Annotated in this window: 54 protein-coding genes and 1 tRNA gene (1 of these 55 running past the window's edge); 26 read left to right on the forward strand and 29 right to left on the reverse strand. The window is 49.4% G+C overall.

Annotated elements, in window-relative coordinates:
* Nucleotides 1-152: 152 nt before the first annotated feature.
* The 9 genes from H6A12_RS06990 to H6A12_RS07030 all read right to left on the reverse strand — a co-directional run bounded on the left by H6A12_RS06990 (nt 153) and on the right by H6A12_RS07030 (nt 12,484).
* Nucleotides 153-239, reverse strand: a tRNA-Leu gene (locus tag H6A12_RS06990).
* A 76-nt stretch (nt 240-315) separates the two neighbouring features.
* A complete protein-coding gene (gene addA / locus H6A12_RS06995; RefSeq protein WP_204446303.1) occupies nt 316-3,852 on the reverse strand; it encodes a helicase-exonuclease AddAB subunit AddA in 3,537 nt (1,178 codons plus the stop codon).
* Nucleotides 3,809-7,159 carry a PD-(D/E)XK nuclease family protein gene (locus H6A12_RS07000; RefSeq protein WP_243415369.1) on the reverse strand — a complete coding sequence of 1,117 codons (3,351 nt, stop codon included), beginning with the start codon at nt 7,157-7,159 and terminating at the stop codon, nt 3,809-3,811. The genes addA and H6A12_RS07000 overlap by 44 nt, the downstream gene beginning before the upstream one ends.
* Nucleotides 7,160-7,278: 119 nt before the next feature.
* On the reverse strand, nt 7,279-7,893 hold the full coding sequence (locus tag H6A12_RS07005; protein ID WP_204446307.1) for a stage II sporulation protein R: 615 nt from the start codon (nt 7,891-7,893) through the stop codon (nt 7,279-7,281).
* Between the two features lie 54 nt (nt 7,894-7,947).
* Entirely contained in the window at nt 7,948-8,838 is an 891-nt protein-coding gene (ispE, locus tag H6A12_RS07010; RefSeq protein ID WP_204446309.1) for a 4-(cytidine 5'-diphospho)-2-C-methyl-D-erythritol kinase, read from the reverse strand.
* Between the two features lie 14 nt (nt 8,839-8,852).
* On the reverse strand, nt 8,853-9,989 hold the full coding sequence (locus H6A12_RS13680; RefSeq protein WP_204446311.1) for a DUF362 domain-containing protein: 1,137 nt from the start codon (nt 9,987-9,989) through the stop codon (nt 8,853-8,855).
* A complete protein-coding gene (locus H6A12_RS07020) occupies nt 9,982-11,166 on the reverse strand; it encodes an aminotransferase class I/II-fold pyridoxal phosphate-dependent enzyme (protein WP_243415354.1) in 1,185 nt (394 codons plus the stop codon). Before H6A12_RS07020 ends, H6A12_RS13680 begins: the two co-directional genes overlap by 8 nt.
* A complete protein-coding gene (locus tag H6A12_RS07025) occupies nt 11,163-11,651 on the reverse strand; it encodes an Lrp/AsnC family transcriptional regulator (protein ID WP_204446312.1) in 489 nt (162 codons plus the stop codon). Before H6A12_RS07025 ends, H6A12_RS07020 begins: the two co-directional genes overlap by 4 nt.
* 29 nt (nt 11,652-11,680) lie before the next feature.
* Nucleotides 11,681-12,484: a histidinol-phosphatase HisJ family protein gene (locus H6A12_RS07030; protein ID WP_204446313.1), complete on the reverse strand. Its 804-nt coding sequence runs from the start codon at nt 12,482-12,484 to the stop codon at nt 11,681-11,683.
* 185 nt (nt 12,485-12,669) lie between these two features.
* On the opposite strand from H6A12_RS07030, the gene H6A12_RS07035 reads away from it, so the two are divergent.
* The 13 genes from H6A12_RS07035 to H6A12_RS07090 all read left to right on the forward strand — a co-directional run bounded on the left by H6A12_RS07035 (nt 12,670) and on the right by H6A12_RS07090 (nt 24,530).
* Nucleotides 12,670-12,939, forward strand: coding sequence for an ACT domain-containing protein (locus H6A12_RS07035; protein ID WP_204446314.1), 270 nt, complete (start codon nt 12,670-12,672; stop codon nt 12,937-12,939).
* A 37-nt stretch (nt 12,940-12,976) separates the two neighbouring features.
* Nucleotides 12,977-14,332 (forward strand): PFL family protein, encoded by a 1,356-nt coding sequence (locus H6A12_RS07040; protein WP_204446318.1) that lies wholly within the window; start codon nt 12,977-12,979, stop codon nt 14,330-14,332.
* Between the two features lie 174 nt (nt 14,333-14,506).
* Nucleotides 14,507-14,815, forward strand: a complete 309-nt coding sequence (locus H6A12_RS07045; RefSeq protein WP_204446319.1) for a hypothetical protein — start codon at nt 14,507-14,509, stop codon at nt 14,813-14,815.
* A 16-nt stretch (nt 14,816-14,831) separates the two neighbouring features.
* A complete protein-coding gene (locus tag H6A12_RS07050) occupies nt 14,832-15,881 on the forward strand; it encodes a V0D/AC39 family V-type ATPase subunit (RefSeq protein WP_204446321.1) in 1,050 nt (349 codons plus the stop codon).
* Between the two features lie 29 nt (nt 15,882-15,910).
* Entirely contained in the window at nt 15,911-17,854 is a 1,944-nt protein-coding gene (locus tag H6A12_RS07055; RefSeq protein WP_204446324.1) for a V-type ATPase 116kDa subunit family protein, read from the forward strand.
* 53 nt (nt 17,855-17,907) lie between these two features.
* Nucleotides 17,908-18,336, forward strand: a complete 429-nt coding sequence (locus H6A12_RS07060; RefSeq protein WP_204446326.1) for an ATP synthase subunit C — start codon at nt 17,908-17,910, stop codon at nt 18,334-18,336.
* A 35-nt stretch (nt 18,337-18,371) separates the two neighbouring features.
* Nucleotides 18,372-18,680 (forward strand): V-type ATP synthase subunit F, encoded by a 309-nt coding sequence (locus H6A12_RS07065; protein ID WP_204446329.1) that lies wholly within the window; start codon nt 18,372-18,374, stop codon nt 18,678-18,680.
* Nucleotides 18,681-18,715: 35 nt separating this feature from the next.
* Complete coding sequence (locus H6A12_RS07070; RefSeq protein ID WP_204446331.1) at nt 18,716-19,306, forward strand: V-type ATP synthase subunit E; 591 nt, start codon at nt 18,716-18,718, stop codon at nt 19,304-19,306.
* 9 nt (nt 19,307-19,315) lie between these two features.
* Nucleotides 19,316-21,115 (forward strand): V-type ATP synthase subunit A, encoded by a 1,800-nt coding sequence (locus tag H6A12_RS07075; RefSeq protein ID WP_204446483.1) that lies wholly within the window; start codon nt 19,316-19,318, stop codon nt 21,113-21,115.
* Entirely contained in the window at nt 21,112-22,515 is a 1,404-nt protein-coding gene (locus H6A12_RS07080) for a V-type ATP synthase subunit B (RefSeq protein ID WP_204446333.1), read from the forward strand. The genes H6A12_RS07075 and H6A12_RS07080 overlap by 4 nt, the downstream gene beginning before the upstream one ends.
* Nucleotides 22,515-23,153, forward strand: a complete 639-nt coding sequence (locus tag H6A12_RS07085; RefSeq protein WP_204446336.1) for a V-type ATP synthase subunit D — start codon at nt 22,515-22,517, stop codon at nt 23,151-23,153. The genes H6A12_RS07080 and H6A12_RS07085 overlap by 1 nt, the downstream gene beginning before the upstream one ends.
* Nucleotides 23,154-23,364: 211 nt before the next feature.
* Entirely contained in the window at nt 23,365-23,493 is a 129-nt protein-coding gene (locus H6A12_RS13615; protein ID WP_275955294.1) for a hypothetical protein, read from the forward strand.
* Nucleotides 23,490-24,530 (forward strand): CotH kinase family protein, encoded by a 1,041-nt coding sequence (locus H6A12_RS07090; protein ID WP_243415364.1) that lies wholly within the window; start codon nt 23,490-23,492, stop codon nt 24,528-24,530. Before H6A12_RS13615 ends, H6A12_RS07090 begins: the two co-directional genes overlap by 4 nt.
* 150 nt (nt 24,531-24,680) lie before the next feature.
* On the opposite strand, the gene H6A12_RS07095 is transcribed toward H6A12_RS07090, so the two are convergent.
* The 10 genes from H6A12_RS07095 to H6A12_RS07140 all read right to left on the reverse strand — a co-directional run bounded on the left by H6A12_RS07095 (nt 24,681) and on the right by H6A12_RS07140 (nt 35,916).
* Nucleotides 24,681-25,688, reverse strand: a complete 1,008-nt coding sequence (locus H6A12_RS07095; protein ID WP_204446338.1) for a LacI family DNA-binding transcriptional regulator — start codon at nt 25,686-25,688, stop codon at nt 24,681-24,683.
* A 133-nt stretch (nt 25,689-25,821) separates the two neighbouring features.
* Nucleotides 25,822-27,804, reverse strand: a complete 1,983-nt coding sequence (locus H6A12_RS07100) for a bifunctional 4-hydroxy-3-methylbut-2-enyl diphosphate reductase/30S ribosomal protein S1 (RefSeq protein ID WP_204446340.1) — start codon at nt 27,802-27,804, stop codon at nt 25,822-25,824.
* Nucleotides 27,801-28,400 (reverse strand): lysophospholipid acyltransferase family protein, encoded by a 600-nt coding sequence (locus tag H6A12_RS07105; RefSeq protein ID WP_204446343.1) that lies wholly within the window; start codon nt 28,398-28,400, stop codon nt 27,801-27,803. The genes H6A12_RS07100 and H6A12_RS07105 overlap by 4 nt, the downstream gene beginning before the upstream one ends.
* 12 nt (nt 28,401-28,412) lie before the next feature.
* The gene (cmk, locus tag H6A12_RS07110; protein ID WP_204446345.1) at nt 28,413-29,090 is read right to left on the reverse strand and encodes a (d)CMP kinase; all 678 of its coding nucleotides are present in this window, start codon (nt 29,088-29,090) and stop codon (nt 28,413-28,415) included.
* Nucleotides 29,091-29,121: 31 nt separating this feature from the next.
* Complete coding sequence (locus H6A12_RS07115; protein ID WP_204446348.1) at nt 29,122-30,354, reverse strand: NAD(P)/FAD-dependent oxidoreductase; 1,233 nt, start codon at nt 30,352-30,354, stop codon at nt 29,122-29,124.
* Entirely contained in the window at nt 30,351-31,220 is an 870-nt protein-coding gene (locus H6A12_RS07120; RefSeq protein ID WP_204446350.1) for a MurR/RpiR family transcriptional regulator, read from the reverse strand. The genes H6A12_RS07115 and H6A12_RS07120 overlap by 4 nt, the downstream gene beginning before the upstream one ends.
* Before the next feature lie 21 nt (nt 31,221-31,241).
* Entirely contained in the window at nt 31,242-32,675 is a 1,434-nt protein-coding gene (locus H6A12_RS07125) for an MATE family efflux transporter (RefSeq protein WP_204446353.1), read from the reverse strand.
* A 54-nt stretch (nt 32,676-32,729) separates the two neighbouring features.
* Complete coding sequence (locus H6A12_RS07130; protein WP_204446355.1) at nt 32,730-33,674, reverse strand: hypothetical protein; 945 nt, start codon at nt 33,672-33,674, stop codon at nt 32,730-32,732.
* A gap of 124 nt (nt 33,675-33,798) precedes the next feature.
* Nucleotides 33,799-35,241 (reverse strand): serine hydrolase domain-containing protein, encoded by a 1,443-nt coding sequence (locus tag H6A12_RS07135; RefSeq protein ID WP_204446357.1) that lies wholly within the window; start codon nt 35,239-35,241, stop codon nt 33,799-33,801.
* A 33-nt stretch (nt 35,242-35,274) separates the two neighbouring features.
* Entirely contained in the window at nt 35,275-35,916 is a 642-nt protein-coding gene (locus tag H6A12_RS07140; protein ID WP_204446360.1) for an SGNH/GDSL hydrolase family protein, read from the reverse strand.
* Nucleotides 35,917-36,123: 207 nt separating this feature from the next.
* Between H6A12_RS07140 and H6A12_RS07145 the strand changes: the two genes are divergently transcribed.
* Together H6A12_RS07145 and H6A12_RS07150 are read left to right on the forward strand one after the other, a co-directional pair.
* Complete coding sequence (locus H6A12_RS07145; RefSeq protein ID WP_204446487.1) at nt 36,124-37,497, forward strand: citrate/2-methylcitrate synthase; 1,374 nt, start codon at nt 36,124-36,126, stop codon at nt 37,495-37,497.
* Between the two features lie 65 nt (nt 37,498-37,562).
* On the forward strand, nt 37,563-38,222 hold the full coding sequence (locus H6A12_RS07150) for an HAD family hydrolase (protein ID WP_204446362.1): 660 nt from the start codon (nt 37,563-37,565) through the stop codon (nt 38,220-38,222).
* 4 nt (nt 38,223-38,226) lie between these two features.
* On the opposite strand, the gene H6A12_RS07155 is transcribed toward H6A12_RS07150, so the two are convergent.
* Both H6A12_RS07155 and H6A12_RS07160 read right to left on the reverse strand, forming a co-directional pair.
* Nucleotides 38,227-38,850 (reverse strand): hypothetical protein, encoded by a 624-nt coding sequence (locus tag H6A12_RS07155; RefSeq protein ID WP_204446364.1) that lies wholly within the window; start codon nt 38,848-38,850, stop codon nt 38,227-38,229.
* On the reverse strand, nt 38,847-39,686 hold the full coding sequence (locus H6A12_RS07160) for a M23 family metallopeptidase (protein WP_204446367.1): 840 nt from the start codon (nt 39,684-39,686) through the stop codon (nt 38,847-38,849). The genes H6A12_RS07155 and H6A12_RS07160 overlap by 4 nt, the downstream gene beginning before the upstream one ends.
* A 124-nt stretch (nt 39,687-39,810) precedes the next feature.
* Here H6A12_RS07160 and H6A12_RS07165 point away from each other — a divergent pair, with 124 nt between their 5' ends.
* The 10 genes from H6A12_RS07165 to H6A12_RS07210 all read left to right on the forward strand — a co-directional run bounded on the left by H6A12_RS07165 (nt 39,811) and on the right by H6A12_RS07210 (nt 47,672).
* Nucleotides 39,811-40,962, forward strand: a complete 1,152-nt coding sequence (locus H6A12_RS07165; RefSeq protein WP_204446369.1) for a D-alanyl-D-alanine carboxypeptidase family protein — start codon at nt 39,811-39,813, stop codon at nt 40,960-40,962.
* A 109-nt stretch (nt 40,963-41,071) separates the two neighbouring features.
* Complete coding sequence (locus H6A12_RS07170) at nt 41,072-42,415, forward strand: glucose-6-phosphate isomerase (protein WP_204446372.1); 1,344 nt, start codon at nt 41,072-41,074, stop codon at nt 42,413-42,415.
* 54 nt (nt 42,416-42,469) lie between these two features.
* Nucleotides 42,470-42,886, forward strand: a complete 417-nt coding sequence (locus H6A12_RS07175; protein WP_204446374.1) for a hypothetical protein — start codon at nt 42,470-42,472, stop codon at nt 42,884-42,886.
* 170 nt (nt 42,887-43,056) lie between these two features.
* Nucleotides 43,057-43,740 (forward strand): hypothetical protein, encoded by a 684-nt coding sequence (locus H6A12_RS07180; RefSeq protein ID WP_204446376.1) that lies wholly within the window; start codon nt 43,057-43,059, stop codon nt 43,738-43,740.
* A gap of 32 nt (nt 43,741-43,772) precedes the next feature.
* The gene (locus H6A12_RS07185) at nt 43,773-43,979 is read left to right on the forward strand and encodes a 4Fe-4S dicluster domain-containing protein (protein WP_204446378.1); all 207 of its coding nucleotides are present in this window, start codon (nt 43,773-43,775) and stop codon (nt 43,977-43,979) included.
* A gap of 16 nt (nt 43,980-43,995) precedes the next feature.
* Nucleotides 43,996-45,057, forward strand: a complete 1,062-nt coding sequence (locus H6A12_RS07190) for a 3-methyl-2-oxobutanoate dehydrogenase subunit VorB (protein ID WP_204446380.1) — start codon at nt 43,996-43,998, stop codon at nt 45,055-45,057.
* A complete protein-coding gene (locus tag H6A12_RS07195) occupies nt 45,057-45,806 on the forward strand; it encodes a thiamine pyrophosphate-dependent enzyme (RefSeq protein WP_204446383.1) in 750 nt (249 codons plus the stop codon). The genes H6A12_RS07190 and H6A12_RS07195 overlap by 1 nt, the downstream gene beginning before the upstream one ends.
* The gene (locus H6A12_RS07200; RefSeq protein ID WP_204446385.1) at nt 45,806-46,336 is read left to right on the forward strand and encodes a 2-oxoacid:acceptor oxidoreductase family protein; all 531 of its coding nucleotides are present in this window, start codon (nt 45,806-45,808) and stop codon (nt 46,334-46,336) included. Before H6A12_RS07195 ends, H6A12_RS07200 begins: the two co-directional genes overlap by 1 nt.
* A 24-nt stretch (nt 46,337-46,360) precedes the next feature.
* Nucleotides 46,361-47,371 carry a glycosyltransferase gene (locus H6A12_RS07205; RefSeq protein WP_204446387.1) on the forward strand — a complete coding sequence of 337 codons (1,011 nt, stop codon included), beginning with the start codon at nt 46,361-46,363 and terminating at the stop codon, nt 47,369-47,371.
* A 94-nt stretch (nt 47,372-47,465) separates the two neighbouring features.
* On the forward strand, nt 47,466-47,672 hold the full coding sequence (locus H6A12_RS07210; RefSeq protein ID WP_204446390.1) for a (2Fe-2S)-binding protein: 207 nt from the start codon (nt 47,466-47,468) through the stop codon (nt 47,670-47,672).
* A gap of 136 nt (nt 47,673-47,808) precedes the next feature.
* Here H6A12_RS07210 and H6A12_RS07215 read toward each other — a convergent pair whose 3' ends face one another.
* The 5 genes from H6A12_RS07215 to H6A12_RS07235 all read right to left on the reverse strand — a co-directional run bounded on the left by H6A12_RS07215 (nt 47,809) and on the right by H6A12_RS07235 (nt 55,951).
* A complete protein-coding gene (locus H6A12_RS07215) occupies nt 47,809-51,936 on the reverse strand; it encodes a metallophosphoesterase (RefSeq protein WP_204446392.1) in 4,128 nt (1,375 codons plus the stop codon).
* A gap of 182 nt (nt 51,937-52,118) precedes the next feature.
* Nucleotides 52,119-52,919 (reverse strand): anti-sigma-I factor RsgI family protein, encoded by an 801-nt coding sequence (locus H6A12_RS07220; protein WP_204446394.1) that lies wholly within the window; start codon nt 52,917-52,919, stop codon nt 52,119-52,121.
* Entirely contained in the window at nt 52,916-53,647 is a 732-nt protein-coding gene (locus H6A12_RS07225) for a sigma factor (protein WP_204446396.1), read from the reverse strand. Before H6A12_RS07225 ends, H6A12_RS07220 begins: the two co-directional genes overlap by 4 nt.
* Before the next feature lie 53 nt (nt 53,648-53,700).
* Nucleotides 53,701-55,080 carry an MATE family efflux transporter gene (locus tag H6A12_RS07230; protein ID WP_204446398.1) on the reverse strand — a complete coding sequence of 460 codons (1,380 nt, stop codon included), beginning with the start codon at nt 55,078-55,080 and terminating at the stop codon, nt 53,701-53,703.
* A 136-nt stretch (nt 55,081-55,216) separates the two neighbouring features.
* On the reverse strand, nt 55,217-55,951 hold the full coding sequence (locus H6A12_RS07235) for a YebC/PmpR family DNA-binding transcriptional regulator (protein WP_204446400.1): 735 nt from the start codon (nt 55,949-55,951) through the stop codon (nt 55,217-55,219).
* A gap of 110 nt (nt 55,952-56,061) precedes the next feature.
* On the opposite strand from H6A12_RS07235, the gene H6A12_RS07240 reads away from it, so the two are divergent.
* On the forward strand, nt 56,062-56,235 hold the full coding sequence (locus H6A12_RS07240) for a hypothetical protein (protein WP_204446402.1): 174 nt from the start codon (nt 56,062-56,064) through the stop codon (nt 56,233-56,235).
* A gap of 48 nt (nt 56,236-56,283) precedes the next feature.
* Here the strand turns inward: H6A12_RS07240 and H6A12_RS07245 are convergent, their stop codons facing one another.
* The 3 genes in view from H6A12_RS07245 to obgE are tightly spaced (at most 17 nt apart) and all read right to left on the reverse strand, a layout consistent with a single transcriptional unit that may run on beyond the window.
* Nucleotides 56,284-57,165: a YitT family protein gene (locus H6A12_RS07245; RefSeq protein WP_204446404.1), complete on the reverse strand. Its 882-nt coding sequence runs from the start codon at nt 57,163-57,165 to the stop codon at nt 56,284-56,286.
* Between the two features lie 14 nt (nt 57,166-57,179).
* On the reverse strand, nt 57,180-57,578 hold the full coding sequence (locus H6A12_RS07250; RefSeq protein WP_204446405.1) for a Mini-ribonuclease 3: 399 nt from the start codon (nt 57,576-57,578) through the stop codon (nt 57,180-57,182).
* A gap of 17 nt (nt 57,579-57,595) precedes the next feature.
* Nucleotides 57,596-57,671 carry the end of a GTPase ObgE gene (gene obgE, locus H6A12_RS07255; protein ID WP_204446406.1) on the reverse strand. 1,202 nt of this gene lie beyond the right edge of the window, so only the last 76 of its 1,278 coding nucleotides appear in the window; its start codon lies off the right edge, out of view — the gene reads right to left on this strand; the stop codon is at nt 57,596-57,598.

The following is a 57,671-nucleotide window of genomic DNA, read 5'->3' on the forward strand; positions in this document are numbered from 1 at the left end:
TTTTTGCTATTTGTGGGTTCAAGTCCTGTCAGTATAGGATTTTTGCCGTTTGGCATCTATAGAATCTATGCTGAAAAACTTGCCCTGAAAATGCCGAAAAGCCTTGATAAATCAAGGCTTTTCGCTTGGGCATCTTTTTTAGTGCCCTCTTATGGTGCCGGTGGCCGGACTCGAACCGGCACGGTGTCGCCACCGGTGGATTTTGAGTCCACTACGTCTGCCAATTCCATCACACCGGCACATGCTGTAACGATTAGATATTATACAGCAGACAGACGAAAAAATCAAGTACTTTTTTGAATTTTCTCTTATTTTTTATTTACACGCGTCGATTGCCCGTCCAAGGTGAAGTGAATAGAGCAAACATTCCTTGACCGGAAGCGAAAACTGTGCCGCAATCGCCTCTTTATAAATCGCAAGCTGCATCGCGTATCGTTCCCGCAGTTCAGACTCCTCCGTCACATAATCGGTTTTATAATCGACAATCACAATCCCGTCTTCCTCTTTGAACACACAGTCCGCAATACCCTGCAGCATAATCGGTTCTTTGATCTCATACGCTTCCTTTGCCACCAACTCGGGCGAAACCTCATAGATAAAAGAATATTCGCGTTTTAAAAACTGCGCATGGCACATCCGCTCATATAGCTTTGAGGAAAAGAAACGTCCGATTGCCCGGCGGTTTAATGCGTCACACTGCGCCTGCGTGAGATACTGCTTCTCACAAAGCCTTGCAATCTCCGTTTCCAAATCGGAAGCTGCCGCGGTATAATCCGCAAACTGCATAAACGCATGAAGCGCAGAACCGCGCTCCGCAGGTGTAAGTCCCGCATCCATCAAAAAGCGCGGCCGTTCGGAAAGCCGAATCGTATCGGCTTCCCGCTTAGAGAGCTCGGTCGCCGTCACCTTTACCGGCAGTGACGGAAGCACCGCGTCCGGATACAAAAACGCAATCCGCTCTTTGAGTAAAGTGCACATCTGATCGTCCGGCGACGCAGACACATGCGTTTGTGCTTCTTCCTCGTTTGTATCGCGCGCTGAGTCGATGGTCACACGAACCGGCAGCTGCTTGTCCGTGTGCGGCACAAGAACGGACGGCTGCAAATCGCCGAACACATTCTGCGGCTGACGAAGCAAAACGGAATAAATCCAGTCGCTGTAGCTTTTGGCACGGCAGACTTCATATGCATGCGGACACGCGGACACCGCCATCAGCGCCGCACGCGAAAGCTTTGACGCGGCGTTTTTCTCACACATTGAGAAAATAAGCTTCTCCTTCGCCCGCGTCAAAGCCACATAGAACAGCCGCATCTCCTCCGCAACAAGCTCACGGCGGTTCTTTGATCGAACGGCCGCCATCGGCAGCGACACATAGCCGCGCAGCTCGCTTCTTACATACGTTTTCATCGAAAAGCCAAGCGACGCATTCATCTGATAATCGCGCTTCAAGTCCTGATCGGAAAACCGCTTTGCGCATGACGCCACAATGCAGATCGGAAACTCGAGCCCTTTTGACGCGTGGATCGACAGAATCCGCACAGAATCAATATGCGCATCCAGTGTCTTATTTCCGTCAAACGTCACGCCGCTCTCCTCCGCGCGGTCGAGATAATGCAAAAATCCCGTCAGTCCGCCCGATGAAAATTCCTCAAACTGCTTTGCAATTTGGAGAAATTGTTTTAAATTCTCTTCCTTTTTCTCACCGTCGCCGAACGCATACACAAGCTTTGGCAGTTCTGTGCGCAGATACAGTTCCAAGACCGCTGCATGCACCCCGTCCGACAAGCTTTTTTGCCGGATGAGATCAAGCCGCTCGAGCAGCGTTTTGCAGCGGACATTCTCCTCCTCTGTCGCCGCCGCGAACAGCGCCGTATACAAGGGCGCATCCTTACGAAGCAGACGCACCGCCGTCACCTGATCGGCATCAAATCCGCCGATCGGCGAAAGCATCACCGAAACGAGCGACACATCATCGAGCGGATTCTCCGCCGCACGCAGAAACGCACGCACGACCGCCACCTCATAGGCGGTAAAAAACGCGTCGTTTGCCGTACTCAGGCATGGAATGCCGGCTTTGCGCATTGCGTTTGCAAACACCTCAGCCGTATTGCGCGGCGACCGCATCAGTACCGCGATATCACCAAACCGCAAGGGCCGCGTGCTGTCGCCGTCCTTTACCAGATAGCGGCTCTCGTAAAGCGCGCGGATTTTTTTTGCGATCATATCGGCTTCCCGCTCCATCGACGAGACCGTTTCTCCCTCATCGTCCTCTGTGCCGTCCGCGATGAGCACCTCGCAGACAGCTTCGGGATGCTCAAAATACGAAGCGCCCGGCACCAGATATTCCGATTCGTCATATTCGATTTCCGCCGTGTGCTTTTTCATGATCTGCGAAAAGATTCCGTTTGTCATCTCACATACGACGTCGCGGCTTCTGAAATTTTTCTCAAGCAGAATCAGCGCGCCGGTATCGGTTTTCGGCGGATAGGGTTCATACCGCTCGCGCCGGGTGATAAACAGCTCCGGCATCGCCTGCCGGAACCGATAGATGCTTTGCTTGACGTCGCCCACCATAAACAGGTTTTTCTCGTCTTTTGAGAGCATCCGGAAAATCGTGTCCTGTACTTCGCTGATATCCTGACACTCGTCCACCATCAGCTCGTCGACCGTTTCCCGTAAAGACAGCGCGAGCGGCGTCGGCTCTATGCCTTTTTCTGTCTTTCTCGCTAAGAGCTGTACGGAAAAATGCTCAAGATCAGAAAAATCGAGCAGATTCTCCGCGCGTTTTTTCTCGTCAATCTTTTCATACAGCTCCTCCGTGAGCGAAAACAGCGTGCGGATCTGCGGCAAAAGAATCTGACGGTCCTTTTCGTGGCGTTCAAGCGGAAACGTCGATTCCTCTGTGTCAAACAACAGCGCAAGCTGTCCGTCAACTGCCTTATACGCCTCCTGCCGAAGCGTTTTCATCTGATCGGCAAAGTCGGGATCAATCGGTGCGCGTGCAGGTGCAAGCTTTGTTTTTTTGTGCGACGAAGAAAGTCCGGCAACCGCGTCAAGATCATTCTGCTCTGCCGCCGCATGTACCGATTCAAAATATGCAAGGTCATCCTGAAACGACGGCGCATATTTTTCGAAAAGATTGCTCCCCGCCATCTCATCAAGCGCCTTTTTCATCAAAAACACAGCGTACGACGCGCTGTCGCATACACCGACACACAGTTCTTTGACCCATTCGCTTGTACGAAGATCCGCTTCATACATCGACAGCGCATCCGAAAGCCATGCCTTCGGAAACGCAAACGACCGGATATACGTATAGAGCCGGAGCATCAAATCGGCGAGAATCGAATCATTGCGGTCGGCACAGTAGTATTCAACAAGCGACAAAAACGACGCGTCCTCCGCCTCATAGTGCGAGAGGATCACCTCTTCTGCCGCCTCTTTTCTTAAAATGTCAAGCCGTGCCGTGTCGCCGATGCGCATTTCTCCGGGCAGTCCGAGCTCCGCGAAATGGTCGCGCACAAGCGACGCGCACAGCGCATGAATCGTACTGATCTGCGCACGGGCCAACAGCATCTGCTGACGTCTTAAGTTCGCATCCTTCGGATGACTGCGCACCGCGTCAGACAGCTTATCGGCAATTCGGCGGCGCATTTCCTCCGCTGCGGCTGTCGTAAACGTCACGATCATGAGCCGGTCTGCACTGACCGGATGTTCCTTTGTCAACAGCCGCAGCGCCCGCTCGGACAGCACGGCTGTTTTGCCGCTGCCGGCAGCCGCCGACACAAGCAGCGGACACCCGCTCGCCTCAACGGCCATCTGCTGATTTTTGGTCATTTGAATCGCCGCCATCGTATGCCTCCATTTCCTTGATAATCTCTTCGTTTGACTGTTTTGCAATGCAACGCGCCTGCTTTTGTTCACTTCGTCCGCACACACTGCGGTACCGGCAAAAATCGCACGACTGCTCAATCGGGTCTGCCGCAATCTGCCCGTGATGAAGCTCCGTCGCCATGTTCCGGACAAGCTTTTCTAAATAATTGCCGATATGTCCAAGATCTTTAAGCGACGCGAGCGAGCGCACGGAATCGGCGGTAAACGTCCCGTCTTTCTTGCAGGAAACCGGAATAAACACGCCGGAAAAGCCGTGATCCATCGCATCGAGCACCTCAAGATCGTTTAACAAAAGCCCGTTCATGCGGTAGCTTTTTTTGCGCTCCTGTTCGATTTTTTCAATCGGATCGCTGTGTCCGTGATCGGATGCAGGATCGGCTGCGTGAAGATATAATACGCCTGCGGGCAGTGCGTTTTCAAACTGACCTGTCCCGTTTTTTACAATACAGTGCAGATAAAACAGCATCTGCAGATTCAGTCCCGCCAGCACATCGTTTAAGTTAAACTGCTTGTTCCCGCTTTTATAGTCCACGACACGGATATACTGTTTCCCGTTTTTGCTGTAGTACCGGTCGATGCGGTCGATCTTGCCCGCCACACGCACGCAGGTATTGTCCGCTGTATATAAGGTGAGCGGCGGCACCTCTTGTCCGTCCGCGATTTCATATTCATACGCACACGGCAAAAATCCGCCCTCCGCAAACTGCATATGCAGATGCGCAAGCAATCGCAGCACCGTTTCCCGCAGTTTTCGGCAGAGATACAAAAACCGTTTCGATTTCGCAAACCGGCCGCCCATCACCGATTCCATATATCGTTTGATCGCCTCATCCGCGGCGGCGCGCATCATCTGCTCGTCGTATTCCGCTTGAAAGTCAAGCGTCTGCGTAAGCTCATACAACAGCCTGTGGATCATGCTGCCGCTCTCAAGCGGGTCAAGCGACGCGCGCCGCAGCGGCCGCACGTGAAGTCCATACTCGAGAAAATAGCGAAACGGACAGCGGTAAAACGATTCGATCTGTGTCGGGGACAAAAACATCCGCCGGCCGAACAGCTTTTTCGCCTGCTCGGCGCTTGTCAAATGAAATCCCTGATCCGAAAGAATACGGTCCATCGAATCAATGAGCGGCATTGTTTCCGGCAGCTTGCTGAGTACTTTCCGCAGCGACGCTGTTTCGGGTGTGTCGCTCCAGTACCGGCGCGCAAGCGTGCTCCACGCGGTCTGCGCATTTTCGCACCAGAAAAGTACAGGCAGCGACGCACTCGACTGCACCGGCGTACACGCAATCTGCGACACCATCTGCAAAAGCGCCGACGGCTCGCGCGACGCATCATCCGCACCGCGGCAGGGTGCCAGCAGATAAAGCCGGTCAGACGGTGCAGTCAGCGCACGGTATGCCAAAAACCGCTCCTCGAGCATCATTTCCTCGTCGCTTTTGCTTAATTCTAACGACACAGACGCCATCAGCTCACATTCACGGCTTGAAAAAATCGTCCCGTTTGTCGGCAGCCGCGGCAGTTCTTTTTGCGTCGCGCCTAAAATAAACACGACCTTTTTGTCACCAAACCGGAACCGGTCGGCGGCTGTGACCGTCACGCTGTCGATCGTCTGCGGCAGTACGCCGTGCGAAAACGAGCGGGACGCAAGTGACAGCAGCGTGCAAAAGCGTTTAGGAGAAAGCGGCTTTTGCCCGACAATCAGTACAATCGTATCGAGTAAGTGGAGTACTGATTCGTACATCGTCTGTTCCTCTTTTGCCTGCGCGTAGTCGCCTGCATCGTAAAACCGCTGTACGCGCGCTTCCATCGACTCCCGAATCCCGAGCGTGCAGAAAAGCTTGAACACCTCTTCGCAGAACGTGCGTGCGTCCGTTTCGGCAGTCGCGTCAATAAACGAAAGAAGCGGCTCGACCAAACGCTTGCGCACGGATTCGGCACGGGCGAGCGTCTCGGCTTCCTGCTCACTCATCGATTCTTTGAATCCGCTCGGATTCGCAAAAAACGGCTGTGCCCATTCGTCCGGCTGGATATCCCAGACGAACGTGTAATTTTCAAAAATACCGGCATCCATCTGATCGACGCCGCACAGCTCCGATTTTAACAAGACATTGAGCCGCTTGGCATTGATACCGTACGCCGCACACTCGATGACGCCGATCAAAAAGCGGATGATCGCATGATCCGCGGCGCTTACCGTCTGATCGGAAAAATACGGAATCGATAATTTGGAAAACGCCATTTCAATCGGGGCGGCGTATGGCGACGCGTCGCGCGAGATGACCGCGATATCGCGCCAGCGCAGGTGTTCTTGCCGTACAAGCCGGTGGATCTCCGCTGCCGCATACTCCGCCTCCTCGTACCGGTCCTCACACATCATGATCATCACATCACCGGTGTCGTGTGACAGCGGCTCGATCGTATCTGAAAACAGCATCCGTTCAATCTGCGCAATCGCTTCGCTCTCATAATGTGTGTCCGTAAGCTGCACCGGCGTGTGTACGGCAACGCCTGCTTCTCTTGCCATACGCACAATCCGCATCCGCTCCGCGTGTACCGGCGAAAAGACACTGTCGTCACCTGCGCGCGTCTCGTCCTCGCAAAAGGTGAATGTCGTCTCCTTCGCCTGCGCGATCACGCACGATAAAAACTGACGCTCCACACCCGTAAACCCTTTAAACTCATCGAAAAACACCACACTGTTTTCAAAAAACGGATGGGTCTTTAACAGCTTCACCGCGCGGGAAAGATCGTCGAGCGGATCGGCGTACTGTTCTTGTAAAAGCGCGTCATACACGGCATATAGCTCCGCCGTTTCGAAAAGCTTTTGCCGCAGCCGCTCGTCAGCAATCTGCTGTGCGCGCATTTTGAGCGTATCCGCATCGATGCCCGCGTTTTTTAGCAGTGTCATCGTCTCACACATGGTATGCACAAACGAATCGTTCCGCGCCGATTTTTCATACACTAAAAGCCGGTCGTGAAGCGTCGCCACCGTCTGCGCCATCAGCACTGTCTGCGCCGCCTCATCCGAATACGTCCCGGCACATCCGCCGTATGTTTTAAAAATGAGCGAACAAACCCGCGTAAAGCTCGTCACGCACACTTTTTGCATCAGCGACGCATCGAGCGACAAGTAAAGCTGTTTTTCTGTTTCAAATGTATACTGCTCGGGTACGATCAAAAAGACCGGTTCCCCGTTTTTTGCCGCCGTCTTAACTTCCTCGCGTACCCGCGTCGTCTTTCCGCTTTTGGCAGGGCCTATGATCATGTTGAGCACATTGCTCTCTCCTTTTTTGTCTGTTACGATTATCTTACCACAAACCACACAAAAAGAAAACGGGTGTGATGTCCCGTTTATTGGACATCACATCCGCTTATTTATTATAATTATTCACCGAACAAAAACCGGCACACCGACTCATACAGCTCGACGAAGAAAAACTTCACCTCATAGCCGTCCTCTGTGACGATTTCTTCTTCCTCTTCGGTTAATACATCCGAAAGCGTGTCCTCTTTTTCGGATGCCGCCGGAATGCACAGCTGCGGATACAGCACACACCACCAGTTATGCCCCTCGCCGCTGCCGATTGTAATGCGCACGGCATCATAATACCCTGCCGGCAGTGTCACAGTGTCATACACACGCGTCGAGAAATACATCCGCACAATCTCCGCCTCTACCTGGTCGGTATGTCCCTGTGCATACACTTCCTGCTGTGCCGCCGCTTTGATGTTTAAAAGATTTTCCTGCGCCGCCTGTTCCGCCTCGAGCCGGCTGTTTACACCGTCTGTATCAAACAAGTGAAGCGATAAAAGCTTATCCCGCACCGCAAGTTTCACCTGCTGATCTTCCTCGCTGTCGGAATCGGCAAGGATATGAAGTCTTAGTACCTCTTCCCGGATCGGGTCGCACGTGTCGGCAAACGCCTGTGCCGACGAGAGAAACAAAGTGAGAATCAGTCCTACAAACAAAGCGGCAAACCCGCGTGTTTTTTTATCCATGAAAAAACGTCCTTTCCTTTTGTCTGACAAAAGTATGGACGTTTCTTTTCCAATTTATTCAAATGATTCTGCTTCTTTTATCACCGTCGGTCCTTCGTCAATCGGACGACAGACAAACGATTCCCCATACGAAGCGATTTCCGTCTGCGCACGATGCGCGGCGTCCTCATCGGAGAACAGTCCGTAGATGACCGACCCGCTCCCTGTGAGCACCGCGCCGCATGCACCGCTTTTTAACAGCTGTGCTTTCACTTCATGCAGTACCGGTAGTTCGCACGTCTGCTCGAACACGTTTTCCATGTGCACACCGATCGCAGCCAGATCGTGTACTTTGACCGCTTTCACCATCGCCGCCGTGTCGGGACGTTTTGTGATCTCGCCGCGATCAAACTGTGCAAACGCCTCTTTTGTGGAAATCGAAAGCGGCGGCTTGACCCCTGCAATCCATCCCGAAGTTAGCGGCGCAAGCGGCGAAATCCGCTCACCGATGCCCTGCACACGTGCAGTCCCGCCGCACAGACAAAACGGTACATCCGCACCGAGCCGCACGCCGAGTTCGCATAACTGTGACAGTGAATACCCGCACGCAAACAGCCGGTTTAACAAAAACAGCACGCATGCCGCATCCGCACTGCCGCCTGCCATACCGGCGCCCGACGGAATCCGTTTCACAAGAGAAATACAGAGCCCCGTCTGAATCTCCATTTCGTTTAAAAACAGCCGCGCGGCTTTCACCGCAAGATTTGTTTCGTCACAGGGAATGTTCGGCGCATCGCAGACAAAACGGATTTCTCCGGGTGTATCGGTCGTTTCGATCGTAATCGTATCGCCGAGGCTCACTGCCTGCATCACCATATCCATTTCGTGATATCCGTTTTCCCGCACCCCGACAATATCGAGCGACAAATTCACCTTTGCCGGCGCAAACCCAACGATTGTTTTCATGCGTCTTGGCTCCTTTACCAGTCAAACAGTTTCATGCGTTTAATGTCAATCGCGCGCACCGGACACATCTCATGACAGCAATAGCACCGGATACACGCGGAGTAGTCGATATTCGCTTTCCGATCGACAATGCGGATCGTCTTGGCAGGACAGCTCTCGGCGCATTTGCCGCAGCCGACGCAGTCCTTTTTCCGGATCACCGGCTTCGAGGTCAAAAGCTTATCGACCACCGGCAAAAACACCTTCGGAATCTTATCGGAAAACGAAATACTCTTCGACTTCGGCATCAAAAAGTCCGCACAGCGGATCAGCGGGTCACCCACAAGGGAGACCTTATCGATCGTTTCACTGCACAATCCGCGCCGGATTGCATGGGAAACGGTAAACACCTCGTCAGTCGATAATCCCATCAGCGCACACGCCGCCAGATCATGCTCGTACGGCGAACGCGAGGACAGAATCATGCCCACTTGCTTCGGCACACCGCCCGACGGGCCGTCGCCCTCCATGCAGACGATCGCGTCGGTGATCACCAGATCAGGACGCACCGTTTCGCACAGATCGACGAGCATATTTGAAAAAACGTCCTTTTTCGGAAACCGCCAGTGAAATTCCGGTTTCATCAGTCCCGGAATCGTGCCGAACAGGTTTTTCACCGCGCCCGACAGCATTGTCATCCCGTGCGTTTTAAGTTTTACCGCGTCGATGATGAAATCCGCTTCTTTGATCGTATGGATGAGCGTAAACCGGTGGACGAGCTCGTTCTCCTGCCGTTCGCGCTCAAACGAGGTGACATCCTCGTTTAAGACTGCACCCGTATGTTCCGCCGCCTGCTGCATTCCGCACGACGCATAGATGCCGCGCAGTGCACCCACCGTAAACGGTCCGCCTGGGCTGTCCGCGATTACGACCTCCTTTGCGCCGCATTCCTGCGCGCACCGGACAATCGCCTCAATCACAGCTGGATGCGTCGTTGTCGCCTCCTCAGGCGTACGCTTCATCACAAGATTCGCCTTTATAAGCACCCGTTTGCCATTTAACACCTGTTTGTCGATATTGTGAAACGCAAAATGGCGGCGCACATCCGAACACACCCGCTCGATCGTATAGTCAGGCGTATGTGTCACGCCAACTGCCGGAAACTTACTCACCGCGCTCCTCCTTCAGTTCTTCTAAAAATTCAGCAATCCGCTTCATGGCCTCTTTTAAATGGCGCAGCGAGTATGCATAGGACACGCGGACAAATCCTTCGCCGCTTGCGCCGAACGCGTTGCCCGGCACAACTGCCACTTTTTTCGAATAGAGAAGCCGCTCGCAGAATTCATCGGAGGAAAGTCCCGTCGAACGAATACACGGGAACGCATAAAACGCGCCCTCCGGATTAAAACAGGTAAGCCCCATCTGGTTAAAGCTTGCCACCACATAGCGACGGCGCATATCATATTCTTCCGCCATCGCTTCGATATCCTCATCGCACCGTCTGAGCGCTTCGACCGCCGCATACTGGCTCGTTGTCGGCGCACACATGATGGCAAACTGGTGGATTTTCGTCATCTGCTGGATGATCGGCTCCGGTCCGCACGCATAGCCTAAGCGCCAGCCGGTCATGGAATACGCTTTCGAAAAGCCGTTGACGACGACTGTGCGCTCCCGCATGCCGGGAATCGACGCGATCGACACATGACGGCTTCCATACGTAAGCTCTGCGTAAATCTCATCGGACAACACCACGATGTTTGTCTCTCTTAACACCTCGGCAATCGCTTCCAAGTCCTCTTTGTGCATAACGCCGCCGGTCGGATTGTTCGGATACGGGAATACCAAAAGCTTTGTTCTTTCGGTGATTGCCGCGCGCAGCCGCTCCGGAGTCAAGCGGAAATGCTCCTCCGCCACCGTTTCAATCGGCACAGGGACGCCGTGCATCATTTCAACGATCGGGCTGTACGCCACGAAGCACGGTTCCACGATGAGCACCTCGTCGCCCTCTTCAATAAGTGCGCGGATGCAAAGATCGATTGCCTCCGAACCGCCTACTGTGATAACCGTTTCGTCAGTCGGATGATATGAAAGGGAAAACCGCCGGTTTAAATAGTTGCAGATTTCTTTTCGCAGTTCGAGCAAACCGGCGTTTGCGGTATAAGACGTGCGTCCGCGCTCGAGCGTTTCGATTGCAGCGGCACGCACTGCCCACGGTGTTTTAAAATCGGGCTCGCCGACACCCAGCGACACGACCCCTTCCATCGTCTGTGCGATATCAAAAAATTTGCGGATGCCTGAAGGCTTTAATGCCTGCACCCGTTTTGAGAGCAAAGATTCATAGTCGATCAAAACCAGTTGCCCTCCCTCTCGTCCGTCTGGCCGGTGTGCAGCACGACGCCTTTTTCTTTATAGCGCGACAAAATGAAATGCGTGGCGGTGGACAGCACCGAATCGAGTGTCGCGAGCCGCTGGGACACGAACAGCGCAATATCTTTAAACGATTTTGCCGTGATCGTGAGCGCTAAATCATAGCCGCCCGACATCAGGTAGACATCTTCCACCTCGGAATACTGCGCGATTTTTTCGGCGATCTCGTCAAAGCCTGCGTCGCGTTTCGGTGTGACACGCAGCTCAATAATTGCCGAAACCATATTCGGCATCTCATCCGACAGCCGGTCACGATCCACAATGGCTTTATATCCGCGGATGACTCCGTCTTTTTCGAGCCGGTCAATTTCCTCAGCCACCTCTACCGCCGTTTTGCCGGTCATCATGGCGATTTCTTCGTTTGTATACCGGGCGTTTTCCTCCAAAATACGCAAGACTTTATTCATAATCATTTCCTCCTGTCTTTCCGATTCAATTAAAGTGCAGCTACTACCGGCTGCCGGTTTTTAAAATATGCAGCAGACGAAAAGCCGATTTCTTTTAACAGCGTTTTCGCTTCGTCGAAATATCTGCCCACATCCGCCGCTCGATGCGCGTCGCTTCCGATGGTGATGAGCGTTCCGCCGCAGTCATGGTACATGGAAAGATACCGTTTATAAAGCGAAAGTTCCTGCCCGCCGCGGGCAAACGTTGCTGTGTTTAATTCGAGCGCTTTTTCATTTCGAATCAATGTACGGCACACCTGCTCCATCGCGGCGTCAAACCGCTCCGGTGCACAGACAGCACTTCGTTTTGTGATATCAAAATAGCGGTACGGATAGATCGGATGCGCCAGTGTATCAAACCGGTTCCACTGCGCAAGCGAAAGCAGTTCGTCATAATACTTATAAAGCAGGGATGCGAGCGCATCATCATCCATATTCTCATAATCAAGAAAATAGAAATCCTCGTACCCGGTCACGGTGTGAATCGAGCCGATCACCATATCATACGAATGTGCCGAAAGAAGCAGCTCGGCTTTTTCGATATCCTGAAGCGGCTGTCCGATCTCAATTCCGCGCAAAAGCGAAACCGGCGCGTCTTTTTGACATGCTGCAATCTCCGCCTGCGCACCCGCGATGCTGTTTTTAAGATCGTGCTCTGCAAAACAGTCGATCTCCGCATGATCAGTCACCGCCAGCACAGAAATACCTGCCACCGCTGCCGAACGCACCATGCGTTCCACCGGTTCTTCGCCGTCAAACGACCATTTGCTGTGCGTATGCGTATCAATCTTCAAAAAAGACCGCCTCCTTTTCATGCTTTTTCAATATACTATATCATATCCATGCATAATTTGCACTATTTTTCGGCGTTTTTATAAAAAAAGATTGGCAGCAAACCCGTTTCTCAAACAGTGCGGATATGATATAATGAAGATAATTCTGCTGACAATCATTCAGCAAATAAACAGGAGGATTTTTTATGCGTGCAGTTATCACCGTCATCGGAAAGGATACCGTGGGTATCCTTGCAAAAGTAAGCGCAATCTGTGCCGAGTACAACGCAAACATCATCGACGTGACACAGACCGTCATGCAGGACTTGTTTGCCATGATTATGCTTGCGCAGATCGATAAAATGAAAACCGATTTCACCGCTTTCTCGCAGAAGATGGAAGAGCTCGGAAAAGAGCAAAACCTTTCAATCCGCGTGATGCATGAGGATCTGTTCCAGTCCATGCACAAGATCTGAGTGTTCGCACAAACTGAAAGGAGGCCTTTTTGAAACGATGATCAATGTAAATGATATTTTGGAAACGATCCGGATGATTCAGGACGAAAACCTTGATATCCGTACAATCACCATGGGCATTTCGCTCTTGGATTGCATCGATGCCGATATCGACAAAGCGTGCGCAAAGGTGTATGAGAAAATCACCCGCTGTGCCAAAAACCTTGTCAAAGTCGGCGAGGATATCGAACGTGAATACGGCATCCCGATCATCAACAAACGCATTTCCGTCACCCCGATTGCGATTGTCAGCGCGGCATGCAACCAAAGCCCTGTCCCGTTTGCAAAAACACTCGACAAAGCGGCTGAGGCAGTCGGCGTCAACTTAATCGGCGGCTATTCGGCGCTCGTACAAAAAGGATTCAGTGACGGCGACGAAGCACTCATCCGTTCGATTCCGGAAGCACTCGCCTGCACCACGCGCGTCTGCTCATCTGTCAACATCGGCAGCACAAAAACAGGCATTAACCTGGACGCCTGCAAGCTGATGGGTCAAGTGGTACGTGAAGCGGCAGAACGCACCGTCGATCAAAAATGTTTCGGCGCTGCAAAGCTTGTGGTCTTCTGCAACGCACCGGAGGATAACCCGTTCATGGCGGGCGCATTCCACGGTGTCGGCGAGCCGGACTGCATCATCAACGTCGGTGTTTCCGGCCCGGGTGTTGTCCGTGCGGCTGTCGCAAAATATCCGGACGCAAGCATCAGTGAAATTGCCGATGTCATCAAAAAGACAGCGTTTAAGATCACCCGTATGGGTCAGCTGGTCGGAACTGTCGCATCTGAGCGTCTGGGCGTTCCGTTCGGCATCGTCGATCTGTCGCTCGCACCAACACCGGCAGTCGGTGACTCCGTTGCTCATATTTTGGAGGAAATCGGTCTCGAAAAATGCGGCACACACGGTACCACTGCAACGCTTGCAATGTTAAACGACGCAGTCAAAAAAGGCGGTGTTATGGCATCGTCGCGCATCGGCGGTCTGTCCGGCGCATTCATTCCTGTATCTGAAGATGCCGGCATGATCGACGCGGCAAAATCCGGTTCGCTGTGCATTGAAAAACTCGAAGCAATGACAGCAGTCTGCTCGGTCGGTCTTGATATGATCTGTGTGCCGGGCGACACCCCTGCCGATACAATCGCTGCAATCATCGCAGACGAGGCTGCAATCGGCATGGTGAACTTCAAAACAACGGCAGTCCGAATCATTCCGGCAATCGGATGCGATGTAGGCGATGAGCTTTCGTTCGGCGGACTGTTCGGCAGCGGCCCTGTCATGAAACTCAACACCTTTGGCTCTTCGAAGTTTATAAACCGCGGCGGACAGATCCCTGCACCGCTGCAAAGCCTTAAAAACTAATTTGTGAATAAGTTTATATATTTAAACTTTTGTTTGAAATGTTCATATAATTAGAATATGATTAAGAAAACGGTGGCGTGTTCATATTCTATATATGTACACATCATCGTTTTTTGCCGTAAAAATGAAGTTTTCGGCAAATTATCTTACCTTTTTAAAAAGGAGGGAGTTTTTTTGGCAACCATTATTGAACAGATTATCGCCATTGATTCCGACGCACAAAAACGTTTGGACGAAGCGGCTTCCTACAAAGACGTATGTGAGCGTGAAATTGAACAAACGACGCGTGCACTGACTGAGCAAAAACGTAAAGTGATTGACGAAACATTGGAAAAAACGCAGCAGGAAGAGTCGAAAAAGGCACAGCAGACACAGCATGAGATTCTGCGCCGTCATGACGAAGCCGTTTCGGACCTTGTCAAACGGTATGAATCTCAAAAAGATGCTGTCATCGAAGACTTGTTTCAGCGCGTAATCCAATGAAGAGGAGATTTTTCCTATGCTCAATTCTCTTTCCGGAAATGTAATTGCAGCAAAAGCACGTGCAATTTACGGAAAACGGCTGACCCTTTCAAACTACAAGGAACTGCTTAGACAGCGATCTGTGGCGGAAGTGGCAGCGTACTTAAAAAACAACACCGCGTATCAATCGGAATTTTCGGGGATCAACGAAACACAGATTCACCGCGGTCAGCTTGAGATTTTGCTTCATCGCGCGCGGCTTAATTGTTATCTGCGGCTTTGCCGGTATGATTTTTCGGGAAAAAACAGTTTTTACCGATATGCCGTGGCGGATGCGGAAATCAGCGTGATTCTCTCTGCGATTATGATGTTAAACGCAAATAAGCAGGAACTGTTGCTGTTTTCTCTGCCTGCTTATTTGAAAGATCATGCATCCTTTGACTTTTTGTCGCTTTCAAAAATCCGTTCCTTTTCGGACATGCTTGACATCTTGTCGAATACCCCTTATGCCAAGGTGTTAAAACGTCACGATGCCAAAAACGGAGAGATCGATCTGATGCGCTGTGAGCACGATTTAAAAACGTATTATTACGCACACATGCTCTCTCTGGTCAAAGAACAATACCGCGGCAAAACAAGAAAACAGCTCACCGATCTCATTTTATCGGAAATCGAACTTGCAAATATTTCGCTGATTTATCGTTTGAAGGTCTATTTCCGCAAAACACCGCAGGAAATTTGCAATTTGATTCTTCCGTTTTCGTATAAGCTCTCCAAACGCCGCATGAACGTGCTGTTAGAAGCACCTTCCGGCGATGCGTTTTTGACGCTGCTTTCGCAAAACGGATATCCCTCTGCCCAGACAGCTTCTTCATTCTCTTATATTGAAGAATATACAAAAAACCTGCTGTTTACTCAAAGCAGACGATTGATTCGTTTTCCTGCAGGCGCGCCGGTTGCGTTTTACGCACTGATGACGCACTTGCGTATCGAGCTTGACAACATCACAACGATTATCGAAGGCATTCGTTATCAGAACAATCCTGAGGAAATCGAAAAGATGCTTCTGCTCGAACAGTCTCAATAGAATTATGAAATCAAAGGTGGTGTTAACACGTGGCAATCGAAAAGATGTCTCTCATCAACCTGATTGGAAACATGGATGATCTGGATCAAACGCTGCTTGTCTGTCTGCGTTCGGGCTATTTCCACCCGGAAATAGCGATCCACACCACAGAGCCTTCGCACGGATTTAAAATCTTAGAAGGCGAAAATCTGTGGACACCGGTGCTTTCTTCGCTCCGGCATTTAGCTTCCGATCTGGAAATCGATTTGCACGAAACCGATTTTGATCCTGACCGGTTCAGCCTCGAGACCGTCACGTCATTTGTGGAAGGTCTTGAAGGTCAGTCAACCGAACTGGCGGAACAAAAAAGGTCGATCAAGGAAAATATTCTCCAGCATGAACAGGCGCTCATTCAGTTAAAGCACCTCGAGGGCCTGAACACAAGCTTCGATGATATTTTTGCCTGCCGATATGTAAAATCTCGGTTTGGACGTCTTCCAAAAGACAGCTTTGCGAAGCTTTCTTATTATGACGACCGCAAATTTTTCTTCTTCCCGTTTGACCATGATACGGAATATTACTGGGGTGTTTATTTTGCACCGGCAACAAAAGCCGGTTCAATTGATGATATTTTCGCTTCTCTCTACTTTGAGCGAATTTACATCCCGGATTACGCACATGGCACACCGGAACAGGCATACAAAAACCTGACCGATGTCATCGAATCGGAGAAGAAAAAACTCGCCGAAGTACAAGACCAGATTGATGCACTTAAAAAGAAATCAGAAAATGAATTCTTGGCACATTACTGTGCGGCAGCATTCTGGCACAAAGTGTACGATATGCGCAAATATGTCGCGGTATTAAACAACCGATTCTATGTTGTGGGATTTGTCCCTGCGGCACAGTGCGAATCGTTCCGCAAGGAAATGGACGTAATCGAAAGTGTTTCGTTTGTCGCAAAACCGCATGACGCAGATCCTTCGGTTCCGGCACCGGTGAAGCTTAAGAACAACCGGTTCACCAAACCGTTTGAAATGTTTGTCAACATGTACAGCCTTCCGTCTTATAAGGACATCGACCCGACCTCGCTGGTTGCAATCACTTACACGCTTCTGTTCGGCATCATGTTCGGTGATTTGGGACAAGGCTTACTGCTTTCGCTTGCCGGCCTCATTTTCTACAAGTGGAAGAAGATGAATCTTGGCAGAATCATGATCCGCATCGGCTTTTCGAGTGCATTCTTCGGTCTTGTATACGGTTCGGTATTCGGCTATGAACACTTGCTTGATCCGATGTACAAAGCGTTGTTCGGTTTACATGAAAAACCGGTCGAAGTATTCAACACGAACACAACAAATATGCTTTTGATGCTCGCGATCTTCATCGGTGTCACCCTCATTGCGGTGTCCATCTGCATCAACATTTATCTTGGATTCCGCGATAAAGATTACGAACGCGCTGTGTTCGGCCACAACGGCATCGCAGGACTTGTGTTCTATTTAGGCGCCGTGTTTGCAGTAAGCGACATGATGCTCTTAAACACCGGTATCGTCGGACTGCCGTACATTCTTGTGGTACTTGTCCTGCCGCTTCTGCTCATCTTCTTCAAACATGCAATCACCGCTGTGCTGTTCCACAAAGGAAAACCGTTCCCGAACGGCGTCGGCGAATTCATCATCGAAAACTTCTTCGAACTGTTTGAGTATGTACTGAGCTATCTGTCAAACTCGATGTCGTTTTTGCGTGTCGGCGGCTTTATCTTGAGCCACGCAGGCATGATGGCAGTCGTTATGTCGCTGGCCGAGATGGTCGGCGCAGGCGCAAGCCCGGTCGTTGTTGTGATCGGCAACCTGTTTGTCATGTGCCTTGAGGGCCTGATCGTCGGCATCCAGGTGCTGCGTCTTGAATTTTACGAAATCTTCAGCCGTAACTTTGAAGGCAACGGCAAACCGTATGAACCGGCAGTGGTCGATTACACGCAGAACGCGTAATCCCCTGCTGTTCAATATATGATTTTTTTGAAATAACTTTTGGAGGTATTATTATGAATCTCGCATTTTTATTGCTCGCACCGCTCGCTGCAATCGTTCTTCTCGCTGCTCCGCTCGTTCCGGTTTACCGCGGCGTTACCACCGGCAAAAAAGCAAAACGTTCCGTTATCGCAAACCTCTGCGCTTTTGCAGGTGTCTGTGTGTTGGCATTCGTTCTGCCGATCGGCAACCTGGTTTCTGCTGAGACCGCAGCCGCTGTTTCCGGCGCTGCTGCAGGCATGGGCTACATCGCTGCTGCACTCGTAACCGGTCTTTCCTGTTTGGGCGCTGGTATCGCAGTTGCTGCTGCTGCACCGGCTGCAATCGGCGCTGTCAGCGAAGATCCGAAATCGTTCGGTAAAGCAATGATCTTCGTCGTGCTCGGTGAAGGTGTTGCAATCTACGGCTTGCTCATCTCCATCCTCATCCTCAACAGACTGTAATTTTTAAACGCATAAAGAGAAAGGACGATCCGTTCATGAAGTTTTTTGTCATCAGCGACAACAAGGATACCCAAAACGGAATGCGTTTGACCGGTGCCGAAGGTGTCGTGGTGCACGAAGCACATGAGGTCGAAGAAGCGCTTCACCGCGCATTTTCCGATCCCGAAATCGGCATCGTTTTGATGACGCAAAAGCTCATCCATTTATGTCCGGAACTCGTATTTGATTTGAAACTGAATCGGAAACGCCCGCTGATCGTTGAAATTCCCGACCGTCATGCGACGTCAAAAATCAGCGATACGATTTCCCGTTACATTCAAGAGGCTGTCGGCATCAAAATTTGACACCCTGTTTATGCTGAGGAAAGGAGCACACTTGATTGGAACAGCAAGAGAAACTTTTAAAATTTAAAAACGCTGTATTTCGTGAAGTTGACGCGAAAACAGAGCAGATCCGCCGCGAAGCTGACGAGAAAAAAGAACAGGCAATCCGCAAGTTCACAGAACAGCTTGATCGGAGCGCTTCGGAAGAAATTCATACAAAAACAGAGCAGATCCGTCAGAAATTCAGCCAGGAAACCGCAAAATGCAGTCTGGATGCAAAACGTAATCTGCTTGCAAAACGCAGTGAACTGACACAAAAGCTGTTTGATGAAACCGCAGAAAAACTGGCTGCTTTTTCAAAAACAGCAGAATATCAGGAACTCCTGCTCAAAAAAATCGCATCGTTTTCCGCATCTGTTTCGGCAGACAAACCGGAACTTTTGGTCGGTGCATCGGATTTTCAAAACAAAACGGCAATCGAAAAAGCGTTCGGACGTGACTGTACAGTCGTGTGCGATGCTGCAATTACACTGGGCGGTTTCGTTGTGCGCGACGCAGAAAAAGGACTTTTCTACGACGAAACATTCGCACAGAAACTTGCCGATCAAAAATCCTATTTTATCGAACACAGTATCTTCAACGATTGATCCTGTGTGATGTATGAGGTGAACAGCTTGAACAACACGATCTATTCGATCAACGGACCTGTCGTCACTGTCAAAGACACAAAAGACTTTGCAATGATGGAAATGGTGTACGTTGGTGATGCGAATCTGGTTGGTGAAGTCATCGGTATCACCGACGACCGTACAACCATCCAGGTTTACGAAGAAACCTCCGGTCTTCGTCCGGGCGAGCCTGTCAAAGGCACCGGCGCACCGATGAGCGTCACACTGGGTCCCGGTATCCTTACAAATATTTACGATGGCATTGAACGTCCGCTTCGTGACATCCACGAAAAATCCGGTGCTTTCATCGAGCGCGGCGCAGACGTTCCTGCACTCGATCAGACCCGCCGCTACGACGTCACCGTTTTGGTAAAACCGGGCGACGAGCTTTCGGCTGGTTCGATTTACGCAACCTGTCCGGAAACGCCGGTTATTTTACACAAATGCATGGTTCCGCCGAACATGAGCGGTACGGTCACTGAGGTCATGCCGTCCGGTTCTTACACGGTAAACGACACAGTGGTGCGCATCAAAACTCCGTCGGGTGCAATCGAATCGCTTACACTCTGCCAGAAATGGCCGATTCGTACCGCGCGTCCGGCTTCCCTGCGTAAACCGATTTCCCTGCCGCTGATTACCGGTCAGCGTGTCATCGACACCCTGTTCCCGATCGCAAAAGGCGGCGCTGCAGCTGTCCCGGGCGGATTCGGCACCGGTAAAACCATGACACAGCACCAGCTTGCAAAATGGTGCGATGCAGATATCATCGTCTACGTCGGCTGCGGCGAACGCGGCAACGAGATGACACAGGTACTCGATGAGTTCGGCGAACTGATTGACCCGAAAACGGGCAACAAACTGACCGACCGTACCGTTTTGATCGCAAATACATCGAACATGCCGGTGGCTGCCCGTGAGGCATCGATCTACACCGGTATTACCCTTGCGGAATACTACCGCGACATGGGCTACCATGTTGCAATCATGGCAGACTCCACTTCCCGTTGGGCAGAGGCACTGCGTGAGATCTCCGGCCGTCTGGAAGAAATGCCGGCAGAGGAAGGCTTCCCGGCTTACCTGCCGTCGCGTCTGTCGCAGTTCTACGAGCGCGCAGGCTACATGGTGAACTTAAACGGAACCGAAGGCTCCGTTTCGATCATCGGCGCTGTTTCGCCGCAGGGCGCAGACTTCTCCGAACCGGTTACCCAGAACACCAAACGTTTCGTACGTACCTTCTGGGCACTTGATAAATCGCTCGCATATGCACGTCACTATCCGGCAATCAACTGGACCGAGAGCTACAGCGAGTATGTCGACGACCTGACCGCTTATTATAACGAAAAAGTGTCGCCGGACTTCTTAACCTGCCGCCGCCGCATTTCCACACTGCTTGCCGAGGAAGCAAGCCTCATGGAAATCGTCAAATTGATCGGCGCAGACGTTCTGCCGGACGACCAGAAGCTGACCATCGAAACTGCAAAAGCAATTCGCTTGGGCTTCTTACAGCAGAACGCATTCCACAAGGACGACACGTATGTGCCGCTTGAAAAACAGCTTGCCATGATGAAGATCATCCTCTACGTCAATGACCGCTGTGAAGCCATCGTCAAACAGGGCACTGCACTTTCTGAGCTTGTAGAGCTTGGCTTGTTTGATGTTCTGGCAGGCATGAAATACGAGATTCCGAACGATCATCCGGAGGCATTTGACCGGTTGTATGAGAAAATCAACACCGCACTTGCTCCGTTTGAAAAAACAACAGCTGAAGGGATGGTGAACGCACAGTGAGTATCCAGATTACAGGACTTTCAAGCATCAACGGACCGCTCGTTGTGCTTGACCATGTCACCGGTGCAAGCTACGACGAAGTCGTCGAACTGATCTTAGAAAACGGTACCACCCGCACCGGCCGTATCGTACAGATCGAAGGTGACCGTGTTGTTGTGCAGGTATTCGAAGGCACAAACGGCCTTTCGCTGACCAATACAAGAACCCGCCTGACCGGCAAACCGATGGAACTGGCACTCTCTCCGGAGATGCTCGGCCGTATCTTCTCGGGTGCAGGCAAACCGATCGACGGTTTGGGCGAAGTGTATGGCGCAGACTACCGTGACATCAACGGCAAACCGTTAAATCCGGTTGCACGTGAATATCCGCGAAACTATATCCGTACCGGTATTTCTTCAATCGACGGACTGATGACATTGATCCGCGGTCAGAAACTGCCGATCTTCTCCGGCTCCGGTATGAGCCACAACAAACTGGCAGCACAGCTTGTGTGTCAGTCGCAGCTGAGCGATGATTCTGACGAGAAATTCGCAATCGTCTTTGCTGCAATGGGCGTTAACAATGACGTCGCAGACTACTTCAAACGCGTATTTGAGGAATCCGGCGTTCTTGAGAACGTTGTCATGTTCTTAAACCTCGCAAACGACCCGATCATCGAGCGTATTCTTGCACCGCGCTGTGCATTGACTGCCGCAGAATATCTCGCATACGAGCACGGCATGAACATTCTGGTTATCATGACCGATATGACCTCTTATGCAGAGGCTCTGCGTGAATTCTCGTCCTCCAAAGGCGAGATCCCGGGCAGAAAAGGTTATCCGGGCTATCTTTACTCGGACTTGGCTTCGATGTACGAGCGTGCCGGCATTGTAAAAGGCGGCACAGGTTCTGTTACACAGATTCCGATTCTGACCATGCCGAACGACGATATCACCCACCCGGTTCCGGACTTGACCGGTTACATCACCGAGGGTCAGATCGTATTGGATCGTGCGCTTGACCAGCGCGGTATTTACCCGCCTGTTTCCGTGCTTCCGTCGCTGTCGCGTCTGATGAAGGACGGTATCGGTGAGGGCTTCACACGTGCCGACCACGGCGATGTGGCAAACCAGCTGTTTGCTTCGTATGCGCGTGTACAGGATGCACGTGCACTCGGCAGCGTCATCGGTGAAGAAGAGCTGTCCGCAAGCGACAAGGCATACCTTGTGTTCGGCCGCGAATTTGAACAGCACTTTATCTCCCAGGATTCGGGCGAAAACCGCACCATCCAGGATACACTGGAACTTGGCTGGGATCTTCTCTCGCTGCTTCCGCGCAGTGAGCTGTCCCGTATGGATGCTGCACTCGTCGAGAAAAACTATAATCCGGACCGTGCAAAGCGTTTTAGGAGTGATCGCTGATGGCTACGACCGTATTCCCTACCAAGGGCAATTTGATCGCAACAAAAAAATCGCTGGCACTTGCAAAGCTCGGCTACGATCTGCTTGACCGCAAACGCAACATTCTGATTCGTGAAATGATGCTTTTGGTGGAACAGGCAAAATCGCTGCACGGCGAGATCGAGAAAACGTACAGTGACGCCTATGCTGCATTGCAGCGTGCGAACATCACACTCGGTGTCATCGAGGAGCTTTCACAGGGAACCGGCATTGAAAACGGCATCCACATCACCTACCGCAGTGTCATGGGTGTGGATATCCCGCAGGTGAGCTATTCTTCAACGCTCAAGCAGAGCCAGTACGGCTTATTAAGCTCAAACTCCCAGTTTGACGTGGCGTACATGAGCTTCAACCGCGCAAAGGAATTGACCGTAGTGCTGGCTGAGGTGGAAAACAGCGTTTACCGTTTGGCAAATGCGATCAAAACGACACAGCGCCGTGCAAACGCGCTGAAAAATATCAATATCCCCCGCTTCGAAGAAACTGTTCGGTTTATTACGAACGCGCTGGAGGAAAAAGAGCGCGAAGAGTTCTCCCGCCTGAAGGTTATTCGTCATACGAAAGACAAACAGGCAGCAGAAGCCGCGCAAAAGTCATAACAATTCGTAATATAAACATTAAAAAATACGCCTTGGAATGTTCCGAAGCGTATTTTTTTGTCTGTATTCGTGGGTCTGCCGCTTTTTAAAAGAAGGAAGGCGGACACACCGGCACATTTTTCATAGATTTGACACGCGCATGTATGATATAATTTATTTCTAAGGTGATTCAAAGGTTTCTGTGCGATCATTGCAGTGCGGAGGGATTATCATGAAGCTTTTGTATGCAGAGGACGAGCGCGCCATGTCCGAAGCAGTTGTGGATATTCTGACGTATCACAACTATATTTTGTCGTACACAACTTTGTCTGCAACTTTGACAGCTACACCGGCTCGATGATTCATAACTATTATCTATATGAAGAAGACGGTCAGCTGTTTATGATTCCGTGGGATTACAACCTTGCTTTTGGCGGCTTCCAGGGCGCACAGGATGCAACTGCACTTGTAAACTATCCGATTGACTCACCGGTGTCCGGCGGTACCATTGATTCAAGGCCAATGCTTGCGTGGATTTTTGCAAGTGAGGAATACACGAATCTCTACCATGAATATTTCGAGACTTTCATCTCAAACATGTTTGACAGCGGCGATTTTGCGCAGATAATTGACGAGGTCGAAACACTGATCGCACCCTATGTCGAACAAGATCCGACCAAATTCTGCACATATGAAGAATTTGAAACAGGTGTTGCGACACTGAAAGAGTTCTGCCTGCTGCGTGCCGAAAGCATCAGCGGACAGCTTGACGGGACGATTCCGTCTACTTCTGACGCGCAATCACTCGACGACAGCGCACTCATTGACGCATCAAGCATTGATATCAGTGCAATGGGAACGATGAACCATCAAATGGATGGTATGAACGGTGGTATGGGCAAACCATTCGAGCCATCATCCGAGTCCGAACAATCTGCTGAATCCAGCACACCGCTCACGCAAGGACAGGAAAACGAAACGGAATCGAATTCCTCTGATACACAAACCGAACAGGGACAAATCATCTGGGATGATTCGAGTGGTTCCACCGATTCCCACTCTTCATCTGACAACAGCACATCAGCAGAGATTCCATCAGGACGGCCGCAGTTTGGCGGACAGATCATGGGCGGACAATCCGATCAGGGTCAAGCAATGCAACCGCCCGGCGGTATGGCAGGGGCATTCGGTCAAGACGGTACATCGCAGTCCCCTGACGCAATGGCCGGTGCAACCGAACAAAACGACGGCACCACACAAACGCCAGACAGTGCCTCAGGTCAAAATGATACAATGCAACTGCCTGACAGCACCACTGAACAGCCCGGGCAAAACGGTATGACAATGCCATCTGAGCGTCCCGGACAACAGCAGTCTGCATCCACAGCTGTTTCGTAAAACGACTCATCCTGGCTGTTTGTTCTTATCAGTGGAATAGTCCTGCTGATTGGTATTGTCATTGCAGTACTTTATAAGAAACGTGTGTAATCGATTTTTTCGCCCAACTGTAACGATACAAAAAAGGCGTCGCATAAAAGCGACGCCTTTTTAATACATACGACAGGAGTTACGTACAACAAGCTGCGTTTCCACCAGCGTGTCTTCTGCCTGCTGTGTCTCATCTTCAATCAGCGCAATCAGTTTTTTGGCTGCGAGCGTTCCAATACGTTCACGATTTTGACGAACCGTTGTTAACCCGCTGTACTTCGCCACAGCAATGTCATCAAAGCTTACAAGGCTTAAGTCCTTTGGCACATCAATTCCTCTTTGATGAAGTCCTGCGATCAATCCCAGCGAGATCTCATCATAAATACAAAACAGCGCTGTAATCTCAGGATGTGCAGCCACTTGGTCTGCAATTGCCACCCCTGCCTCATAGCTGTATGACTTTGCCGGAAAAATGAGCGAGGGGTTATTTTCTATGCCATACGCCTGCAAAAACTTCTGATATCCAAAAAGGCGCTGCATACTGACTTCATTCTCTCCTGCTACGGTTACAATCCCAATGCTGCGATGCCCCAACTGATACAAATATTCGAGCGCAGAAAACGCACCGGCTGGGTTGTCCGATATGATTGTGCTTACACCGTCATGAAAGCCCTCTACCGATACCTTTGGCATATCGAGTGCCAGTAATTCTTCGAATTGTGCCGTCTTACCCGCCGGCAGATTTTCCATTCCAACCGCAAGCAGCAATCCATCAAGATTGCGTGCAATACAATGCTCCCGATAGGTGACTTCCTTTTTGCCCATCCGGTTGCTTAAAAACGTAATATCATACCCACAATTTGCACATTCAGATTTAAATGCATTGAGAATCTCAGACAAATGCGGGCTTAAAATATCATTCGGACCGTCCATAATCAATGTCCCGATCATATACGAACGCTTTGACATAAGCGACTGTGCATTGATATTCGGTACAAAATCATACGCCTTGATTCCTGCCAAAATTGCATTTCTGGTCGATTCGCTTACACCTTTATATCCATTGATTACCTTTGAAATTGTCGATGCGGAATAACCGATTTTTTTAGAAAGCTCATAGATTGTCATACGGCCGCCTCTTTTAAAGAATGAAATCGTTTTCTTTATCATACCATACGAAATAAAACGGTACAAGAGCAGGTTTTCAAAAAAGAAAAAGCACGTCCTAAAAGGACGTGCTCTTTTATTCTCTTTGCAGAAATTATTCTTCAACAGTCTCTTCCGCTGCTTCTTCCGAAACATGCTCTTTTTTCTGCTCATCAGCAGAGAGAAGCGCTCTCATCGACAGGCTGACACGTTTTTTATCGGTGTCGATCTCGATGATTTTTGCATCGACTTCCTGGCCAACGGTCAGAACATCAGCAATTTTCTCAACGCGTTTGTTTGCGATCTGAGAAATGTGAATCAAGCCGTCAACGCCCGGGATGATCTCAGCAAATGCACCGTAGGTGGTGAACGAAACAATTTTCACCGGAATGACATCGTCAACCGCATATTTGGTGGTGAAGATGGTCCACGGGTTGTCGCATTCTTTTCTGTAACCCAGGGAAATGCGTTTTTTCTCTTTGTCAAACTCTTTGATGTAAACTTCAACCATATCGCCGACGTTTACAACCTCAGACGGGTGTTTGAGTTTTTTCCAAGCGAGCTCAGTGATGTGAATCATACCGTCGATGCCGCCCAAATCAACAAATGCACCGTATGCAGTCAGGGATTTGACTTCGCCGGTGTAAGTTTTGCCAACTTCGACTTCTTCCCAGAATTTCTCCTGTTTTGCTTTTCTCTCAGCGTTCAAAACAGCTCTGACCGAACCTTTTGCACGGCCGCGGCCTTCATTGACTTCGATAATCAGCAGGCGAACTTCTTTTTTGAGCAGAGTGCTCAGATCCTCGACGCGGGTGTTCGAGCAGTGCGGAGCCGGGATGAAGATTTTTGTGCCGCAGGTGTAAGCCAAAACGCCGCCGCGGACAACGTCGGTGATGACTGCATCCAGAACGGTCTGTGCTTCGTATGCTTCTTTGATTTTCTCAAAGCCACGCATTGCATCGCAGCGTTTTTTGCTCAGGGTAACAATGCCTTCCTGGTCATTGACTTTAACAACGATCAGTTCAAGCTCATCACCTTTTTTAACGATATCTTCGATTTTGACGTTCGGATCATCGGTCATTTCTTCTGCCGGGATGATGCCTGCCTGTTTTGCGCCGATATCCACATGGATCTCATTCGGGGCAACGGATGTCACAACGCCCGTCACGCGCTTGCCGTTGTAGACTTTTTCGCTTTCCAGCGACTGCTCCAGCAAAGTCGCAAAATCTTCGTTTTCTTCATTTCTTAAAATCTCACTCATCGTTTTAAGAACCTCCTTGATTATATGAGCCGGCGTTGATGCTCCGGCAGTAATACCAATTTTATCATAAGCGGAAAAATCAATGTCTTTTATCTCAGCGCTCGTTTCGATCAGCACGGTTTCGCAGTATGCCGCACAGAGTGCACGAAGCTTCTGCGTATTCGAGCTGTGTTTCCCGCCGATGACAATCATCAAATCATTTTCAGCAGCAAGTCTTGCCGCCTCGCTTTGACGTTCACTGGTCGCACTACATATTGTATCAAAAATTTTGACGTTTGTATAGTGTTTTCTCGCAATTTCAAGGCATTCACGCCAAAAACTTGTGTGATATGTCGTTTGTGCGACCAAAACAAACGGGGTGTTTTGGCTAAATTCAAGCGTATCCGACAAATCTTTTAATTCTTTGGCATCCCTTGCCACGAATACAGGCCCGGATGCATGCCCTTTGATTCCCTGCACCTCCGGATGGTCGGGATCGCCTGCAATCAAAATCACAGCGCCTGCTTTTGATTCGCGCTCCACAATTCGATGGATTTTCGCCACAAACGGGCATGTTGCATCCACATAAGTAATCCGGTGTGCGGTAAGTTCATCATAAACCGACTGACACACGCCGTGTGAACGAATGACGACACATTCATCCGGCTGCGCCTCAAGCGGTGACGAAATAATCCGCACCCCTTTTTTAGAAAGTTCCTCCACCATCTGCGGATTGTGGATAATTGGTCCGAGTGTCGCCGCTTTTTTCTGCTTTGCAATCAGATCATAAACGAGATCAACCGCGCGATTGACGCCAAAGCAAAAACCGGCTGTCTTTGCAAGTGTATATTGTTTCATGGCGCTTCCACACCCATCAGCTCAGCAATCGCGCACATCATTCGTTTATTGGCAGCGCGAAGCTCCGTTTTTGTCTGTTCTTTGACGGCAAGCTCTTCGTTTGGAATCATCTTGCCGAATTTGATCGTCACATGACGTCTTAAGAAATGGCGTTTCCCGTAAAGTATACATGCCGGCAAGATATCTCCGCCTGTTTTCGATGCCACGAGCACTGCACCCGATTTTGCACGGTGCAGTTTTCCGTCCGTATACCGTGTGCCCTCCGGATAAATCCCCAGCACGCCGCCGTTTTTCACCACAGTGACTGCGTTTTCGATCGCACCCTGATCACCTTTTCCGCGTGCTACCGGAAAAGCACCCAATTTTCGGATAATGGGTGAGAGAACCGGAATTCGGAATAATTCCTCTTTTGCCATGTACTGAATCTGTTTTGGAAACGCCAGTCCAAACATCACCGGGTCCATATCGCTCACATGGTTGCTTGCAAGAATAAACCCTTCATTCTTCGGAAGTTCACACGCATATTCTGCTTCAATTTTATAAAACGGAAACAGCACCACACGCACGATTGGTTTTGCAATCTGATAAAATCCCATCGTATTCTCTCCTCATTCTTTCCCCTGGTTCATTCCCTTTTGAATCAGGGCAATCACTGTTTCCACCGACTCCTCAAAAGAGAGTTCTGTCGTATCGACCAATACAGCGTCTTCCGCCTGTTTAAGCGGTGCAGCCGCACGGGTAGAATCCGCTTCATCACGGCGTTTGATGTCGTCAAGCAGTGTTTCAAACGAAATCTCCTCACCGCGTGCTTTATGGTCGGCAAGACGGCGCATTGCGCGCGATTCAGGCGATGCGGTCAAAAAGATTTTCACCTGCGCATTCGGCAGCACAACCGTACCGATGTCACGTCCGTCCATGATGACATTGTTGCGCGCAGCAAGCGAACGCTGCATATCGAGAAGTTTTGCACGAACAGCCGGAATTGCCGATACATTCGATGCGTGCATCGCCATATCCGGTGTGCGGATGGCTTCGGACACATCCTCGCCGTTTGCAAACACACGCTGTTCGCCGTTTACAAATTTTAAATCGACCGAAATCGAATCGAGCAGCGGTTCAACTTCTGCGGCAGATTTTGTATCCGACCCTTTTTGTGCGGCACAATAGCCAACTGCACGATAAAGCGCACCGGTATCCACATAAATAAACGAGAGCGCCGCCGCCGCACGGCGTGCTACACTGCTTTTTCCGGCGCCTGCCGGTCCGTCAATCGCAACTGAAAACATGAAAACTCCTCCTATAGTAAAACAATCTCATTCAGCAAAACAGTCCTGCGGCATAGCCGGTGGAAAATGCAATCTGCAAGTTAAATCCTCCCGTATAGCCGTCCACATCAAGCACCTCGCCCGCAAAATGAAGCCCTTTCACACGCTTCGATTCCATCGTACGCGGATTCACTTCCGCACAGTTTACGCCGCCTGACGTGATGATCGCCTCCTCCACGGGACGAAACCCGTCGACTGGAACGACAAACCGCTTGATATTCGAAACGAGCGTATGACGCTGTTCCTTGGTGATGCTGTTCACCTTTAAAAACGCGGGAATCCGGCAGCGGTACACAATAACCGGAATCATCTTTTTCGGCAGCAGCTTTGAAAGGCTGTTGATAAAATCGCGGTTTGCAAATTCCGCAAAATCACGCAGAATCCGTGCATCAAGCTGTTTTTCATCGAGTCCCGGCTTTAAATCGATCACAACCGAATAACGTCCCGGTGTGATCGTTTTTAAATGTGATGAAGCGCTTAAAACAAGCGGGCCGGACATGCCGTAATGCGTAAACAGCATTTCGCCAAGCTCATGATACAGCGTTTTTCCCGTTTGATTGTCGACGAGCGAAAGTGTTACGTTTTTTAACGAAAGGCCCTGCAAATCACGGCAATCCTCATCCTCGCTCACAAGCGGCACAAGCGACGGCCGAATCGGCACGACGGTATGTCCGGCTTCTTCGGCAAATCGGTATCCGTCGCCGGTTGAACCGGTCAGCGGATACGATGCACCGCCTGTTGCAACAATCACCGCCGGTGCATGAAGCACTGTTCCGTTTGAAAGTGTGACACCGCACACTGCACCGCCTTCGATCAGCAAGGAAGAAACCTCGCCTTTCATCATGGAAACGCCGCTTTCTCGGCAGGCGGTTTCCATTGTTGAAGCAATCTCCGACGCATGATCGGAAACGGGAAACACACGGTTGCCGCGCTCGGTTTTGAGTGCGACACCGCGCGATGTAAACCACTGTTTGGTGTCCTGTGTATCAAACGCGTGATATGCGCTATACAAAAACTTCGGATTCGTCGGAATATTCTGAAAAAAGGTGTCCGCATCACAGTCGTTTGTCACGTTGCAGCGGCCTTTTCCGGTGATCAGAATTTTTCTGCCGAAGCGGTCGTTTTTCTCCACCAGAATGACTCGTTTGCCGTATTCCGCTGCTGTTGCCGCTGCCATCATGCCGGCCGCACCGCCGCCGACCACGATCACATCCGCTTCTCTCATGACAATTCCTCCGCTTTTTGATAGACGTCATATTCATCCCAGATTGATTCCAGGCGTTCAAATGTATGCATCAGTTCTTCTTTTTTGCGCAGTCCGACTGCTACAGTCAGCGCGTTAATCAGACTGAGCGGTGCAACAAGCGAATCAACAAACGATGCCATATCACTGCGTGCCTGCAAAAAGTAATCCGCCATCTCCGCAATCGGCGACGAACGGCTGTCGGTGATCGAAATCACCTTTGCACCGTTTTTCGATGCAAACGAAAGTGCTTTTGCGCTTCGTTTTGAATAGCGCGGGAAGCTTAAACCGATGATGACATCGCCTTTTCCGATTCGCATGATCTGTTCAAACATCTCCGTCGAGCTTGTTGTATCGATCAGTTTGACATTCTCAAAAATAATATTGAAGTATAAATTCATGAAACGGGCAAGCACCAGTGCACTGCGCGCACCGATAATATAGATCGTTTTCGCCGCAACAATCGAATCGACTGCACCCTCAAAATCTGCACGCGATGTTTCCTCCATTGTACGGCGGATTTTATCGATATCGGCATTCATGACCTTGCTTAAAATATCGGTTCCGCCAAGCTGTTCATCCGCCACATGAATGCGCTGGACTGCGGTGAGCTTGCTTTTGATCATCTCTTTGAGTGCATCCTGAAGCTCCGGATATCCTTCAAACCCCATTTCAAATGCAAAACGAACCACCGTCGACTCGCTGACATGCGCCGCCGCACCAAGCTTTGACGCGGTCATATACACTGCCTTGTCATAATGCGACAGAATATAAGACGCGATGCTGCGCTGTCCCTTTGAAAATTCCGGCATTCGCCGTTCAATGTCTGCCAAAATATTGACTGCCATAGAAACTCCCCCTCCCCTATCTTATCGTGTGACGTCACGCAGCCATCTGGTACCGCGCAGACGAATCCAAACCAAAATATTTTTCACCGGCTCGTCCAATTTGATCATACAGTAGACCAGAATCGGCGGCCAATGCAGTACAAACGCAGTAAAATATGCAATCGGAACAGCAACTGCCCACAGTGCAAACATCTCTGCGTTTAAAGAAAATTTGGTATCTCCGCCGCCGCGCAGAATACCGACAATACCGACCGCACTGACAGAAATGAAAAATCCCACAACAGAAGTCACGAGCATCATGTCATAAGCAAAACTCTTCGCCTGCGCCGATACATTATAAAAATCGACGGCAACACTGCGCAGTGCCAAAATAATACCGAACACAATCACACCAACACCGACCGACAGCCATTTAAACGTATATCCGCGGTCGTTCGCCTCCTGCATATTGCCCTCGCCGATCGCCTTTCCGATGAGCACTGCTGCGGCACCTGCCACGCCGAACACCATGACGGTCGCAAGCTGCTGCACGACGCTTACAATCGAGTTTGCCGTGACAATCTGTGTACCGAGCTGACCGAGCAGACGCGCCTGCATGGATGTGCCGAGCGCCCACATCACCTCGTTTACAACAACGGGTGTACTGATATGGATCAGGTCAAGACACAGCTGCTTGTCAAATCTAAAAAAGTCCCGCATGCAGAGTTTTAATTTTTTATCAAAAAAGAGCATGTAGATGACGGCGATCAAAAATTCCACCAAACGTGCGCACAGTGTTGCAATCGCCGCACCCCGCACACCAAGTGCCGGAAATCCGAATTTTCCAAAAATCAGAATGTAGTTTAATCCGCCGTTTACAACAAGTGCCGCCACGTTTGACGCGACAGCGATTTTGACTGTTTCCACACTGCGAAGCGTTGTATAAAACGAACTCGAAAAGCCGAAAAACGCATAGCAAATGCACATGATGCGCATATAGGACGCACCCTCCCGGATCACGTCCGGATCAGGCGAAAAAATCATCATGAGCTGCTCGGGAATGAGCAGTGAAACGATTGTGAGCAGCAAACCAATCAGCACAGTCACCCGCACAATCATCGTAAGAATGATGCGGATCGGTTCTGTTTCCTTTTTGCCCCAATACTGTGCTGTCAGCACCGCTGCGCCGCTTCCAAGGCCGAATGTGAGCATATTAAAGATAAAAAACGGCTGATTTGCAAGCGAAGATGCCGTCATTGCCACATCTCCGAGCTCCCCAAGCATCACCGTATCGAGCATCTGTGTCAAAAACACAACGATATTCTGCGAAATCACCGGTACCGCAAGCGCAAACAACGATTGATAAAACGCGCGTTCCCGCACAAATTTCGGTTTTCCTATGATCGGCTGTGTCACCATAACCTCTTTGTGTTCTCCTTTTCTTTCGTTTGACAAAAGGTTCTCAACAAACATCATCCCGCACCTTTTAAAATGCAAGATGCGGGAAATGTGCTGTTTGTTCAAACGCTTTTATGACCGGCGAAACTGTCCCGGATTTCGATTTTTCTGATTTAATTCCGCAAACCGTCTTTTGATTGTTTCGGTGTTTGCCTGCCGCGACTGTGCCGCAATTTCCTCATCTGTACAAGTGGTTCTCTCAACTGCGATTGCCTGGACAACCAGTTTGATCTCATCAAGTGTGCGCAAAAACTCCGATTTTTGCAGTTCTAAATCTCTGAGTCCTTTTTCATACCGTTCGTGTTCATGCTTCACTGCAATTTTTGCATCTTTGAGCATCTGATCACTTTTTTGCTGTGCCTCCTTGAGCATCTGATCAGCATGTGCTTCCTTTTCGTCGCACGCAGCATTTTTCTGCGCAATCGTTTCCCGCGTTTTTGCAAGCAGATCACGTCCGGCCTGCGCCGCCTCCGCAAGCTGCTGCTGTGCGGCTTCTTTTGCATGATCAAGTTCATGCTGCGCATTCTGACGAAGCAAAAACTCCTCTTTTTTCACGCTTTCAATCCGCTGCTGTGCTTCTTCCTCTGCGGCAGCTGTGATTTGTTTTGCTTTTTCGTTTGCCTCGGCCACAATCACGTTGGCGCGTTCCTGCGCATCTCTTAACAAAAGCCGCAGCTTTTCTTCTGCCGCCTGTGCTTTTTCCTTCGCTTGTCTGACCACTTCATCCGCGGTCATCTGTGCGTTCTGATACGGTGCAAGCAGTTTTTGCAGCTCATCAATCTTTGCAGCTTTGACCATAAACTCATCCCGCTCCGCCGACAAGCTCATCAGCTTTTGATATTGCTCGTCCACAATACTGTTAAGCGATGCAATCTGGCTGTTTGCTTCTTCGAGTTCTTTTGCCTGATTTCTGCGCTCCTCCTCGTACTGTGCGACAAGCTGGTCAATATACGAGAGAACTTCTTCTTTTTTAAATCCGCCGATTGCAGACGTTTTTAAACTTTTTGAAATATCCATCAGGCGCACCCCTTTTTATTGATACCTTTCATTATATCGGCTTTTTTAAAAAAATGCAACCGGTTGCCCGCGTTTATGCAAAAAACGAAAAACAAAAAACGGCAGAATATTCTGCCGTTTTTCTTTATTCTCCTATATTCTCCCACGCACCGGTCAAAACACGGTCGTTCTGACCCGACATAGAGCAGTTTCGACGAATCGCAACCGTCATTCCCTGCGCATCTGCGTCAAATGAAATATCATCAATAAACGGTGTTTCACGCCATACAATACGAAGCTTCATCGGGCTGTCTCCTGCAAATGACGCGGTATAGCTGCCAAGAAGCAGTCCTTCTTCCCTGGCATCTGACCGCCATGACACCGTGCCGTTCACGTGGGTGTTCTGTCCAAAATGAATGATTTCCTCCTCTTCGCCGAAGAAAAGCGAAAGCGAAGTGTCCTCAAGCTTCATTTTTGTAAGTCCCCACGGATTGTCCGCAAGCACACATGTCCTGCCCGCCGCCTGTGCATCGACAACACCATCGCCTTTTTCAAAATCAATCGAAAGCGACGCAAGTGCCGATGAAAGCGCTTTCTCTTCTGCGCCAAGTCCACAAAGCGGCGCATCGTGAAGTGCGGGAAGAATCGTTTCCCAAATCGTCGACAGCACTGTCTGCAAGCAGTTCGAGCCGCTGTTTATTGCAATGACCATATCCTGATCGGGCAGCACGAGCATATACTGTCCAAACGCGCCGTCACCACGGAACGCATTCGGCACCTGACAGCGCCACATCTGATAGCCGTAGCCCTGCAGCCAGTCCGGTCCCGCGTCACCAAAGCTCTCCACCTGTGCACTGCTTGCCGATTCGATCCATGCACTGTCTAACAGCTGTTTTCCGTTAACATTTCCTTTGTGCAGGAAAAACAAGCCGAACTTCGCGATTGCCGGCAGTGTCACATGCAGTCCAAAACCGCCAAGATCAACGCCTTCCGGACACTGTTCAAAATGCCATGCACCCATATCGAGCGGGTCGCGCAGACGCGGTTTTAAATATTCGCTGACCGTTTGTCCCGTCACGCGCGTTACGATCGCTGACAGCATATAGGTCGCCGCGCTGTTGTACACAAACTGTGTGCCCGGTGTTTTCGGCACGTCCGTATGCAAAAATGCTTTGACATAGTCAGGCACGGACGGGTCAAAAATATTTGGTGCCGGGTCGTGTCCTGTATTCATCGTGAGCAGATGCTTGACTTTCATGTTGCGCATATTGTCACACACATCATCCGTCACTTTGTCGGGGAAAAAGCCCACCACATCATCCTCAACCGTCAGCAGTCCTTCCTGCACGGCAAATCCAACCGCTGTCGCCGTAAACGTCTTGCTCAGCGAAAACAGCGTATGCGTCAGCTCTTTTTCATACGGATGGTACCATCCTTCTGCAAACACCTGATCATGCCGCAGAAGCATAAATCCGTGAATGCCTGCGTCCCTCTCACGAAACAGCTCAATCATGCGCAGAACACCGCGCGGATCAACACCGCACGCAGACGGCGTACTGTAATGAAGTCCTTTGTCTGATTCTTTCATTGTCGCTTCCTCTTTTCCCTGCGTTCACCGCAATTATACGGTTTGCAAAAATGCGGCAAGCTTTCTGGCAATCAAATGATGTCCTGCATCATTCGGATGCAGACCATCCGGACAAAACCGTTCTTTGTTTGCTTCGACCATCGGCACAATGCCGCCGGCACGATACAAGTCAAGCACCGGGATGCTGTATTCCTCAGCCGCTGCGCGCGCCAACGATACATACTCCGCAAGCGTAAAGCCTGTGGTACGGTTGACCTCCGTTTCGTTGTCGCGGTGAAGCGGCGTGATCATCACAATGACGGCTTCCGGATATTTTTCAATCAGTCCGCGTAAAAGCACATTCCATGCACCGCAATATGTTGTGCAGATTTCATCCGTTGGAGAGCCGATCGGCGCAGTGCCGTGACCGAAGTCATTCGTTCCACCGAACACCACGACCAGATCTGCGTCATCATCCATTTTCGTATACCGCACAGAGAAAGCACTGCCTTCGTCATCCGCCTGCGCTGCAATTCGAGTGCCGCCAATGCCGTAGTTTTTGGCTTCCCGCAGACCAAGCATCCGTTTGACTTCTTCCAAATAGATGTTTTCTTTGTTTTCGACACCGCAGCCTTCCGTGATACTGTCACCCAAAAAAACTGCTTTTTTTCCGTTCCAATCAAAATAGGCATTCATAAAAAACCCCTCCTTCGCTCATCATATCATACCTTTTTTCAGGTTGCAACGAGAAAAAATATAGATATTTGCAAAAAAATCGTGCGTAAATTGATTTCTTTTTCGAATTTTGGCCGTTTGCTCTTTTTTAGTCATAATATAGACATAAATTGATGCTATAATGAATAAAATCTTGTTTTTTCAGTCAAAGGAGGCGTACATGATATGATGCAGCATCACGAGAATAAATTTTCTGAAATTACTCCGGAAATTTTTGAATTGTCAAAATTATGTACTGAAAACGGTGCAATCGATCCCGCATTATACACACAATATGAAGTAAACCGCGGCCTGCGTGATTTAAACGGAAACGGCGTCTTGACCGGTCTTACGGAAATTTCCGAAATCCAGTCGAGCAAGATTGTGGACGGCAAAAAAGTATCCTGCGAAGGCAAACTGTTTTACCGCGGCATTGATGTGGAAGATCTTGTTGCCGGATTCGTCCGCGACAAACGTTTCGGTTTTGAGGAAACAACCTACCTGCTCTTGTTTGGTGAGCTGCCGAACAAAGAACAGCTTGCAGAGTTCCAAGCACTTTTGGCAAAATACCGCTCGCTCCCGACAAGCTTTGTCCGCGACATTATTATGAAAGCGCCGAGCCGTGACATGATGAACACACTTGCGCGCAGTGTATTGACACTTTACTCTTATGATGATTTTGCAAGCGATACAAGTATTCCAAACGTACTGCGTCAATGCTTGCAGCTGATTGCACTGTTCCCGATGCTCTCGGTTTACGGCTATCAGGCATACAGCCACTATCATGACGGCAACAGCCTGTTTATTCACAGTCCGGTTGCAGAGCTTTCCACCGCGGAAAATATTCTGCACATTCTGCGTCCGGACAGTCAGTATACCGCACTGGAAGCGCGTATTTTGGACCTCGCACTGATCCTCCACGCAGAGCACGGCGGCGGCAATAACTCCACCTTTACCACACATGTGGTCACTTCGTCCGGCTCTGATACATACTCGGTCATTGCAGCAGCACTCGGCTCGCTCAAAGGTCCAAAACACGGCGGCGCAAACATCAAGGTTGTCCAGATGTTTGAAAACATGAAAAATACACTGCATGACTGGACAGACGAAGGCGAAATCCGCGATCATCTGCGTGCACTGCTTCGCAAAGAAGCGTTTGACCGTGCCGGCTTAATTTACGGTATGGGGCATGCGGTCTACTCGCTGTCCGATCCGCGCGCTAACGTGTTTAAATCGTTCGTCAAGAGCCTTGCGGAGGAAAAAGGAAAAGAGAAAGAATTCGCACTTTATTCCGCAGTTGAGCGCTTGGCACCGGAAGTCATCGCAGAAGAACGCCGCATCTACAAAGGCGTCAGCGCAAACGTTGACTTCTACAGCGGCTTTGTTTATGATATGCTGGGACTTCCGTCCGAGCTGTTTACACCGATTTTTGCAATTGCACGCATTTCCGGCTGGAGCGCGCACCGCATCGAAGAGCTTGTCAATGCCGGAAAAATCATTCGTCCGGCATACAAAAACGTGCAGGATCGCCGCGCATACGTGCCGCTTTCCGAACGAACATAAACAAAGGCGAAATGCTGCCGGATTCGGCAGCATTTCATTTTCATATTGTTTGAGGAGGAGATCCGATGATCAAAGCAGTTGTATTCGACATGGACGGTGTGCTGTTTGACACCGAACGCATCTCGCGCGAAGCCTGGTTTTACACAGCGCGTCAAATGGGGATTGAAGCGCAGTTTGAACCGGTGTTTCTCCGTGCCATCGGCATGAACCGGAGCGACACCCGTGAGATGTTTCTCTCCATTTACGGCGCCGATTTTCCGTATGAAACATTCCAGACAACAAGCAGCCAAAAATTTCACGAGCTGATTAAACAGGAACTTCCGATGAAGCCGGGTGTGTACGAAATTCTTTCGTGGCTCTGTGCGCGCAAAGTTCCCACGGCGCTTGCAAGCTCCACTTCGAAAAAAAGCGTGCTGTCCCACCTGTCCCGCACCAATCTCACCGATTTTTTCAACGACGTGATTACCGGCGATATGGTCGTTCACAGCAAGCCGCATCCGGAAATTTATGAGATGGCATGCCGTGCCATTCATACGGCACCTGCTGACTGTATTGCCGTAGAGGATTCTAAAAACGGCATTCGTTCGGCATTTGCTGCCGGAATGAAGCCGATCATGATCCCGGATCAGGTGCAGCCGGACGATGAAACAGCCGCACTGTTATTCAAAAAATACGATTCACTGCTCTGTCTGCTTGACGATCTGCCTGCGCTGATTGACTGCTGACCACTTATTTCGCCGCCCTGCTTGTTTTGCCGGGCGGCTTTTTTCGTCCGCCCAACATCCCGCCGACCAGTGCAGAAATCAATCCGCCCGAAAAAATGAGCAGCGTCAAATTGCTGCGGTCAATCAAAAACATCCAGATACACCCTGCACACAGCACACCCGTACACGCAAGATCAATCCCCCATGCCGCCAGCGCACCGCGCATCGGAAACAGCCTTGTCAAAATGAGCAAAACGATTTGTCCGCCGTCCAATGTGGCGAGCGGCAGTGCGCTGAAGCATCCGAGCAGAAAATGAACGGCCGCTACTGTTTCATAGCCGAGCCAATGAAGGCCTGCTGCCGTGATGCCATTTGTAAGAATACCTGCACTATGAATGAACAGCGCACAAAAAAAGCGTGGACAATCCCCAGGCGGAACAAGCCGGATTCCCGTCAGCTCAAAAATGAGCGCGCGCGGTGTGTATCCTGTGATCAAAAACGCCGCCAAATGACCGCACTCATGCAAAAAACAAGCCAAAAGTGCCAACACAGCAATCCCAGTTTCATCACTAATCAAGCAAAATGCCACAGTCACCACAAACAAAAAGGTGATTTTTACGGTAAACGGACCGAATATCAGCCGAATCAAGTGCCTTCCCCGCTTTCAATCAGCAAAGAAACCGGTTCTTCCGACAGCGATGCAAACAAATACGCGGGATTTACATACAATCCGTCTGTAATGACACCGAAGTGCAGATGGTTTCCTGTTGAATTCCCGGTGGACCCAACCAGTGCGATCACATCGCCGCCGCGCACGCGCATTCCTGTTTGTGCAATTCGTTCACTGCAATGTCCGTAATACGTATAGTACCCGTTTCCATGATCAATTTTGATGAAATTGCCGTATGCGTCGTCATAGCGGCTTTCGATCACCGTTCCGTCCTCTGCGGCAAAGATGCGTGTCCCCTCCGCAGCCGCAAGATCGACGCCGGTATGAAAATCAAGCGCCCCCGAAATCGGATGTGTGCGGAATCCAAACGGCGAACTGAGCCGATACGCGTCTGCTTCCAGCGGAAACACAGGTGTTCCCGTATAGACAACCGGCGCAAGTGTTGCATTTGCAGGGACTTCCCCGTTTGTACCGGCTGCGGCTGCTTCATATGTAAAAATTTGAACCACTGCCCGGCTCACGGTATCCTGAACCGTTTCATGAAACGAAAAATCGGATATGATGAGCCGCTTGACAGTATCAGACACGAGCGATGCCGCAGACGGCACAAGAAGTCTCCCAAACAAGAATACTGCCGCCGCTGCAATACAGATAGCCGTCTGCATATAAAGCACCATCAAAAACGAGTGCCCGCGGCGCGGCGGTGTATCCGGTTTTTCTATTTTTCCTTCCGTATCGCACGCTGTTTCATCCACTCCTGTGCATCGGGATTCATCGGCCGCCTCGCAGGCCGCCTCATATAAATCGTATGCCATGCCTTCTCTCCTCCTTTTTGCCATACGTATGCGGTTTTTAAAGAAATTATCCGCCGCACAGTTCATGGACATGCGCGAAAACGCATAACAATAAGCAAACAAATCGTTTTTGGAGGAGATTACTATGAAGCGATGGTTCGCTTTTTTCATGAGCTTTGTGCTCATCTGCACAGCGATATCCGCCCCTACCGTCCGCGCGGAGGAAACCGAGGCAGACAGCCCGCTCGTTTCGGCGAAAAGTGCGGTATTGATTGATGCACAGAGCGGCATGGTTTTATATGAAAAAAATCCGCATGAGCCGCTCCCGCCTGCTTCCATCACCAAAGTCATGACACTGCTGCTGGTTGCAGAGGCAATCGAAAATAATGAGCTCGCGCTAACTGACATGGTCAAAGCATCGGCACATGCGGTCAGTATGGGCGGCAGTCAGATCTGGCTTAAGGAAAACGAAGAAATGACTGTTGACGATCTTTTAAAAGCAACGGCGATCGGCAGTGCAAACGACGCCTCCATGGCACTTGCAGAGCATGTGGCAGGAACCGAGGAAGCGTTTGTCACACTGATGAACAAGCGCGCCAAAGAACTCGGTATGAACAACACCGTATTCAAAAATCCGACCGGCCTTGATGCAGACGGCCATGTATCCACCGCATATGACATCGCGCTCATGTCAAAAGAACTCTTAACGCATGAAACGGTAACACCGTATCTCTCCGTTTGGATGGATACACTGCGCGGCGGACAGACACAGCTTGTCAATACCAACAAACTCGTACGGTTTTACAATGGATGCATCGGCGTCAAAACCGGTACCACCGACGGTGCAGGTTCCTGTTTGAGCGCGGCGGCTGTCCGGAATGACGTTTCTCTCATCAGCGTTGTGATGGGATGTGCAACTTCTGCTGAGCGGTTTGACAGTGCGCGTGCGCTGTTAAACTATGGATTCGCTTCATTTGTACGCTACACACCTGCCACAACAACCGATACACTGCCTGCACTTCCTGTCATCCACGGTACAAGTGAATCTGTTTCCTTGTCTGTTGATGCCTCCGCTTTTTTGATTCAAAAAGCAGATCAAGAGGCGGTAACAGAATCTGTTTCGCTTCCTGAATCAATAAATGCGCCCGTCAAACAAGGGCAGGAAGTCGGTACGCTGACCATCACCGCAGGTAAAATCACACAAACCATTCCGATCTGCGCATCCGCAGATGTACCAAAAATGGGCCTTTGGTCAGCAATTTGCTTGATGTTCTCCCGCGTGTTTGCTTTTCGATAAAGATGTTCATAAATTTTTTTCATAAATCATATAAAAAGGCTTGAATCATTCTTCGTTTTATTGTAGAATTAAACCATAACCTAATCTGTAATAAACGGAGATGAACATCATGGCAATCAAACTGAATGATACATATGTAAAACAGTTCATTGCAGAAGATGAACTGGCAGGTATGGCGCCGCAAATCAAAGCCGCACAGGAAATGCTTACAAACCGTTCCGGTCTGGGCAATGACTTTTTAGGCTGGATTGATCTGCCTGTTAACTACGACCGTGAGGAATTCGCACGCATCGAAAAAGCAGCAGAAAAAATCCGCAATGATTCCGATGTACTGATCGTTATCGGCATCGGCGGTTCCTATCTTGGTGCACGCGCAGCCATCGAACTGCTCAAATCACCATTTTATAACAACCTGAAAAAAGACACGCCGGATATCTATTTTGTCGGCAATAATATTAACCCGACCTATTTGAATGAAATCCTTTCGCTGTGTGAAGGCAAAGACGTTTCCGTCAACATCATCTCAAAATCGGGCACCACAACCGAGCCGGCACTCGCATTCCGTGTGTTCCGTGAATTCTTAATCAACAAATACGGTGCAGAAGAGGCGAAAAAACGCATCTATGCAACAACCGATAAAGCACGCGGCACATTAAAAGAACTGTCCGACGCAGAGGGTTATGAAACCTTTGTTATTCCGGACGATGTGGGCGGACGCTTCTCCGTTTTGACCGCAGTAGGTCTTCTGCCGATCGCTGTTTCGGGTGCATGCATCCGTTCGCTGATGGAAGGCGCTGCTGCTGCACGTGAAGCATATGCAGAACCGGATCTCGAGAAAAACGACTGCTACAAATACGTCGCATACAGAAACGCACTGTACAGAAAAGGCAAAGCAATCGAAATTCTCGTTTCCTATGATCCGGCATTTGCCATGATGGCAGAGTGGTTTAAACAGCTCTACGGCGAGAGCGAAGGCAAAGATAAAAAAGGTCTCTATCCGTCGAGCGCCATCTTCTCGACCGACCTGCACTCCATGGGACAGTTTATCCAGGACGGCGCACGCGTCATGTTCGAAACCGTTGTGGATATCAAAGAACCGAAGAAAGACTTCTTCATCAAAGCAGATCCTACAAACTTTGACGGATTAAACTTCCTCTCTGAGAAAAACATGAGCGAAGTCAACCGCAAAGCAATGCAGGGCACCATCCTTGCACACACCGAAGGCGGCGTTCCGAATCTCGTTTTGGAAATGCCGAAAATCGACGAGTTTGAACTCGGCTATCTGATTTACTTCTTTGAAAAAGCATGCGGTCTTTCGGGCTATGTCCTGGGCGTTAACCCGTTCAACCAGCCGGGCGTTGAGAGCTACAAAAAGAATATGTTCGCGCTCTTGAACAAACCGGGCTATGAAAAAGAAAAAGCAGCACTTGAGGCAAAACTCGGCGCAGAATAAGCAGATTCCCGGTGTCCCACCGGTTTCTAATTAAAAGTAATGGAGGACAAAACTATGATTAAACTGATTATCGGCAAAAAAGGCAGCGGAAAAACAAAGCTGCTGATCGACAAAGTCAATGCCGCAGTCAACACCACAAACGGCAATGTCGTTTGCATCGAAAAAAGCATGAAACTCACGTTTGAGCTTGATCATAAAGTTCGTCTGATCGACGCAGATGAATATGCAATTCAGGGTTATGACGCATTTTACGGCTTTGTTTCGGGTGTTCTCGCCGGTAACTATGATATCAAAGAGATTTTTGTCGACGGTATTTTGAGAATCGGCGCAAAAGACGGTGCAAAAGATTATGAAGGCTTTGGCGCACTGCTTGAAAAACTGTACAAACAAATTCCTGCTGATGTCACACTGACATTCACTGTGTCGGCTGATCAGACCGACCTGCCGGATTCCGTATTAAAATATTCGTAATCCAAACACTTGAATCAAAAAGCCCTCCCGGATGGAAGCCATCTTCTTTCGGGAGGGCTTTTCTTTTCGTAAAACGCTTTACCGTTTTAAAAAACTAAAAAAATCATGATTTTCCTCTGTCAATTTGAAATCAGATGTGGTATAATAGTCGGAAAAGGTGGTGAAACACAATGCAAATCTTAAAAAAACCGATTACAATCATCACCGGTCACTATGGCAGCGGCAAAACGAACGCTGCGGTCAATCTTGCACTGTCTGCGGCAGAATCGGGTCAAGCTGTGACAATTATTGATTTGGATATTGTAAATCCCTATTTTCGAACCGCTGATTTCGTGGAACCGCTCAAAGCACACGACATTCAAGTGATCGCACCGGTTTATGCCAATTCCAATTTGGATATTCCCGTGCTTCCGGCTTCAGTTGACGCTGCATTTTCGCAGTCAGACCGACAGGTCATTGTAGACGTCGGCGGCGATGATGCCGGTGCGATTGCACTCGGCAGATATGCAAAAAAAATTGAAGCACAGGGCTATGAGATGCTGTATGTAATCAATGCCCGCCGCTATCTGACAAAAAATCCGGCGGAAGCGGTCGAGCTGCTGCGCGAAATCGAACAGGCAGCAAGACTTTCTGCAACCGGTATTTTAAATAACACCAATCTGGGTGCGCAAACGACTGCACAAACCGTTTTAGACTCTCTGCCATTTGCACAGGCAGTCTGCGAACAAACCGGTTTGCCGCTTGTCGGCACCTGTACCACACAGACGGTATCCGGCCTCCCCTGTCCGTTTCCTGTCAAGCGGCTTGTCAAATCACCGTGGGAAATGAGCGGGGCAGACCATACTTCTTTATAAAACATTTCAGAAAGGCAGGATGAAACAACAACATGGAAAAGTTCAGCATTAACTATGAACGATGCAAAGGATGCGGACTGTGCGTTTCCGTATGTCCGAAAAAAATCCTTATGATCGACACCGCGCGGCTAAACCGCAAAGGATATAATCCGGTGGAAATCACCGACAGAGCGGCCTGCATTTCGTGCGCAATGTGTGCAACGATGTGCCCTGACTGCGTCATCACAATCGAAGACTAACAAAGGAGAGACAATCATGGCAGAAAAATATTTGATGAAAGGAAATGAAGCAATCGCAGAAGCGGCAATCCGCAACGGCTGCATTCATTTCTTCGGCTATCCGATCACTCCGCAGACGGAAGTCAGTGCATACATGTCAAAAGTCCTGCCGAAAATCGGCGGCACATTTTTGCAGGCAGAATCGGAAATCGCGGCAATTAACATGGTGCTGGGCGCAGCTTCGTGCGGCGTTCGTGCAATGACCTCCTCCTCTTCTCCGGGCATCAGCTTAAAAAGTGAGGGTGTGTCCTACATCGCAGGCTCTGATCTTCCGTGCGTCATCTTAAACGTTATGCGCGGCGGCCCGGGTCTTGGCGGCATTCAGCCTTCGCAGGCAGACTACTGGCAGGCAACCAAAGCACTCGGTCACGGCGACTTCCAGCTGCTCGTATTCGCACCGGCAACGGTTCAGGAAATCGTCAACCTGATCGGCACTGCATTTGATCTTGCAGAAAAGTACCGCATGCCGGCACTCATTTTGGCAGACGGTATGCTCGGCCAGATGATGGAACCGGTCGAATTCCCGGAAACGGTCTCTAAACCGGCAGAAAAACCGTATGCAACCACCGGCACACAGGGCAAACGCAAACCGAATATCACAAACTCTCTGTATTTAAAACCGGACGAGCTCGAACGCACCGTCCGCGAGCGTTTTGCACGCTACGACGTGATTAAACAAAACGAAGTCCGCTGCGAGGAATATCTCACCGACGACGCAGACATCATTCTGGTCGCTTACGGTGCAACAGCGCGTGTTGTCAGAAGTGCAGTCGAGGATGCAAGAGCTTGCGGCATCAAAGCAGGTCTTATTCGTCCGATCACACTCTGGCCGTTCCCGGAGGAAGCAATCCGCAAAGCAGCTGCACGCGTCGATCACATGATTACCGTCGAGATGAGCATGGGCCAGATGGTGGAAGATGTTCGCCTGTACGCAAACGGACAGTGCGATGTACATTTCTTTGGCCGTACCGGCGGTATTGTGCCGACACCGGCAGAAGTGCTTGAGCAGATCAAAAAATATGCAGGAGGTGCTGAGTAATGGCATCATTTCATAAAACAAACGGACTGACAGACGCAGTTTTCCACTACTGCCCGGGCTGTACGCACGGCATTGTGCACCGGCTGGTTGCAGAGTGTTTGGAAGAACTCGGCATTCTCGGAAAAACAGTCGGTATCGCACCGGTTGGCTGCGCAGTTATGGCATATGACTATTTTAACTGTGATATGATTGAAGCACCGCACGGACGTGCACCGGCTGTTGCAACCGGCGCAAAACGTGCAAATCCGGACAACATCGTATTCACCTATCAGGGTGACGGCGACTTGGCTGCGATCGGCACCGCAGAAACCGTTCATGCGGCAACCCGCGGCGAAAATATCACGATCATCTTTATCAATAACGCAATCTACGGCATGACCGGCGGTCAGATGGCACCGACCACTCTGCCTGGACAAGTCACACAGACCACTCCGTATGGCCGTGATGTTACTCGTGCAGGTTATCCGATCCGGATGTGTGAAATGCTCTCCACACTCGATGGCGTGGCTTATGCAGAGCGTGTCACTGTGACGGATGTTCCGAATGTCCGCAATGCGAAAAAAGCAATCAAAAAGGCGTTTACCGCACAGATTGAGAAAAAAGGCTTCTCGATTGTCGAAGTGCTCTCAAGCTGTCCGACCAACTGGGGACTCGAGCCGGTGGAAGCACTCAAATGGCTCAAAGAGAACATGATCCCGTACTATCCGCTCGGATGTTATAAAGACGCAACCGAAAAGGGGGTATTCTGATGAGCGTACATATGTTGATTGCCGGATTCGGCGGCCAGGGCGTTTTGTTCGCCGGCAAAATCATCGCTTACACCGGTATGATTGAAGAAAAACAAGTTTCGTGGCTTCCCTCTTACGGTCCGGAAATGCGCGGCGGTACTGCAAACTGCTCGGTTTGCATCGACGATAAACCGATCGGCTGCCCGATCGTTTTAAATCCGAAAACACTGATGGTTATGAACCGTCCGTCCTATGATAAATTCATCAATGAAGTTCAGCCGGGTGGTACCGTGGTTCTCGATTCCACATTGATCGAAGCGGACTCCACACGTGATGATATCACTGTGTGTGCAATTCCTGCAACGCAGATGGCAAATGACAACGGCCTGCATGGACTTGCAAACATCATCATGCTGGGTCAGACGCTCAAAGCAACGGGATTTTGCTCGATGGACGTGTTAAAAGAAGCGATGAAGCGGTGTATCCCAGCAAGAAAACAGCATTTGCTTGAGCCGAATCTGCGCGCATTGCAGATGGGCTATGATTATTAAGAGGAAAGAAGGACGATATATTCTATGAAAGTTCAGCTTTACAGCGGCGGATTGCACAGCGTCGGCCGTTCAGGGGTCGGACGTGCGATCAAACACCAAAAACGCGCGCTCACACTGAATCACATCGAATATACAACCGATCGAAACGATTCGTTCGATATCGCCCATATCAATACCATTTTCCCGAGTTCCTATTTCTGGGCGAAAAAATGCCGCAAAAACGGCAAAAAAGTGATTTATCATGCACATTCCACGCGTGAGGATTTTGAGCGGTCCTTTATGTTTTCCAATATGCTTGCGCCGCTGTTTCAAAAATGGATTGTGCGCTGCTATAATACAGCAGACGCGCTCATCACTCCTACGCCGTACTCCAAACGGCTGATCGAAGCATACGGTATCAAAAAGCCGATTTATGCGCTTTCTAACGGTATTGAGCTTGACTTTTTCTGCTACGATGAAGCACGTGCAAAAGAATTCCGCAAACAGTTCGGATTCTCCGAGGACGACAAAGTCATAATCTCCGTCGGATTATACATCGAACGCAAAGGCATTCTTGACTTCGTCGAGCTTGCAAAGCGGATGCCGGAATACAAGTTTGTCTGGTTTGGCTACACACCGCTTTATCAAGTGCCGCGCAAAGTGCGCAAAGCGGTCAAAACAAAGCTTCCAAACCTGTTTTTCCCGGGCTATGTAGAACCGGAGCATTTTCGAAATGCGTATTCGGGCGCTGATTTATTCCTGTTCCCGACCTACGAAGAAACAGAGGGAATTGTATTGCTCGAATCGCTTGCTTGCCGGCAAAACACGCTGATTCGTGACATCCCGATTTACGAATCATGGCTGACAGACGGTGTCAATGTGTATAAAGCAAAGACGCTCAACGAGTTTGAAGCGCGGATTCGTGGAATCTGTGAGCACACATTACCGTGTTTAAAGGATGCGGGATATGAACTGGTTTCTGATAAAGACTTGTCGCAGATTGGAAAGCAGCTGCTTAAAATCTACGAGTCGGTATTAAACGAACCGCAATCTTAAAACACATTCCATTTGGGTACCTTGTCAAAATGCGTTTGATATGGTACACTGTAATCACAATGAGATCTTTACCAAATAAAGGAGGTCGGTTTTCATGAAAGAAATGAAAGAAAACTACGAAATCTGCCATTGCAAAAAAGTGACGTATTTTGATGTAGAAAACGCACTGCACAACAACAAAACATTTACCGAAGTGGAAGAAGCATTTGCTGACGTTCAGCGGATCACCAAATGTTCAACCGGCTGCGGTGGCTGTCATGACGAGATTATGAAAACAATCTCCGAGATCATGAGTGCATAACACAAACCAAACCCTCCGACGGCGTTTTTGCTGTACGGAGGGTTCTTTTTTCGTCTGACTGCATCTGGTCTGATTCAGCAGCATAAAAAAGATCCTGTCAAACGACAGGATCTTTTTGTTTACTATTTGTTATCACTTATCTTGCTCTGCGGCGCATCCAGTATGTGAATCCACCTGCGCTGAGTCCTGCGGCAGCCAGCATCAGCATGACCAGAAGCAATGCGTTTTGATCACCGGTATCCGGCATATCTCCGCCGTCTTGCGTGCCGTCACCCGGTTTTTCCGGATCAACAGATGCATCTTTCACCGTATACGTCACTGCATCGGAGAAAGCGAGTACTTTGCCGGCATTATCATATGCAACTGCATAGATAGTCGCGGTTTCGCCCGGTTTTGTAGAAAGCTGAATCTCTTTTGAGCTCTCACCGCCGCCGACCAGTGTGTCAGACAGAATATCAGCAGAAACATCGCTTACAGTCAATGTTTTTCCCGTTTCACGGTCAAAGTCAACCGAAAGCTCTGTGATATCGATGTCATATTCCACTGTACCGGAACCATACGAATCAAGTTTCTCACGGTCGTAGTAGTTGAAGTCATCAAGCACCGGCGAATAGGAGTTTAAGTAAATCTTATCATTCGCCAGGTCAAAGTAGAGCATTTTCACATAACCGCTTCCGCCGCCCTCTGCGCTCTGATAGTCGGTGCAGATGCGGTATACCACACGATCTTCAACGCCGTCGTTGTTGTCGTCAAAACCTACGAAGTTCAGCGAAGAACCATGATAGTGACCGTTTAATACAGCGACAACATTCTGATTTTTACTGCACACTTCATTCATGACACGGTCACTGAAGTAGTCCGGCTCAGCATTTGCGTTGATGCCCGGATGCATGCAGATGAATGCCTTTTTGTCCGAATATTTCGCGAGCACCTCGTTCATCCATGCGATCTCAGCGTCTGAGGTATCCCAGGACATATAGAGGAACAAAAGCTCCTCACCGTCAACGGTTACAAAGTCGTAATGGCCTTTGTTGTTATCGTAGGTGCCGCCGTACCACGGATTGTTCTCATAGCGGGATGCACCGAAGTATTTCGTATACAGGTCGTACACTGCATTGCCGTGTGCAACGTCATGGTTGCCGCCCAGCACACCGTACGGAAGCGATGCATCCTCGAATTTCTGCAACTGATTGGATGCGTTGATAAACTGATATTCCTCATTGAATTCATCGACAATGTCGCCGGTATGAAGCACATACTCAATGCCGAGTGTGTCTTTATTGTTGACAATCCAATCGGTCATGATATCAAAATTTTGCATGTACTGCTCGGAATAATACTGTGTATCCGTAATCCATGCCAGTGCAAAGTCATACTGCTCCGGAATTGCGGTGCCGTCCCACTCATAGTCGTTTTTGACGGTATCCGCTGTTGCCTGTTCCTCGGTATACGGTGTATACTCTGTGCCGCGTGCCTGTGCAAGTACAGTGACTTTGCCGTTTTCAACATAATCATCCATTGCGAATACTGCGGTTGCTTTCTGGTTCTCATAAACGGTATCAAGCAGCTCCCACTCGCCTGTTTCCGTCCGTTTTGCGTAGAGGTTTACGTCTTTGCCGTCGTTTGATACTGCATCCACATCCACACGGAGTGTACCTGTTGCTGCACCATTTGTGCTGATTTCAAAGATCTGATACGGAATCTGTCCGTTCTGTGAAGAAGCAGTACCAAAGCCCTGTGCAGCCGATGCATTTGCCGTACTGTCGCCCACACCGGTGTAGACATTCATGTCGTCAAGCGGTGTTGCGCTATAAAGCAGTACTTTATCGGTGTTCTCCGGTCCATTCACCTGTGCGGAAGCCGGATATTTCGATGCTGAAACGGTGAGTTCCATGTCGAGTGCCGGTTTTTCTTCTGTCACAACCTGTTCCGGTGTATTATCGGTTGTAAAGGTCACGCTCTGACGCAGACCGGAAGTGCTCTCTACCGTCAGCGTATGTTCGCCGTCAGCAAGTGTTGTGGTATCAATCATACCCGATACTGCATCTGCGGCGCCTGCCGGCAGTGTGAACATCATGGTGACATACAGGTTATATCCTGCACTGTCGCCGACTTTGATTTCTGTTTCTTTGCTTAAATCAGCACCGGTTTCGCTGACAACCGAATCCGGACGAATGACTGTACCGTCTGTCATGGAAAGTGCCATATCACTGATATAGAAATCGTCGTTGTTTGCATCGGTGTTCCACTCCCACGGCGAACCATAGGTACCGGTGCGAAGCGTCAGTTCAATCGTTGCCGAACCATCCTCGTGATAAGTGAACAGCGATTCATCCACGAGAATTGACATCGAAGAATCCGTCGGCACTTCGCTCGATTTTGAGAAGTGACGAATGACCGTATTCCCTGTTGTCAATGCATTCTGAAAGTAGCTGTCCACACCGCGGTAAGAGAATGTGAAGAATGCGCCGTTTTCCATCGTATTGTTTAACGAAATCGGTGTACCGTCCACCTGTGCGGTCAATCCTGCGGACTCATCCGAAAAATCTTTTGCACTAAACGGTACGGTTCCGCTGAGTGTTTCACTTGTATCCAGATTAACGCGCAAGCCCTCCACGCCGTCATCCAGATGATTGACTGTCACGCGTTTGACCGGCGTCATCGTGGTGCGGTAATCGTTCTCGGCTTTGACATAAAAGTCTACATAATCCGCATTCAGAATTGCTGCCGACGGGATGTATGCATACCATTTGTTATAGATTGCGAAGCTTGTTGTACGTTCGCTTACATATGAATCCATTTCGGATGTTTTATAAAACAGCTCGATTGCACGAACCGGCATTGTATCGCTGCCTGCATACGAATATGGAATCCGTACAAATTCACCCTGTTCTACAGAAGTCACTTCTTCGAGCTGTTCAATCTTCGGCGAAGACTGATCATCGGGCGCATAGCAAAGCTGCTCTTCGCTGACAACGCCCATATTGGTTGTGGACCGTGAGCGATAAACAAGCATCTGCGGGCCTTCCGGATTGACTTTTAAATCGACGCTCTTATTGTCTTTTAAGTCGGAAGAACCGTCCCAGAAGTAGCTCGAAACGAGTGTTTTTGTGCCGTCTTCCTGTTTTTGATACAGTTCAAATCCACGGAAGGTATTGCCCAAACCATTTTGTGCGGTGAAGATATAAACCGGTACTTCATCAGACAGTCCGTACGCTGCACGGAAATCCTCTTCCGTCGGGAATGTTGTGTACTGATCGCCGATTTGTTCCGCGCGATAACACCAAAGTACTGCTGTGGAATGTGCTTTGATTACACAGTTTCCGCTCTCCATCGACGATGTCATCAGCGGAAGTTCAACCGTGCTGTTCTCTTTGACGCGATAATACAAAACGTATTCCTCGTTTAAGTTGATGTCGCGATCGGTGGTATTCGTGAGCTCCACGCACTCCATCAAATCATTCAGATTTCCGCTGGTACCGCCGAATTCTTCTTCACGTGCGGTATCATTCGGACGAATCTCTGTCATGTAAACGCCTTTGGGAACCTCTGTCGGTGCGGTAAATTCTTTTTGACCGTTGAGCTGGCGGAACGACACAACACCGGCGGTTGTCGGTTTTTTCGCCTGATATACAAGCATTTCACTGCCGAAATCCGGCACCGAAAGCTGCACAGACAAACCGTCTGCCGTTACCTCATCGGTTGCGTTTTGATTGTAACGATAATGCGAAACAACCTCACCGGATGCTGTTTTGATAGCAAAGCCGCGATCGTTTTCAGCAAATCCGTTCTGACCGCTCACTGTAAACACGCGAACGCCCTCAGGAACACGCATTGCTTCACGGAATTCCTCTTCCGTTGCATAGTGGTCAGTATCCTTGCGCTGGCTCCACAAAACTGCGGTTTCACCTGCCGGAATAACAACCTCGTCATTGCCGTCAACTGTCTGTACCGTGAGCTGTTTCATTGTATAATCGCTGCCCGACTTGTATTCGTACCACAAGCCAAACTCCTGATTAAATGAAATGTCCCGATCTGTTGTGTTTGTGACTTCCACAAACTCCATTTGATCGCTGCCATTTCCGTATACGCTTTCACGTTTGACGTCATTTTGATAGATTTCTGTGATCCACAAATTCTCTGTATTCGGCTGATCGTTTTGCACATTTGTCTGCGCCAAAACCGATCCTGCCGGCAGTACAAGCGACGATGCAGTAATTGCCGCCGCCATACATACAGAAAGAATCCGTTTTTTCGAATCCATATCCATTCCTCCGTTTTTATCTCATTTCTTTTCACCTTTGAACGGATTTATTATAACAAAACTGTTTTAACACTACATGCGGATTCCTGTAAAATGAACATCAAACGTATGTTAACGTCAAGCGTCAAATATAAAAAAGCATCAGCCAGGGCTGATGCTTTTTTCATGTCTATTTTTATTTTTCAGTGTGTTTCATCATCGTCATCATCCTGATCATCGTCGTCACTGTCGTCGTCATCGTCGTCATCGTCATCGTCGTCATCGTCGTCATCACTATCATCATCGTCACTATCGTCATCATCAGAATGAGAGGATTCCGTCAAAGAGGATTCTTCCATCTTAGAAGACTCCTCGATTTTAGATGATTCTTCCGGACTGGATGTTTCCGGCTGTTCTTCAGATGCAAACGACCAAACTTTATTTCCGCCAACAAAGAAGACAAGATCAGATGCATCTTCGATATCAAACTGCACTGCGTGTGTTAAAATCGCTTTGGTATCATCGGAAAACGATTGATCCGAAGAATCGACATCAAACCGCACTTCCCCACCGGATGAAAGCATCTGAAGCGAAATTGCACGTTCAATGAGCTCTTTTGCAATCTGCGTCTTATCTTTTCCCTTGTACTCATACCCCTCTAACAGCGTCTTGCCATCTTCGTTGACGCCCTCCACACGAAGCACATCACCATATCGATTGAGCTCCATCTGTACTTCCGGATTGATTTTCATATAAATAGAGCCATACGGCATCCACCAGTTCCACCACGATACTCCAATCACCAACAACAGACACGCTGCAACTGCCACAGCAATGCGCGCTGCACGAATATAAACGGTTGGCTGTGTACGTTCCCGAACCGGTATAATATCGTATACTGTCTGTCCTACTTCATAATGGCGATTGACCACTTTCAAAAAGCGTCCGTATTCATCCAATACAACCGCATACCCCATATGACATTCCATCACAAGATAGCTCATTTTGACGCCTCCTTTTTTCTGTGGACTTGGGAAAGATGTCCGCGGATAATTTCATACCCGTTTGTAAACGCAACCATCAATGCCACCAGATATTTTCGATGCCGCTCAAGCGTTTTTCGTTCCACGCCTGTTCCCGCACAGAGTGCCGTAATCGGAAGCCGCTTTGTTTGAAGCAATTCCTCAAGCAAAGCTGGATTCTCTTTCGCATACATGAGCACACGCGAACAGCTTTCAAGTGTCCGTGCCTGCTTCGGACAGTTTTCCGAAATATCCGAAAACGAAATTCCAAAATCCGAAAGCTGTGCAGAAAGCTCTGTAATTTCCTGACGGGTTGCCGTCACCAATTCGTAACGATCTGTCTGCTGATTCGGATCCGCAAGCGTGTCCCCGATTGTACCTGCTGATTCATCGTTTGTCGGCTGATCGATTGAAAGCTTATTTTGATGACGCTGTTCTTTGCGCACATAGTCAATCAGACGGCGTTTGATCACAAGGGAAGCGTATTTGAAAAATGCGCCTTTGAATTTTTCATAGTGCACAATCGCTTCATAAAACGCCGTCATAGCAACACTGAGTTCGTCATCTTCATCTGTCACACGTTTTCCTTTTAAAAAACGGGATGTTTCCGAACGAATAAACGGCAGGTACGATCGAATCAAACGATCTGCTGCCTGTGTACTTTTCTGCGCACACAGTACCTGCGTGACAACATCTGGTTCGTCATGCATATAAGATCCCTCCACAATAGATAGTATTCGGACGCACTGCCGCAAAAACGGGGTCACGCATTCTCTTTTTGCGCAGGTAACGGCCGACACGCGCGCATCAGCTTTTTCATGGAAAACAAATATACAACAATCGTGACTGCCGGTCCCAAAATATCAGAGATCGTTTCCGCAAAAAAGACATAACGCACTTCAAAAAACATTGGAATCAAAAATACCGCTAAAAAATAGACAAGCTTCCGCCAAAATGAAAGCGGCAGCGAAAACTGCACTTTTCCGATTGCTGTGAATCCATCCACCAGCTCGTACTGCACACCGAGCGGAACAATGGCCAGCGTACACACACGAATTGCCCAAGCTGTCTGATCAATGAGTGCCGCATCCTGTGTAAACAAGCGGATAAACAGCGGACTTATGGTCCAAGCAATCACAAACATAATCGCCGTAAACACCACGCACAGCAGCACAATATATTTCTGCGCGCCCATCACACGGTCAGGTCTGCGCGCGCCGTAGTTATATCCGAGAATCGTCTGTGTACCGCCGGTAATACCGCTCAACGGCATCGTGATCACCAGCATAAAGCTCTGCACAATCGTTGCACATGTAATGAGCGTATCACCCTGTGCCGCGCCGCCGTAATGCTGCAAGACTGCATTCATTGCAATAATCATAACATTATCAATCGCAATAATCAAAAACGGCGTAAATCCAAGCAAAAGCACTCTGCCAATCACGCGCAGATCGTATCCTCCAAACGTAATCCGCACCGGAACATATTTGCCAAATAAAAACCGCAGGACAAATATACAGCTTGCAAGCTGTGACAAAACGGTCGCAAGCGCTGCACCGGCCACGCCCATATGGAACACAAAAATAAACAGCGGATCAAGCAAAATGTTTAAAACTGCACCGATCACAACCGATTTCATTCCGGTATTTGCATAGCCCTGTGCAATAATAAACTGATTGAGTCCCGTTGCCATCAACGCAAACACGGTACCGCACATATAGACAAGAAAATAGGTTTTCGCATACGGAAGTGTTGCTTCGGAGGCGCCGAACAGTTGAAGCATCGGTGTTGTAAGCGGCATAATAACCGCCATCATCAATCCGGAAAATACCAAAAGCATCAAAAAGCAATTCGCCAATATTTTTCGTGCGGCTTCGATGTTTTTTTCGCCCATTCGAATGCTCATCAGCGGAGAACCGCCGATTCCGATCCAAAACGCCACCGAACCGACCATTGTCACAATCGGGCCGCACACGCCCACACCTGCAAGCGCAAGATCACCGATCTGCGGAATGTTGCCGATATAAATACGGTCGACAATGCTGTAGAGCACACTGACAAACTGTGCAAGCATACTCGGAATCGCAATTCGCCACACAAGCTGTTTTATGCTGTCATTCTCAAGATCATTTTCCCTTTTCACCAATATGTCCTCCTTTTTTCTTCACCGCCTTTAATCCTACTCGGTTTTCGCCGGATTGTCAATTCTTCAAATAAAAAAGCAGATCGTACGGTGCTTTTTGCCCATACAATCTGCCTTTTATGAAGATCAAGCGATCTTATTCCTCGTCCGGGTTCTCCCAGTTGTGCCAAACTTCCTGCACGTCGTCGTTATCTTCGAGTGCTTCAAGCAGACGATTCATTTTCACGCGAACATCCGGATCGTCGATCGATGTATACGTAGACGGAACCTGCTCCACCTGTGCCGATGCAAAGGTGTATCCCATTCCTTCGAGTGCATCACGCACTTCGGAGAAAGATGCCGGATCAGTTACAACCTCAACTGCATCTTCCGAGAACGTAAAGTCGTCCGCACCTGCGGTCATGACGTCGTCCATCACTTTTTCTTCATCAAGGCCGTCGTTTTCAATAACGATCATACCTTTCTGGCTGAACATAAACGACACACAGCCCGGCTGGCCCATATTGCCGCCGAATTTGTCAAAGTAGTGACGCACATCGCCTGCGGTACGGTTACGGTTATCCGTCAGTGTTTCAACAATGACTGCAATGCCGTTCGGGCCGTATCCCTCATACGTCACAGACTCGTAGTTGTTTTTCTCGCCGTCGCCTGCTGCTTTTTTAATGACACGCTCGATGTTGTCGTTCGGCACGTTGTTCTGTTTTGCTTTCTGAATCAAATCGCGCAGTTTTGCGTTTGCAGCCGGATCCGGGCCGCCGTCTTTTACACAAACGGCAATTTCTCTGCCGATTTTTGTAAATACTTTTGCACGTGCAGCGTCATTTGCGCCTTTTTTACGTTTAATTGTACTCCACTTCGAATGTCCGGACATATCCTCTCAAACCTTTCTTTATTGTTTCCATTCCCTTTAAAAAAGGAAAATTTATCTACTGATATCGTGTGCACCATGTACACATACTAATTGCGAAAGAGGTGATAACCATGAAAAAACAGCAATCTTATGACTGCACCAATGAAATCAATATGCAATCCAATTCCGATTCTTCCGCTTATACACGCAAATCCGCAAAAAACAGCACCAAAAAACAAGCGCAGATGAAACAGCGTCAATCGTCGATGCAGAACAAAATGAATACCCCGTCCGTACACGACTGATCACTGTTTTCCTGCAAACGCTTCCGGAAATATTCCGGAAGCGTTTTTTTATTTTCCGGTTGCGAATCCTTCGCCCACGATCTCTGACGCACTTGTCATAATGATAAACGCATTGGGATCGGTCTGCTGAACGATTTTTCGCAGTTTATAATATTCTGTTTGCTTCACAGCCACCATAATGGTTGGGCGTTCTTCATTGGTGTAAGAACCATACGACCGCAGCACGGTTGCACCGCGGTTCATCTCCGAATGAATCCGGTGGCAAAGTTCTTCATGCTTTTGCGATACAATATACAGCGCTTTGCACTTATTGAATCCATACAGCACGGTATCGAGCGCCGTCGCGGAGATAAACAGGCAGACAAGCGAATACAGCGCCGGTTCCAGGCTGCCGAATGCCACTGCCGATGTTGCCACAATCACCATATCGGTCGAAAACGTGACCTGACCGAGCTTTAAGTGCGGGAAACGGCGTTGGATCAGCTTATTGATGATGTCCATACCGCCTGTAGAACCGCCGCGCGACATGACAATGCCGACACCGCAGCCCATCAGCACACCGCCGAAGATGCAGGCAATCATTTTGTCATTCGTATACACCGGTACATTGACCAAAACAAAGTCAATCGAAATCGAATAGGCCAAAATCGAAATGATCGAACGCAGCATATAATGCCAGCCGATTTTCCAAACACCCAGAATAACGATCGGAACGTTGATGATAATGGTCATTGTACCAATCGGGATTCCGGTCAAGAAGTTGATGATCGTGGAAATACCGGTGACACCGCCCGGTGCAAAATGGTTTGGTGCAGAAAACATATGTGTACTCAGCGCAAACAAAAACGAGCCGAAAATCGTGCAGATAATATCAATCGTCCACCGAACCGCCGGTTTTTGATTGGTCGAAAACAATCGTTTAATTCCCAATGGTTTTCTCCTTTCTATGCGCAGCAAGCCGCATTGTAAATTGCCTCATAGAGCGTATGCAGCCGCTCCATTCTGCCGTTTAAATACAAATAGCCAAACAAGGCCTCCAGCCCTGTTGCGCGCCGGTACTGTACGGCATCGGCATTTTTGGGAACCTGGCTGCCATGCGCGTTGCGTCCGCGTTTGTACACAGCCGTTTCCTCTTCATCGAGCATCGGCAAAATCACATCGACTGCCTCCGACTGTGCAGCTGCACAGACAAGCGACACCGTTTCCTTGTGAAATTTCGCAACCGGCATGTTGCCGCGGGAAACGATATGCTCACGCGTCAAAAGCTCATAAATGCCGTCGCCGATATAGGCAAGCCCTAACGGACTCATCATTCTGATTGCATCGGATGATAACTGTTCCATTCACTCATCCTTTCTTGTTATTTGACAAAGTCAAATTGGAATCCAAAGATATCGACCGTATCGCCTTCTTCGATTCCCTTCGCTTCCAGTGCA

Origin of the sequence: Merdimmobilis hominis (genome assembly GCF_016901855.1) — a bacterium.
GTDB lineage: Bacteria > Bacillota > Clostridia > Oscillospirales > Ruminococcaceae > Paludihabitans.

What these genes read in the sequence shown, in the direction of transcription:
- H6A12_RS07085 (WP_204446336.1), top strand. Translation starts at nt 22,515, where the DNA reads ATGGCTACGACCGTATTCCCTACCAAGGGCAATTTGATCGCAACAAAA.
- H6A12_RS07160 (WP_204446367.1), bottom strand. Translation starts at nt 39,686, where the DNA reads ATGGCATACGATTTATATGAGGCGGCCTGCGAGGCGGCCGATGAATCC.
- H6A12_RS07150 (WP_204446362.1), top strand. Translation starts at nt 37,563, where the DNA reads ATGATCAAAGCAGTTGTATTCGACATGGACGGTGTGCTGTTTGACACC.
- H6A12_RS07005 (WP_204446307.1), bottom strand. Translation starts at nt 7,893, where the DNA reads ATGGATAAAAAAACACGCGGGTTTGCCGCTTTGTTTGTAGGACTGATT.
- H6A12_RS07025 (WP_204446312.1), bottom strand. Translation starts at nt 11,651, where the DNA reads ATGAATAAAGTCTTGCGTATTTTGGAGGAAAACGCCCGGTATACAAAC.
- H6A12_RS07165 (WP_204446369.1), top strand. Translation starts at nt 39,811, where the DNA reads ATGAAGCGATGGTTCGCTTTTTTCATGAGCTTTGTGCTCATCTGCACA.
- H6A12_RS07170 (WP_204446372.1), top strand. Translation starts at nt 41,072, where the DNA reads ATGGCAATCAAACTGAATGATACATATGTAAAACAGTTCATTGCAGAA.
- H6A12_RS07115 (WP_204446348.1), bottom strand. Translation starts at nt 30,354, where the DNA reads ATGAGAGAAGCGGATGTGATCGTGGTCGGCGGCGGTGCGGCCGGCATG.
- H6A12_RS07100 (WP_204446340.1), bottom strand. Translation starts at nt 27,804, where the DNA reads ATGAAACAATATACACTTGCAAAGACAGCCGGTTTTTGCTTTGGCGTC.
- cmk (WP_204446345.1), bottom strand. Translation starts at nt 29,090, where the DNA reads ATGTTTTCAGTTGCGATTGACGGACCGGCAGGCGCCGGAAAAAGCAGT.
- H6A12_RS07120 (WP_204446350.1), bottom strand. Translation starts at nt 31,220, where the DNA reads ATGGCAGTCAATATTTTGGCAGACATTGAACGGCGAATGCCGGAATTT.
- H6A12_RS07220 (WP_204446394.1), bottom strand. Translation starts at nt 52,919, where the DNA reads ATGAGCTATCTTGTGATGGAATGTCATATGGGGTATGCGGTTGTATTG.
- H6A12_RS07050 (WP_204446321.1), top strand. Translation starts at nt 14,832, where the DNA reads ATGCTCAATTCTCTTTCCGGAAATGTAATTGCAGCAAAAGCACGTGCA.
- H6A12_RS07190 (WP_204446380.1), top strand. Translation starts at nt 43,996, where the DNA reads ATGGCAGAAAAATATTTGATGAAAGGAAATGAAGCAATCGCAGAAGCG.
- H6A12_RS07105 (WP_204446343.1), bottom strand. Translation starts at nt 28,400, where the DNA reads ATGGGATTTTATCAGATTGCAAAACCAATCGTGCGTGTGGTGCTGTTT.
- H6A12_RS07195 (WP_204446383.1), top strand. Translation starts at nt 45,057, where the DNA reads ATGGCATCATTTCATAAAACAAACGGACTGACAGACGCAGTTTTCCAC.
- addA (WP_204446303.1), bottom strand. Translation starts at nt 3,852, where the DNA reads ATGGCGGCGATTCAAATGACCAAAAATCAGCAGATGGCCGTTGAGGCG.
- H6A12_RS07000 (WP_243415369.1), bottom strand. Translation starts at nt 7,159, where the DNA reads ATGATCATAGGCCCTGCCAAAAGCGGAAAGACGACGCGGGTACGCGAG.
- H6A12_RS07250 (WP_204446405.1), bottom strand. Translation starts at nt 57,578, where the DNA reads ATGGAACAGTTATCATCCGATGCAATCAGAATGATGAGTCCGTTAGGG.
- H6A12_RS07125 (WP_204446353.1), bottom strand. Translation starts at nt 32,675, where the DNA reads ATGATGTTTGTTGAGAACCTTTTGTCAAACGAAAGAAAAGGAGAACAC.
- H6A12_RS07140 (WP_204446360.1), bottom strand. Translation starts at nt 35,916, where the DNA reads ATGAATGCCTATTTTGATTGGAACGGAAAAAAAGCAGTTTTTTTGGGT.
- H6A12_RS07130 (WP_204446355.1), bottom strand. Translation starts at nt 33,674, where the DNA reads ATGGATATTTCAAAAAGTTTAAAAACGTCTGCAATCGGCGGATTTAAA.
- H6A12_RS07090 (WP_243415364.1), top strand. Translation starts at nt 23,490, where the DNA reads ATGATTCATAACTATTATCTATATGAAGAAGACGGTCAGCTGTTTATG.
- H6A12_RS07060 (WP_204446326.1), top strand. Translation starts at nt 17,908, where the DNA reads ATGAATCTCGCATTTTTATTGCTCGCACCGCTCGCTGCAATCGTTCTT.
- H6A12_RS07175 (WP_204446374.1), top strand. Translation starts at nt 42,470, where the DNA reads ATGATTAAACTGATTATCGGCAAAAAAGGCAGCGGAAAAACAAAGCTG.
- H6A12_RS07185 (WP_204446378.1), top strand. Translation starts at nt 43,773, where the DNA reads ATGGAAAAGTTCAGCATTAACTATGAACGATGCAAAGGATGCGGACTG.
- H6A12_RS07225 (WP_204446396.1), bottom strand. Translation starts at nt 53,647, where the DNA reads ATGCATGACGAACCAGATGTTGTCACGCAGGTACTGTGTGCGCAGAAA.
- H6A12_RS07235 (WP_204446400.1), bottom strand. Translation starts at nt 55,951, where the DNA reads ATGTCCGGACATTCGAAGTGGAGTACAATTAAACGTAAAAAAGGCGCA.
- H6A12_RS07180 (WP_204446376.1), top strand. Translation starts at nt 43,057, where the DNA reads ATGCAAATCTTAAAAAAACCGATTACAATCATCACCGGTCACTATGGC.
- H6A12_RS07135 (WP_204446357.1), bottom strand. Translation starts at nt 35,241, where the DNA reads ATGAAAGAATCAGACAAAGGACTTCATTACAGTACGCCGTCTGCGTGC.
- H6A12_RS07210 (WP_204446390.1), top strand. Translation starts at nt 47,466, where the DNA reads ATGAAAGAAATGAAAGAAAACTACGAAATCTGCCATTGCAAAAAAGTG.
- H6A12_RS13615 (WP_275955294.1), top strand. Translation starts at nt 23,365, where the DNA reads ATGAAGCTTTTGTATGCAGAGGACGAGCGCGCCATGTCCGAAGCAGTT.
- H6A12_RS07145 (WP_204446487.1), top strand. Translation starts at nt 36,124, where the DNA reads ATGCAGCATCACGAGAATAAATTTTCTGAAATTACTCCGGAAATTTTT.
- H6A12_RS07215 (WP_204446392.1), bottom strand. Translation starts at nt 51,936, where the DNA reads ATGGATTCGAAAAAACGGATTCTTTCTGTATGTATGGCGGCGGCAATT.
- ispE (WP_204446309.1), bottom strand. Translation starts at nt 8,838, where the DNA reads ATGAAAACAATCGTTGGGTTTGCGCCGGCAAAGGTGAATTTGTCGCTC.
- H6A12_RS07040 (WP_204446318.1), top strand. Translation starts at nt 12,977, where the DNA reads ATGATCAATGTAAATGATATTTTGGAAACGATCCGGATGATTCAGGAC.
- H6A12_RS07075 (WP_204446483.1), top strand. Translation starts at nt 19,316, where the DNA reads ATGTATGAGGTGAACAGCTTGAACAACACGATCTATTCGATCAACGGA.
- H6A12_RS07095 (WP_204446338.1), bottom strand. Translation starts at nt 25,688, where the DNA reads ATGACAATCTATGAGCTTTCTAAAAAAATCGGTTATTCCGCATCGACA.
- H6A12_RS07035 (WP_204446314.1), top strand. Translation starts at nt 12,670, where the DNA reads ATGCGTGCAGTTATCACCGTCATCGGAAAGGATACCGTGGGTATCCTT.
- H6A12_RS07200 (WP_204446385.1), top strand. Translation starts at nt 45,806, where the DNA reads ATGAGCGTACATATGTTGATTGCCGGATTCGGCGGCCAGGGCGTTTTG.
- H6A12_RS07205 (WP_204446387.1), top strand. Translation starts at nt 46,361, where the DNA reads ATGAAAGTTCAGCTTTACAGCGGCGGATTGCACAGCGTCGGCCGTTCA.
- H6A12_RS07240 (WP_204446402.1), top strand. Translation starts at nt 56,062, where the DNA reads ATGAAAAAACAGCAATCTTATGACTGCACCAATGAAATCAATATGCAA.
- H6A12_RS07065 (WP_204446329.1), top strand. Translation starts at nt 18,372, where the DNA reads ATGAAGTTTTTTGTCATCAGCGACAACAAGGATACCCAAAACGGAATG.